The following is a 56,641-nucleotide window of genomic DNA, read 5'->3' as shown; positions in this document are numbered from 1 at the left end:
ATGACGGCATCAATGACCTCACCCAGATGATGAGGGGGAATATCAGTCGCATAGCCCGCTGAAATCCCGGTTGATCCGTTGACAAGCAAGTTAGGGAACATGGCGGGCAAAACAACCGGTTCTTTACTAGTGTCATCAAAGTTCGGAACGAATTCAACCGTATTTTTATCAATGTCACGCAAAAGCTCTGATGCGATAGAAGATAATCTCGCTTCCGTATAACGCATGGCAGCCGGCGGATCACCGTCAATGCTTCCATTGTTGCCGTGCATCTCAATCAGGACATTCCGCACTTTCCAATCCTGGCTCATCCGCACCATCGCTTCATAAACGGAGCTGTCACCGTGCGGATGATAATTACCGATAACGTTTCCGACCGTTTTCGCCGCTTTACGGAAATTTTTATCGAAAGTATTTCCGTCTGCGTGCATGGCGTATAAAATTCTCCGCTGCACCGGCTTTAAACCGTCACGAGCATCAGGCAGCGCCCTGTCTTGAATAATGTATTTACTATAGCGTCCGAAACGGTCGCCGATTACTTCTTCTAACGGTAAATCATGAAATAATTCTGGCTGTGCCACTATTAAACCTCCTCAGCGACCGACAAGTTTTCATTTTCTAAAATATTGCTTTCCTCATCTAATCCGAAGGCAACATTTTTTTCAATCCATTTTCTTCTCGGTTCTACTTTGTCTCCCATTAATGTCGTTACACGGCGCTCTACCCGTGCCGCATCGTCGATCTTGACTCTGACGAGCGTTCGCGATTCGGGATTCATCGTCGTTTCCCAGAGCTGGTCTGCGTTCATTTCTCCCAGACCTTTATAGCGCTGGATGGTATACCCTTTGCCGACTTTCTTTAAAACGCCGTCCATTTCTTCGTCGGACCAAGCATATTCAATAATCTCTTTCTTACCGCTTCCTTTGCTCACTTTGTAAAGAGGCGGAAGGGCGATGAAGACTTTTCCGTGCTCGATTAAAGGTTTCATATAGCGGTAGAAAAACGTTAACAGCAAGACTTGAATGTGCGCGCCGTCGGTATCCGCGTCCGTCATGATGATGATCTTGTCATAATTGATGTCGTCTATCTCAAAATCTGCGCCGACACCGCCTCCGATCGCATGAATAATCGTATTGATTTCTTCATTTTTGAAGATGTCTGCAAGCTTTGCTTTCTCTGTGTTGATGACCTTTCCGCGAAGGGGCAGCACGGCTTGGAATTTCCGGTCTCTTCCCTGTTTTGCAGAACCTCCCGCAGAGTCTCCCTCCACAAGATACAATTCATTCTTCGCCGGATTTCTGGAACCGGCCGGTGTGAGTTTTCCGCTCAGCGTCGCTTCTGATTTTTTGCGTTTTTTGCCGCTTCTCGCTTCTTCTCTCGCTTTACGGGCCGCTTCACGGGCCTGGCTTGCTTTAATCGCTTTTTTGACAAGCAGGGTTGCTGTATCGCGGTTTTCTTCCAGGAAATAAGCAAGATTCTCGGAAATGACGGCATCCGCGGCGGATCTCGCCTCACTTGTTCCAAGCTTCCCTTTCGTCTGGCCTTCAAATTGCAGCAGTTCCTCCGGGATACGCACGGAAATGATTGCGGACAAACCTTCCCTGATATCGGCGCCTTCAAGGTTCTTGTCTTTCTCTTTTAAAAGGGCTACCTTTCGCGCATACTCGTTAAACGCTCTTGTCATTGCCGTTTTGGCTCCTGATTCGTGGGTGCCGCCGTCCTTTGTTCTGACGTTATTAACGAATGACAGCATATTTTCTGAATACCCGTCATTAAACTGAAACGCGAAATCGACTTCAATGTCATGATGCTCGCCTTCAAAGGAAACCACTTCGCATAAAGCGTCTTTTTCCTCGTTTAGATAAGCGACAAACGCTTCAATTCCGTTCTCATAATAAAATACTTCTTTTACGCCGTTCCGTTCATCAATTAATTCTATTTTCAAGCCTTTTAACAAGAAAGCCGATTCGCGCAGACGTTCTGACAGCGTGTCAAAATTATAAACCGTTGCGCTGAACATTGACGGATCAGGTTTAAAATGGGTAAGCGTTCCCGTTTTTTTGGTCGTTCCGATTTTTTCAAGTGAAGTCACGGGCTTGCCGCCGTTTTCAAACCGCTGTTTATAAACATATCCGTCACGCTCAATAGTAACTGTCAGCCACTCCGATAATGCGTTTACGACAGATGCGCCGACACCATGCAGACCGCCGCTTGTTTTATAGCCGCCCTGTCCGAATTTCCCCCCGGCATGCAGCACGGTGAAAATAACTTCCGGCGTCGGCTTTCCGAGCTTATGCATCCCGGTCGGCATTCCGCGTCCTCTGTCTTGTACGGAGATGCTGTTGTCCTTATGTATCGTTACGATAATATGATCTCCGTAGCCGGCAAGAACTTCATCGACGGAATTGTCGACGATCTCATATACCAGATGGTGCAGGCCGCGTGCGTCCGTCGAACCAATGTACATTCCCGGTCGTTTTCTGACGGCTTCCAGGCCTTCAAGCACCTGTATGGCATCTTCGTTGTAATCAAATTGCTGTTTTCTAGCCAAACGTACAAACCCCTTTCAAAAAACCTGCTCTTAATCATTCTCTTTTTTAAATGTTTTCATGTCTTTGTTTTTCAGTATGCGCAAGCTTCGGTCCAATTCTCCTCGGACTCACAATTATAACCAATATGCTTGATTTCGCAACATATTTAAGCGAATGGCTCGTTTTTTAGGCCGCAAGACATACATTCGAACGGCTTTTCATCTTTTTGGTGCCCTTTTCGGCGAATAAGAACATGAGTTCGCTTTCTATTATATAGCTTTATGCGGGCCATCGCAAACAGACTGTAAACCCCTGTATAAAGGGGTTTCTAAAAAAGCTGTTCATGCTTTATTGTATCTGTTTCATCATCATACGCAAAGAGTATTCTTTCAATAAAAAAGCAAAAACCCCTGATTTGCCAAGGATTTTTGCTTTTTTTGTTCCTATTTTATAACAGCGCGGGCGACTTTTATACATAAATCCATAACAGCCGTCCGTCCTTTGTCTGTAATCATGCGATACGCTTCTTCATTTGCAAGGCCCTGCTGCGCCCAAAAAACGGGAGCGTCCGTCTGTAAAAATTCTTCAGCGACGCCGGGAAGCTGCTCAGAGCGTCTGAACACATTCACGATATCAATCGGTCCCTCCACGTCTTTTAATGAAGCGACGGCTTTAACGCCAAGCGCCTCATCAATCGTTGGATTGACGGGAATAATTTCATACCCTTCATCCTGCATCGCTTTGGAAACCATGTAAGAAGTCCGGTCGGGACGGTCTGACAGCCCGACGACTGCGATCCGTTTGCTCCGATCCAGAATTTCTTTAATCTCTGATTTTGAAGGATTTTGCATCTTTACCATCTCCTTTTGATATATTGTACATGACCGCTTCGCCGGAATCAAAAAAAGCGCTTTGTCAGCTTAATTCTCAAAAAACTTGTCATCAGACGGTAACAACTCGTGTTAAAATAGAGTGAAGGGACATTGAAAAGGAGAAATGTAGATGTTGATTGCTTTATTGATTATTTTGGCCTATGTAATAGGCAGCATCCCGTCAGGTTTAATCGTAGGCAAACTTGCGAAAGGGATCGATATTAGAGAACACGGAAGCGGCAATTTGGGCGCTACAAATGCTTTTCGCACGCTTGGCGTTAAAGCGGGATCTGTTGTCATCGCAGCCGATATTTTAAAAGGCACCCTGGCCGCGGCGCTCCCATATTTACTGCACGTCCCCATTCATCCTCTTCTCGCAGGGGTGGCAGCAGTAATCGGCCATGTATTCCCCGTGTTCGCAAAGTTTAAGGGAGGCAAAGCCGTAGCCACATCAGGGGGCGTCCTGCTGTTTTATGCTCCGCTGTTATTCGTTACGATGGTTGCAGTATTTTTCGTATTTTTATTCCTTACGAAATTTGTTTCTCTGTCTTCAATGTTAACAGGGATTTATACGATTATTTACTGTCTGTTTGTAAAAGACCCTTATTTATTAGTCGTAGTGACGCTCTTGACCGCGTTTGTTATCTACAGACACAGGGCAAACATCAAACGGATTATAAACAAAACAGAACCGAAGATCAAATGGTTTTGATGAAACTTCAATTTTGACATCAAAATGCCATATGCGTTTATAATAGAGATAATTTCTTTATATGAGAAACAAAAAGGGAGTGTTCCGGATGAACATGAAAGTAACGAAAGGCGCGCTGGATTGGTACAAAGAAGAGCTCGATCTGGAAACAGGCGACCATGTCCGTTTCTTTGTCCGTTACGGGGGATGCAGCAACGTTCAGAAAGGCTTTTCTCTCGGCATTTTAAAAGACCGGCCGATGAACATCGGCACCAGCACGGAAGTTGAAGGCATTACCTTTTTTATTGAAGAAAGCGACTTATGGTACTTTGATAATCACGATTTGTCAGTCACATATTCAGATCAGGCAGAAGAGCCGGTATTTGATTACGTGTAAGAAAAAAAGAACGCAGCGGATGCGTTCTTTTTTTTTACAGCCTGAACCTTTTGAGATGATCAGTGAGATGTTCTTTTTCTAATATGCTTCTTTGCGTATCACCGAGCAGGTCAAAGTGGGGAAATTCATTTTTATGGTGAATCCACTCCGGCTTCAGCCCGTACTCCGCTCCCCATCTGATCAGTTTATTGAGATCGCTTGAACCGGCCTTCGTCACGGTCTTAGCCTCCGGAAAGCGGTCGTCCAGCCAGTAATGCGTTAAAAAAGCGATTTTCCCTTCCGATACATCCCGCTTCCATCTTTCCAGTTCCTTACGCGTAATTCCAAATGCCATAACTGCAGCCGCTCCTTATTTTTTTGCCTTTTCGTAAGCGGCATGCCAATCAGGAAAAGCCTTGCGAAACTGAATCGGTTTGAAGCTCTCTTTATCAACGCATATATGAGAGGATGTCGCTTTGATGGCAAGTTCTTGATCCGGATTATAGATGTGGTAGCCGTAAACGGTTTTAAATCCGTTATATTCTTCAATCCAAGTATGTACGACAGCCGTTTCTCCGTAGCGGAGCGGCTTTTTATAAGAAATGCTGATATCCAATACAGGGGACAGCACTCCTCTGTCTTCCATATCCTTGTAAAGGAATCCGAGTTCCTTAATCAGCGCCGTTCTGCCGACCTCCATCCAGACTAAGTAATTGGCATGATAGACGATGCCCATTTGATCTGTTTCCGCATAACGCACTTCTATTTCTTTTTTTGACACATGCAACGTTCTCTGCTCCCTTATTATCAGATTAGCCCCATTTTATCACAACGAGCCGGAAAGAGAAAAAAACCAGGTTTCCCTGGTTTTTATTATGATTGATAGCCGTTTTCTCTTGCAGCCGATTCATCCTGGATTTCACTGCGGAACGATTCAATGCTCTCATTGCGTCTGGCATTCTTCTCTTGAATGCGCTGTTTTTCCTCATCTGTCGCAAATTCCATTGATTCTTTGGCTTCTTCTATATTTTCAATTGTATTCTGCACCATATCCTGCAGCTTTTCAACGTTATCGGAACGGTCATCCGGATTCGGTTTTTGATAATTGTTTGTCATAATGTCTGCTCTCCTTTGATGATGTTATTCGCCTTTCGTCTGCATGACAATCGGATGTCCGTTTGACTTGTCATGAAACTTTTCCCCTTTGTTGCGTTTATATTTAACGGGTTTTGTCCCTAAGTGGCTCGGAGCGTATTGCGGTTGGCCGTCTTTCTTGTTTATGCCCATGTTCATCCCTCCTTAAGAGTATATTTTGCAAAAGGAGGTGCAAACATGACTGCAAATTAAAGGTTATTTTTGTTTGAAACGCTGCTCCAGCTTTTCTTCAAGCTGATTCAAATATTCCGTATTGGTCATCAGCTCACGTTTATTTTCCATAACCAATTCATGAAAAGAACGTTTTCGCATTTTTTTCAATCTTCTCACCTCCGTGTTTTCATTCATTTTTTCCAATTTTTCAAAACCTAAGCCCTTCACAATAAAAAAACTGAACCTCTATTTGAGATCCAGTTTTTCTTTCATTTCTTTTTTTGTCATCGTGCCTACGCGAATGTGCTGAATGGTTCCTTTTTCGTCTAATATGTATGTTGTCGGATAAGAAAGCACGTTGAAATCTCCGTTAATTCCGCTTTTGTCAATCAGAATAGGAAAGGTCAGCTGATAATGATCAGCAAATGATTTCACAGCCTGTATATTTTTTTCAGAGGATGTAAAATTAACGGCTGCTACCGCAATATCAGGATATTCTTTCTGCAGCTCCTGCATATCGGGCATTTCCATTCGGCACGGCTTGCACCACGTCGCCCAGAAATTGAGGAGCACTTTTTTTCCTTTATAATCAGAAAGGGAGATACTTTTTCCTGACAATGTATCAAGTGTAAAGTCAGGGGCTTTCATCCCTTCTTCTGTCCCTTCTTTCGGACTTTTTTGTACAGAATAAATGTTCCAGCCCGCATACACTAACAACCCGATAAGTAATATTCCGCCCAGCCATTTCGCAAGCATCTTGAGGCCTCCCGCATAAAAAGAGAGAAAGCAGACTGCTTTCTCTCCTTTGTTCATTCTGCTACTGTTTCATTTTATCGCGAAGCACCATTTGTAAAATGCCGCCGTGGCGATAGTAATCAATTTCCACTTCACTGTCAAAACGGACAACAACTTCAAATGTTTTTACCGTACCGTCTTCACTGATTGCTCTGACAGTCAGCAAGTCGCGCGGACGTACAGATTCATCAACATCCACCTCGATGACTTCCTTACCGGTTAAGCCGAGTGTATCCGCGTTTTCACCCTGTTTGAACTGAAGCGGCAGCACACCCATGAAGACGAGGTTGCTTCTGTGAATTCTTTCAAAGCTTTCGGCAATGACTGTTCTGATGCCGAGCAGGTTTGTTCCTTTTGCAGCCCAGTCACGTGAAGAGCCCATTCCGTAATCTTTTCCGGCCAGGACGACAAGACCCGTTTTATCTTCTTTATACCGCATGCAGGCATCATAAATAGATGTCACTTTCCCGGTAGGCCAATGTGTTGTGTATCCGCCTTCTGTACCCGGTGCGATTTGGTTTTTAATGCGGATATTGGCGAATGTTCCTCTCATCATGACTTCATGGTTTCCGCGGCGTGAGCCGTAAGAGTTAAAGTCACGAGGAGAAACGCCTTTTTCCTGCAGGTATTTGCCCGCCGGTGTGTCTTTTCCGATCGCTCCGGCCGGAGAAATGTGGTCAGTCGTCACAGAATCGCCGAATTTGCCGACAACGCGAAGTCCTCTTAAAGGCTCAACTTTTCCCGGCTCTACAGACATTTCCTCAAAGAACGGCGGGTTTTGAATGTAAGTGGAATCCTGATCCCACTTGTACAGCGCTTCATCCGTCGTTTCGATTTCGTTCCAGCGCTGGTTGTCGTCAAATACCGTTTCATACTCTTTGCGGAATAATTCCGGCGTAACAGTCTGTTTGACGAGAGAATTGATTTCATCCATGGACGGCCAGATGTCATCGAAATAAACATTTTGTCCATCATTTCCGACACCGATCGGATCCGTTTTCAGGTTGATATTCACAGTGCCTGCTAATGCGTATGCGACAACAAGCGGAGGTGACGCAAGGTAGTTTCCTTTGACAAGCGGATGGATCCGGCCTTCAAAGTTTCTGTTACCTGACAAGACAGAAGTGATCAAGAGATCATTTTTAGCAACCGCTTCTTCAATCTCTGGAGAAAGCGGGCCGGAGTTCCCGATACATGTCGTACAGCCATACCCTACGAGGTTAAAGCCGAGCTCCTTCATGTAAGGAAGCAGGCCTGAGTTGACTAAGTATCCAGTAACAACCTTAGACCCCGGTGCAAGTGATGTTTTAACATAATTCGGCACTTTCAAGCCTAATTCTACCGCTTTCTTGGCTACCAATCCGGCACCGATTAATACATAAGGGTTTGATGTATTCGTACAGCTTGTAATAGCGGCGATTGCAATCGCCCCTGTTTTCATAACCGCATCTTCGCCGCTGTTAAGTTTAAATGAAATTTCTTTGTTCTCTTCAGCAGCATCCGCTCCGAATCCTTGGTTGCCGGCCGGGCTGACTAGATGTTTTTTAAACGTTTCCTGCATAACGGAAAGCGGGATTAAATCCTGCGGACGTTTCGGTCCTGAAAGGTTCGCTTCAATTTTTGACAGATCAATTTCCACAACGTCTGTAAAAATCGGCTCTTCCGCGTCAGGCGTATAGAATAAACCGTTGTTGCGGCAGTATGCTTCCACAATATCGATCTGCTCTTCTTCACGGCCGGTCAGACGCAGGTAAGAAAGTGCTTCCTCGTCAACCGGGAAGAATCCGCAAGTCGCTCCGTATTCCGGCGCCATATTGGCAATAGTCGCACGATCCGCAAGCGGAAGCTCGGCAACACCAGGACCGAAGAATTCAACAAATTTATTGACTACGCCTTTTTCGCGCAGCACTTGAGTGACTTTCAGCGCCAAGTCAGTCGCCGTCGTTCCGTTAGGCAATTTTCCGACAAGTTTCGCGCCGATGACCTCAGGAACAGGGAAATATGAAGGCTGGCCGAGCATTCCCGCTTCCGCCTCAATACCGCCGACACCCCAGCCGAGGACGCCGATTCCGTTAATCATTGTTGTATGGGAATCTGTTCCCACCAATGTATCAGGATATGTCACAAGTTCTCCGTCTTCCTCTTTCGTATGAACGACACTTGCCAAAAACTCAAGGTTTACCTGGTGAACGATACCTGTTGCAGGCGGAACGGCCTGATAATTGTTAAACGCTTTCTTTGCCCAGCTTAAAAATTTATAACGTTCTGCATTTCTTTCGAATTCTAAGTCCATATTAATGGCTAACGCGTCTTCCGTACCGGCTTTGTCGACTTGAACGGAGTGGTCAATGACCAGGTCAACCGGAATTTCAGGATTGATTTTATCAGGGTCTCCGCCGACAGAGGCCATGGCTTTTCTTAAAGATGCCAGGTCAACTACGGCCGGAACGCCGGTAAAGTCCTGTAGAATAACCCTTGACGGTTTAAACGGCACATCGATATCTTTTAATTCAGCAGTACCCCATCTTGCTAAATTTTCAACATGTTCTTTTGTAATGACGCGTCCGTCTACCTGACGCAAAACGGATTCCAAAAGAACCTTAATAGAATAAGGAAGTTTTGAAACATTGCCGACCCCTGCGTCTTCCAATGCTTTTAATGAATAGTAGTTGTATGTTTTCCCATTTGAAGAAAATGTTTTCCTTGCTTGGAAAACGTCTTGTGTTGCGACTTTTTGCTGATTTGTCATTTCCCAAAATCCCCCTTCAATGATCAAGATCGTTCTTTAGATGAATGTTCACATTCCATCACAATTTTCTCACAATTTCATCTTAGTATAAAATCATACATAAGTAAATATCAATGTTTTTATTAAATACAATAAGATCGTCTTATCAGCATGATTTTCGGTAAATTTTGTCCGATTTTCCGCCTCATACAACGGGCTGTAAAGAGCCATATTAATGTTGAGGTGATGATCATGGTAAAACGGAAAGCCAATCATGTCATTAACGGCATGAATGATGCGAAAAGCCAAGGCAAAGGCGCGGGTTATATAGAAAATGACCAGCTCGTCCTGACGGAAGAAGAACGGCAGAACAATAAAAAAAGAAAAACAAACCAATAGCCGGAACACCTTAAAAAGGAGGCTTTAACATGACAAATAAAAATACGAGTAAAGATATGCATAAAAATGCTCCGAAGGGCCATAACCCCGGCCAGCCGGAACCGCTGAGCGGAAGCAAAAAAGTGAAAAACCGCAACCATACAAGACAAAAACATAATACAAGCCACGATATGTAAAACAGACCCCGTGTCTGTTTTTTTGTGCCATTCACCCATTCAAAGCTTCTGCATACGTTATAGCAAGGCTTTTTAATATGGAGGGATGCTTCCATGAATCACTCAAAAAACGCTGAAGAATTTGATGATACGGAAGAATGGCTGCGGCAGTTTTACGAGGACCCGTATGCTTGGTATGACGAGACGCTGCCGATCGATCTATATGAAACAAGCCGTCAATATATCATTGAAGCCGACCTGACGGCGCTGAAGCAGGTGCAAGCGATAACCGTCACTCTTTCGGGGAATGAATTTATGCTCTCTGTTAAAACGCTTGAACGGACGTTAAACAAACAAATGATGCTTCCTTTTTATCTGAATGACAAACATATTTTCACTGATTTCACCAACCATATTCTGACCGTCTCCATGAACAAGGAGCCAAATGAGACTCCTGCCTCTTTTTCCTTTCAATTTCCTCTATAACATAAAAAAGCCGCTTTCATCCCTCAATGGAAGCGGCTTTTTTGTCCGGTCATATCAGTCATATACCCTCAAAGTGAATCTCCCATGGCCAAATAGCAGAATCACTATACGATAGAATATGTTCTACCAACCGGAATGACTGGACATCTATCATTTTTTCTATTCTTTTTTTCATGTGTTCTTCTATTCTGTCTTCGTTTACAATATGGTTAAAGTAAGGAGGAGATAGAACAATGCTGGAAGGCTGGTTTATGTGGTTTATTTTATTTTGGGTCATCGTGATGATCGGATTGCTGTCTATCGGCGGGTTTTTTATGTTTCGAAAATTTTTAAAACGCTTACCGAAAGAAGACGGCCGGTCAGAACTGGATTGGCAGGACTATTATATTGAAAAAAGCAGGCACTTATGGAATGAGGGTGACAAGGCGTTTTTGGATGAATTGGTCGCCCCCGTGCCGGAGCTCTTTCGGGATGTAGCCAAAGCGAAAATCGCCGGAAAAATCGGTGAACTTTCCTTAGCGGAGGAAGCTGAACAAATAAACCGTGATTTAATCATCAGGGGTTACATACTGGCCACTCCTAAGCGTGATCATCAATTTTTAAAAAAGCATCTCCGTGAAAAACAGATTGATCTTACTCCTTATCAAGCCCTGCTCAAATAAAAAACCTTTCCGGCGCACGGAAAGGTTTTAATTCATCTGAATATCAGCGGTCTTCAGTTCATTCGAAAGTTTGCGGTAAGACAAAAACATCGCGATGCGCCACGGGACAATCATTCCGAAAGCCAGAATCCAAAACATTCCGCTTAAAGCTCCGTAATCAACCGTCGTGCTCAAAATGGATTTCATAGCGATTCTGATAACCAAGAGACCAATCAGGATAAACACAAACGCTTTTGACCGTTTTAAATAGATTTCATTATTTTTAATCTCAAATTTAGATGTTTTAATCAGAAAAATAGAGAAGATCACGCCCAGCGTAATGGCCTCCAAAAATTCTTCGCCCGTCACTCTGAAAATCGGAAAAAGGAACATAAGCGCTCCCGTACTCATGAAAATCGGCGGGAGAATTATTTTTTTAGGTGAAGCGGGCTTGTCGGAGGATTTAATCCTGACGATCATCACGGAAATTGCCATGGCCGCTGCAATAACGGATGAAATTATAATCATCATCTTTATCATTCCTTTGCTTGCACGGAGTTTGATACTATATACTATACTCCAAAAACATAAAAAAAACCAATTTGAAAAGAGAACACGTTTACGTTCCCGTTACCCGGCCTACGGCCTCCAGCACTTTAGATGCTTCAAACGGTTTAACGATAAAGTCTTTAGCGCCTAATTCAATCGCTTCCAGAACGATCCGCTGCTGCCGCATGGCGGTGCACATGATGATCCGGGCTTTCGGGTCAAAAGCTAAAATATCCTGCAGCGCCTGTATACCGTTTTTGACCGGCATGGTAATATCCATAGTCACCAGGTCGGGACGGATTTTTTGATATACTGCCAGAGCTTCCTCACCGTCAGCCGCTTCCCCGGCCACTGTGTAATTCGCCGATTCCAGAATCTCTCTGATTTTCACCCTCATGAACTTGGCGTCATCTACAACTAAAACTCGTGTCATATTCCCCTCCACATATTTAACATTAACTAGTCTTATTGTACCAAAAACAAAAGGGTATATAATAGTTCAAAAGTTATTAATCCGTTACAGACCCGTAAATCCTCCGAAAAGATTTGACAGAACGATCAGAATGTAGCTCATCCAGTTAAAAAACAGCATAACTCCGATCAGAATCATAAGAATGCCGCCGATTTTCATGATAAGCAGCTGATGCTTGCGAATCCAATTCATTCTGGTAATAAAAAATGAAAGAACAAGAAAAGGAATCGCAAATCCGAGAACATATAAAAACATATACGGCACTGCTGAAGAAGGATTTGTATTGGCCAGCGAAAACACGGCTCCTAAAATGGGCCCGCTGCACGGCGACCAGCCGGCTGCAAACGCAAGACCGATCAGAACCGAACCGATAAACCCCTCCGGACGGCGCTTAAAGTGAATGCGCCGCTCTTTCATCATGAATTTCGGCTGAAACACACCGGCAGTAATCAGCCCGAAAAGGATCAGCATGATAGCGCCAAACTGGCGGATCGCTTCATGATATTGGGTAAAAAAACTGCCGATAAACGAAGTTCCATATCCCAATGCGATAAAAATCACGGAGAAACCAAGCAAAAAACAAAGTGTATGCACGAGGCCACGCTTTTGCAGCATCACCTTTTCTGTTTTCACCTCGTCCATACTGACACCAGTTATGTAAGATAAAAAGGCGGGGTACAACGGCAGACAGCATGGAGAAATGAAAGACAGAAATCCGGCCCCAAACGTCAGAAAGTAATTAAAACTCACGATGACACACTCCCTTCGAGTTATGACAAAATCATTTCATTTTTTTAACACTTTCCCGAGAAGGATTACTTTTTATAGAAAAAGCTTATATAATTTAATTTGACATCGAGATATTATACTCCTTCTTATTTGAAAAACAGTATAAATGTGGATATAATAATAGCGACTCAGGTGAAAGATTTATGTATGAAAGGATATATCCCTGTGATTAGAGAGCATCTATTAAATGAAATTGAAAAAAAACGGGCAGAGCTGCTTAAAATCGTCATGACAAACGGAATGACATCAAACATTACGATAGAACTCAGCCAGGAGCTTGACCACCTTCTCATACAATATCAAAAAGAACTGCACACCGGCAGTTGGGGTGAAACATGACGCCAAAATAAAAAACCCTCTCCGGGTTTTTTATTTTATAACCATGTATCTCTATATAATAATCTGTACGTATTATTTCGCTTGATTATTCATGGCTTTCATCATTTGATTAATTTTCTTTTGAGAAGGTTTCATTCCCATTTGCATCATCATCATGCGTAACATTTGTTCATTAATAGGCGGATTCTTTTTCAAATAGCTCATCATATATTTACGAGCAATAAAAAACCCGAGTGCAACACCTATGAGCAATGCGACAACGCCCACTAGGATGCCAACCCATAAAGTCATTTTATTTCCTCCTTCATGTTGTCTAGTTTAAAGTGTACTAAACCAAAGGCTATTATACAACATTTACATCTCTTTTTCCTCGTTTTTAGACAAAATTTCTTTCTCTGACCGGATTTAACCACCCGTAGCGCCGTGTCTTGAAATCCATTGCAAGAAAACAGGGGCTGATTTTACGCAGAATCTCAAAGAAAATCGTTTCCGCCTCATAATCTCCCGAAGCCGCAATCTCAATTAAACTGTCTTTCATCATGAAGGTGGCGCGGCCCTTTTCTCCGGGCAGTGTAAGCCGGTAAATGGAATCCAAACGGCTGTAACTCATTCGGTTTAAATGCAGCTGGAGACGCTGATGCATATGTATCACCGGAATCGGTTCCGTTATATATTGAACTTGCTTTTCTGTCATTTGATATTCCTGGGGTGTCAGGTCTGTCCAATGATAGTCTCGAAACAACTCAAACATAGCCGTTTCCCGCCCGAAGTAGTGGTTCGCAAACTCATCCTTTATCAGGTGCGTATAGTAATGACGTTCCATTTCCTCATCCCCTTTTACAGCGCTTCGTTATTGTTTTCTATTATACAAAAGGAGAAAAGAAAGAATTGTCTATTACTGTTACGCCGCCCCTTCTATTTTTGTCGCATAAACAGGAAAAAGAGGATGATTTGACTCATCCTCTTTTGTCTCGTTATTTGTTTAAAAGTTTTTTCACGCGGTCAACCACGTTTTCTGCAGTAAACCCGTATTCTTTCATAATTGTTTCTCCCGGAGCTGAAGCACCGAAACGGTCAATTGCGAGAACGTCTCCTTCAAGACCGGTAAATTTACCCCATCCGAAGCTTGAACCCATTTCGATCGCAAGACGTTTCGTCACATTCGGAGGAAGCACGCTGTTTTTGTACTCTGCTGATTGTTTTTCAAAGCGGTCCCAGCTCGGCATGCTGACTACAGATACGTGAATGTTTTCTTCAGCCAGTTTCGCTTGAGCTTCGATCGCAAGTCCGACTTCAGAACCTGTCGCTAAAAGAAGAGCGGCCGGTGATTCCGTTTGGGCTTTGGAAACGATATAAGCCCCTTTTTCCACGCCCGCATACGCTTCTTCAGCCTGCTGATCAATCGTCGGCAGGTTTTGGCGTGTCAATACAAGAGCTGTCGGATGATCTTGGCTTTGAACGGCAACCTTCCATGCAGCTGCGGTTTCATTTCCGTCAGCAGGTCTGATCACAGAAAGGTTAGGAAGTGCGCGTAAAGAAGCAAGCTGCTCAATCGGTTCGTGAGTCGGCCCGTCCTCTCCTACGGCAATACTGTCATGCGTGAATACATAAGTGACGGGAAGACCCATCAATGACGCCAGACGAATGGCAGGTCTTAAATAATCAGAGAACACAAAGAATGTGCCGCCGAATACGCGGAGGCCGCCGTGAAGCGCCATTCCGTTTAATGCAGCGCCCATCGCAAATTCACGGACACCGAACCAGAAGTTTTTCCCGGCGTAGTCTTTGGCCGTGAAGTCTCCTCCATTTTTGATTGTCGTTTTATTTGAACCCGCAAGGTCAGCAGATCCCCCGACAAAGAAAGGAATTTTCTTGGCGATCCCGTTCAGCACCTCACCTGAAGATGCGCGGGAAGCAAGGCTGCTGCCTTTTTCATAAACGGGAACTTCCTGGTCCCAGTCTTTAGGAAGCTCGCCTTTCATGCCGAGTGACAGCTGTTCAGCAAGCTCAGGATATTTTTCTTTATAAGCCGCGAACAGCTCATTCCATTCCTGTTCTTTTTTCGAGCCGGCTTCTTTTACAGCTTGATTGAAATGCCCGTATACTTCTTCCGGAACATAAAAATCTTCTTCAAACGTCCAAGCATACGCTTCTTTTGTCAGCTTGCTCTCTTCTTGTCCTAACGGAGCGCCGTGAACGCCGGATGTGCCCGCGCGGTTTGGAGAACCGAAACCGATCGTGGTTTTCACTTCGATTAATGTCGGTTTTTTATCATTCTGGCGCGCTTTTTCAATTGCAGCCGTCAATTCAGCGATGTTGTTTCCGTCCTCAACATAAAGAACTTCCCAGTTCATTGCTTCAAAACGCTGCTTTACATTTTCAGAGAAAGAACGGTCTAAATCGCCGTCTAAGGAAATGTCATTAGAATCGTATAATACGATCAGGCGGCCTAATTCAAGATGGCCTGCAAGAGAAGCGGCTTCGGAAGAAATGCCTTCCATTAAATCGCCGTCTCCGCAAATACTGTATGTATAATGATCAACTACGTTGAATGAATCACGGTTATATGTCTCAGCCAGATGGCGTTCTGCAATTGCCATTCCCACTGCCATTGCAATACCCTGTCCAAGCGGCCCGGTCGTAGCGTCTACTCCGGCTGTATGCCCGAACTCCGGATGTCCCGGTGTTTTGCTTCCCCATTGACGGAACTGTTTCAAGTCTTCAATGCTGAGGTCATATCCGCTTAAATGCAGCATGCTGTATAAAAGCATTGAACCGTGGCCTGCTGATAAAACAAAGCGGTCGCGGTTAAACCAGCCCGGATTCTGCGGGTTTACATTCATAAATTTCGTCCACAGCGTATATGCCATCGGAGCGGCTCCCATCGGCATGCCCGGATGTCCGGAATTCGCTTTTTCAATTGCGTCTATAGATAGTGTACGAATGGTGGCAACTGATTTCTTTTCAATTGTATCCATTATAATCCCCTTCCTTATTGTTGTACCTTTTCATCATAAAGCGATGCTGACTTTTTCTCAACTCTTTCAGCTTAAATTTGAGATAAACTTGTTGAAAATTGTCGTAAAGCACATCCTGATATTAGTATATACGAAAAAAGAATACGTATTGCCGTATTCTTTCTGTTTAATGAAGATTATTTTTCTGTTGTTCTCTTTTTAATTTTTCAGGCGTGACATCGTTGCCTTCCGGATCAATCACTTTTACGCTCTTTAACGTATTTTTCATTGAGGAGCGGAATCCTTTCAAATACTCCTGGCGAAGCTTTTGCTGTTCAGCTTTTTCCTCATCCGTTATCGTGTTTGATTTAGCTTTTTGAGCCAATTCGTTAATTCTTGCGATTTTTTCTTTAGAAATCATAATAAGCTCCTTTGGTGCGTGTTGATTATATACTACTAAAACGCAGTCTTTTTTACAACTGATGCGCGTCAGCTGCCTTCTGTGTCTGCGGTATATTCCTGAAACCGCCGGTGAACCGTGGCTTTGGACACATCGTAGCCGAATCCCCTTAAGGTCGCTGCGATTTCTGCAAAAGTAAGCTTGTTGGCTCTCAGCCTGATAATTTCCGAAACCGGAACCTCTTTTTTTTCTTTTCCGCTGTTTTCATGTCTGTTTTTCAGATTCCGTTCAGGTTTGTAGCCGTTTTTCACGGCTCTTTTCATTCCCCGCCGGATTTTCATATTGTGAATTTTCCTTTGATATTCCTCAACAATACTGACGATTTCGAGTACCATCGAATCAGCTTCGGAAAGCTCCAGTTCACCTTTATGAGCCGTCGTATATATTTTTACGTTCTCCCTGTAAATGCAATGCAAAAGCGCAATCTTGGCGTTTCCTCTTCCCAATCTCGTTTCGTCCTGCACCAATATCGCGTCAATATGTGATTTTTTAATTTCATCAAGCATTTCAAATACTCCGTCGCGGTCCATTTCGTAACCGCTGGCTTTCTCAGAAATGACTTTCACGACTTCCATGCCGTTTGCAGCAGCAATCTCACTGAGCTCCTCTTCCTGTCTTTTTAATGACGTTTGCTGCTGTTCTTTGTTTGTGCTTACGCGGGCATAAATGAGCGCCTTCATTTCTCTCTTTCCTCTCTAATTGACAATGGCCAGCTGATATACGGCCGGATGCTTTTTCTTAACCGGAAGAATAAGTTCGTCTCCGGGCTTTATATCAGCAGTTTGGAGATGATTATTCTCCGTCACCCACTCAATGAAATCTTCTTTATTAATGTGTTTCTTTTCTGCTACATGATCCGCAAGTGACCAGAGTGTATCGCCGTCCTGAACCTTTATTTTAACATATTGGCTGAGGGACTGATCATTTCCCGCACATGAGACAAGTAAAATAGCGGCACTTAAAATCGCAGTAAACAGTCCGACAAATATAATAGATTCTTTCGCCATGTAAACAACCTCCGATAAGAATGTTTGTTCGCTTTTTATACCTTTCAGTATATACGAACAAACGTTTCTGTCAATCGTTTTTTTCGAACCTATGTTTGTACTGTCAGGAAAATCATGCTATAATCTACTTAAAATCGACGTTTTGAGGTGCGAAATATGACGAAGCTATCAAAAAGGCAGCTTGATATCCTGCGTTTTATTAAAGAAGAGGTAAAAACGAAAGGATATCCGCCTTCTGTAAGAGAGATAGGAGAAGCAGTAGGACTGGCTTCCAGTTCAACCGTGCACGGCCATTTGGCGCGGCTGGAGACAAAAGGCCTGATCAGACGGGACCCAACTAAACCGAGGGCGATTGAGGTATTGGATGAAGAAGAAGTCCAAATTCCGAAAAGCCAGGTCGTAAACGTTCCGGTCATCGGGAAAGTGACGGCGGGTATTCCGATTACGGCTGTTGAAAATATCGACGAGTATTTTCCGCTTCCTGACCGGATGGTTCCTCCGGGCGAACATGTCTTTATGTTAGAAATCATGGGAGAAAGTATGATCGACGCCGGCATTTTTGACAAAGATTACGTCATTGTCAAACAGCAGAACACGGCCAATAACGGAGAAATCGTCGTAGCTATGACCGAAGATGATGAAGCGACGGTCAAGCGCTTCTATAAAGAAGACAATTATGTGCGGCTGCAGCCGGAAAATCCGACGATGGAGCCGATTATCCTGCAAAACGTAAGTATTTTGGGGAAAGTTATCGGCGTATTCAGAGCCGTACATTAATTCTATTAAACTTCATTTATCGTAAAAAACCCCTTACAGAGGGGTTTTTTTGCATAAAAAAAGCAGATTCGCCCTGGCTTAAGAAACGAATCTGCTAAGGAGGAAAAACTTACATTCTTATTATCCGACATCACACTTTTGAAGTCAACTAATAATGTTTCCCTCGAGAAACTTTTCATTCATTTTTCAACTTTGTATATTTGTTCGTGATGAATTTACTTTTGTTTATGTTTTCTTTGGGCGGGTGCATTAAAATTTATATATGAATATTTAGTACATAGTACAATAAGTTATATTTAAATATAAAAAAACCCGCTGCCTTTAGCGAGTATCTATTTTCAATCAAAATGATAATATTCTACACCGTAAAACCCTTTAATATAGACGGGGCCACAGACGTTTGAAGAACTTTCAACCAGAATTCTGTATTTGTGATACGGATCAATTGATTTTTTATCCTGGGCACTGAGGTTTAACCAGCTGCCGCTGTAGTTTTTAGAACTTAATGTATAAAAATTCCCGTTCAGCGCCATCCGCTGGAGTTTCATGCTTAAACCGCACGAAGAGTTGTTCATTATGGTGAACTTATATCCTAAAAAGTAATCGTCGGCAGCTACAGCCCCCGGATTTTCAATATGAAACTCTTTTGCATTTCCCTCCAAAGTGAAGCTTGTTTTTGATTCGAATTCAGTGGTAGCCGCTTTAGCTGAGTGTATTCCGCTAAAACATAATAAAAAAACAGCAATACATATCCAGTATTTTTTCATTTGCATCCCCCTTTTTACATATTTTAACTTGTGAATCCTGTGATGTCTATTCACATTTTATTAAAACGTATGCTTTATAACCACTATATACCAGTTTAAAAATTTGCGGATTGCTTACAATGAAGACTAAACGAAATAACGAAGGTGGTTCAAATGAAACACGTAATTGCTTTCGCTTCTAAAACGGCGCTCACACTTGCTTTACTGTACATTGTTCTGGATCTTATGTACCAAGTAACCTTTTTAAACGTTCTGTTTATTACAGTGATCTTAAGTTTAATCACTTATTTTGCGGGTGATTGCATGATTCTGCCGAGAACAAGCAATTTCACAGCCGTTGCAGCTGATTTCGGAATTTCATTCATTATATTATGGATATTCCTTATGAACATTGGCGGATTTAATGTCTCTCCTGCCGCGGCATCGGTTATCTCTGCACTTTGCATTTCTGTTTTTGAGGCATTTTTTCACCGGTATTTGCAGCAATATGTACTTCCCGAAGATTATCAGGACACAACAGAGACGGATAGCACGCTATGGAGCTATCAAACCGAGGCGTCTGAAGAATTAGTGCCGGAAAAAGACCCTCAGGAAAAAACATAAAAAGGAGGCAATCGCCTCCTTCTCATTTTATTTTTGCTTCTGATCGTCCAGCGGCAGCTGCAGCAGTGAGTCTGTGCCTGTCGCTTTCGGCGTTTTTCCGTCCCATTTTTCAATCCATTTATATTTGATCATCTCATCGGACATTGATTTCTTTATGATTTCGTTATAATCAGCGATCCCTTCCGCTTCAATTTTTTTCTTTTTCGCTTCGGCTTCGGCTATTTTAATTTCAGTTTGTGTCCGTTCAAGTTCCTGTGAAGACTTCACCCTTGCATCGATAGCTTCCTGTGTGGCTTTATCCGGCTTCGGTACGCCAAGCGTCAGATCATCAATTAAAAATCCAAGACTCTTCATATCATCAGCAAATCTCTTTTGAACATCAGCAGCGGCTTCTGCAGATTTTTGCCCGTATGTGTCAATAACCGAGTATTTGCTGATTGATTTTCGCGCCGCATCCCACAGCCTTGTTTTTAAATATGTATTTTCAATCGTTTCAACGTCTACCGCTCCGAATTTGTTAAACAGATCGACTACTTTATCAGGCTGCACGACATAGTTGTAAGCGATATCCATTTCTATATTTTTACCGTCTGAGGTTGCCACTTTTATATTTTCATTATTCACTGTCTGCATACGCACCGGATATTCCGTTACTTTATTAAATAATCCGACTAAGTGCCAGCCTTGGTCCAATGTGTCGGATTTTACCCCGCCATTCGGTGAGTATACAACCCCGACATAACCGTTCGGTATTTTTTCAATGAATAGTGACGCTGTAACGCCCGCAATTAAAAGGGCTGCACCTATAATCACACCGCCGATAATTTTTTTTGTGTTTCCGCGCTTATTTTCGCTCATGCTGATCTTCTTCCTCCCATGACTTTTTGAATTTTTTGGCTCCGCTTCCCACTTGTTTAAAGATTGGACTAAGCATCAGCCATAAACCGAATCCGATGATGACAAGAAGAATGATAGACCCGATCATCACTTTCATTTGCCCACCTCTTTTCTTTCATCCTGTCAATTATGTATACGATCTTAAGAACTTAAAGTTTCATAAATTTCAAAAGAAAAAGCCCCGCCGACAAAATAGGCGTGCTTATTAATATTTGTCACTGATAAAATCAGAAATCGTTTTTGTGAATTGGTAAAAGGTCCCGTTTTGTGTGGATGCTCTGCTTTTCAGCGTAAAAGTGTCAAATAGTGATTTTCTGAAGCCGGTGCTCATTTCGATTTGAATACTCAATCCGGATGAAGATTGATTGGCAAGGTTGTTCGGACTGACGCCTGCATATTTATCATTTATGCCAAGAAGAACGGCAGGATACCCGTGCCGTTTCAGCACATCGGTCAAAAGTTCGGCCCGTTCTCTGTCTGTACCGCCGATTTTTATCTTTTTATCGTCACTGCCGTAACCGTGCAATGAAATGACATGAGAGTGCTCTTTCACCATTTGCACGGCCTTAGGTTCATCGAAATGCGAACTTGTCAAATGAAGAGCCGCATTACCGGCTGATTTTAACCCTTCAAATAAATATAAACTCCGGTTTTCGGCAATTTCTCTGGCTAACTCACTGGTCCCCGGCTCTATGCCTCCGCCGTGTATAGCTAATATGAGGACAGAAGGGTCATGCTCTCGCGTTGAAATGGAAAAATCGGAAGGATCTTCATTCAGCTTTAATTCCTCGAAACTGCCGTAAATATCTGAAGCGGCATCAGCCCGAAAGAACGGCAGAAGCAAAAACGGTAAAATTAAAACTAAAATTCCTTTTTTGGTTATTGATGGCATTTGTATGTTTATGTTACAATACAAATGCTTCAGCCTTTGAAGCGAACGGCAGAACAGGGTGACTTTGGACGGTTTCTTCTGCTCTGCCTCTTTGCCAGCTGCTTTACGGTCTATTCTTCTAACCCTTTTTGCCATAACATCATCCTTTCTTTTGTTTACACTTTTGTCACAATATTATATACGTTGGACAAAACCTCCGTTCATCTTGAAGAATAAAAACATCAAAACAACTTCTATCCTTTAACCTAAAAAAGTCTTTCTGTTCAAAGAGACGGAAGGCTTAAATGATAAAAATGAAACCCTTCTCCAGTTTTGGAGGAGAGTGAGGACTGTAGGGAAATCATTTTATCAATATGCTGAGCTGGGCTGGCGTCCGGCTCAAATATTTGCTCCGGCATAGACGGTTACGGAGCGGCCGGTTATTTCGATGTCAAATTCGAACGTGACGTATGATTTCCCAATTCAAGAATCCCCGAAACAAATTGAATGTAACTGCTGTTTCCATAAAAAAAAGACTGCTGTTAAGCAGTCTTTTTTCGTTTTATTTCGTGCCTGTTGATCCCAGTCCGCCGCGGTCATTGTTCCCGAGCTTGTCTACTTCGATCAGCTCCACTTCAGGCATTTTCTTCATGATTCTGAATTGGCAGATCCGCTCCCCCTTGGAAATGTCGGTATCCCGAAGCGCGAATGCAGGAAAAAACCAGAAGTCATTGTCGCCTTTATAAGATTCATCAATGACTCCCATTGAATTTGTCTGAATGATACCGAAATGCTTATATGTACTTGAACGCGGAACGACATGGGCCTCATATCCTTCCGGCAGTTCCATCGCAACTCCAAGCGGGATAAGTTTGAATTCACCTTTTTTGATTGTTATATCTTCAGCTGCCCGCAGATCAATCCAATCGCCCTGTTCAATTTTACTGATTCTCGTTTGCGTATCATCTGAATATTTAATTTTGATTTGTAAAGTCATTTTCGCTGCTCCTTTTGCTTCCCTATTTCAGTCGTATTGATGACCAATCCGTGCCCCATTATACCATTTAACTGATAAAAATGTTGATTTTGGTGTATATGCAGCCGAAGAGGAAGCACTGCGAAGCCAATGAGAATAAACCTAAAATGAGGGCCCCTCCTATCAGTTTTTCCTCCATTTTCACATGACAGCTTCAATTACAATAATACAAAGCTTTATATCCGCTCTTTCAACAGAGCTTTTTTAAAATTTCACCTTGGTTTCAAAAGGAATTTCGTTCTGAATAAAGAATTTGAAGAATAAGCGCTTAAAGGGCGCACGACTCTTTTCTGTCCCCTGCCTCAGGCGCTTATATCAAAAGAAAGAGGTGTCTTTAGAATGGTTCAATTTAAAAACTTTCCTGATCCGTCTTTAAACGCCCCATTGCAGTCTCGCCCTGCACAGCCCTCTGAATTGGAGCATCTCAAAGCAAGGATGCAGAATTTTATTAAGCATTCCGCAACGGATGATAATCTTGAGATCGCAGATGCCCGGGTGACGGCGGAAGGAATGGTCACCTCACTTTTAAAAGAACGGCTTGATACCGAATACGAAATGCTTATGAATAAAATCACCCGGGAAGTGAATGTGGAGGACTACGGAGCGGTCCCTGACGGCCGGGACAATACGGAAGCTTTTCGGAGAGCGATCGAGAACGGCCGAGTCAAAGTAAATGTTCCCGCAGGAGAATTTTTGGTTCAAGGGATAAAACTCCCCTCATGGACTACCATTTCCGGTGAGGGACAAGGGATTACCGTGCTTAAGCTTCATGAGGACACTCCCGCATTCGAATGGGTCATTACTAACGATGATTACGAAAATGGAAACCGTAATATTTTTGTGGAAAACATGACTTTAGACTGGAATCCTGATCGTCAATGCGGGGTCAGGAACCCCGGAGGACAGTTTTCCAGCTGTTTAACGTTTGCTAATGTGCAATACGGCTGGATTAAGAATGTTGAAACGGTTAACGCGGGTCTCCATGGTATTGATATTACATCTCCGACTTACGATCATTTGCCTGAAACAGAATGGACGAAAGACGGCTGCCGATATATATGGATTGATAACTGTGTGGCATACGGCGCCGGAGACGACGGCATTACCACCCATTACAGCGAGTATATTTTCATTTCCAACTGCCATTCCGGAAACCCCCGCGGCACAGAGCATGCTGAGGGCAGCGCAAACTCGAACGGCATTGAAATTGACGACGGCTCTAAACATGTATGGCTTTTAAATAACTATACGAGCGGAAATATCCGCGGGATTGAGGTAAAGGCGCACAGCCTGTGGCCGGCTTCTCAAAATGTTCATATTATCGGTCATGTTTCGTATCGTGATGTACGTTCATTTGATATTCGTCATATCGGCCATCATCAGGCCTCAGACCCCGAAAGCACGACGGCTTATGATGTTACTTTAACCGATTGCACCGCGATTGAACCGGTATTCAATGCTCTCTATGACGGTGTGACCCCGAGGGCGCTGGTCATCTCTGCCTATAAAAACGTTAATGTAAACGGATTCACAGCTATTGGTGATCCCTCATACGACTATGGCGGGAATCCAGTCGTGGCTCTTCAATACCGCAGTCAAAATATCACGATCAACGGCATTAAAATACGCGGCTTTACACAAGCAGGTGTTGACATCAATATATCCGGCGGATCAAATAAAACCGATTATGTTAAAATTTTAAATTTTGATATATACAAGTCATCTCCTAAAGGCATCTCAATCGGCGGAGGCCAATATAACGTAAATATTATGAACGGTACGATGATCGGAGACGGCGGTTCCGTCGGAATTACGTCCCCTAACAGTCAGGCCGTCATTCTCGGGGTGCAAGCGGAAGGTTACAGCGCGGCCGCATCTATAAAAGGACAGACTTATGAGCAGATCCCCGTCAATTTAAAGGGAGGCGCACAGCTCGCGACCAGCTCCGGTTTTGCATTCAACCCGACAAGCGCCGTTATTGCGGGAACAGGCGATATTACGGCCAGAGGTGACAGAAATGCGATCATCAGCTCTTCCGGAGGTTCAAGTTCTGAAGGTTCAAGGGCATTTATCGCCGCTTCTAACAATGTCCATATTACGGGCAGCAAAGTCTCTAGAACGATTCTGTCATCAGAAAGCATTACATTGGAAGAACCATACACGGTTGCCGGAGGGCATCAGTCCATCAAATGGAAATTGGATTCAGCGGGCGGCCACGGTACGTTCGCCGGAGCTGTCACCTCTTCCCTGTCAGGGTACGGAGAATATTTTGAAAGTGTAACCGGCCAGACAATTCCCGCCGGGACAATCGTCACAGTGAAAGGCGAAAAAATTGAATCGGCTCACGTCGGAGATTACATGCTCGGCGTCATTTCAGAAACAGCCGCTTTTATCTCAGGAGCCGCAAGCTTCGGATGGCAAAGCCGCTTTTTGACAAACGAGTTCGGCGGTTTCATATACGAAAATGTGACTGACGAGGAAACAGGAGAAACGGTACGCGTGCCGAAACAAAACCCAGACTGCAGTCCGGCTCTTGAAGCTGACTATGAAGCACGAGCGGCCAGAGACGAATGGCACATTGTCGGACTCAACGGCCGGCATTACGTACGGGTCGACGGTACGGTCAGCCCGGGAGATTATATCACGGCCCATAACGGAATCGGGACTAAAGCCGCGGAAGGCTGGAAGGTATTGAAACTGACGGCCTTATACAGTTCTGAAAAAGGGTACGGCATTGCAATTGCGGTTATCAAATAGGGTCTCAATATCAGGATCATCTCCTCTCTTTTCTATCGGGCGGGTATGATCCTGTTTTTTATACCGAATGAGATGCCTCTTTTTCAGCATACCGTTTCATTTGTCCAAGCCATCCATGCTTTCTGTCATAGAATACTACCGTCAGATGAAAAAAGGAGGAATATGAGTATGGATATGGGAATGGATATGGGAATGGATATGGGAATGGATATGGATATGGATATGGATATGAACGGACATTATGATCACCACCCAAAACAGCCTAAACAAAAAAAGAAGAAACAAGATAAAAAGCATCTTGATTATGATTACATCGTTGTTTATAAAAGAAAATGCAAAAAATGTAAAAAATGCTGCTAACTTGACATATCAACACTTTTTACACCCGGTAAACTCCGGGTGTTTTTCTTATTATGGCGTTTCTCCGGGCTATTTTCACCCAAAATCCGGTCATCCTATCACAATACATAAAAAGACTCTATTATTTTCTTCCCTTTTCGCCTAATTAAAAGTATTTCATTTACAGAAAACAACACAAATAGAATGACATGACTTTTGAGAAAATCTACTCTTTGCTTGGTCAATTTTTCTGCGATACCATGAATTTGCAACAATTTTTAAAAATTTCCTCAGGAGGTCATAGCCATGAAAATCGCCAGAACGATAGTCGGATCATGCTTAGCTTTATCTCTAACAATTCCTTTCACAGCCAGTGCCTCAGCAGCCAGTCAGTCTGAACACGCAAACGCGCCTCACGTTTCACCCATTGCAAATCCGTTAGAAAGTAAATTATCCCAAACAGCAGACCAAAACGTAAAAGCAGCAGGTGTTGATGCCGGGCTGAACGTAAACGTAGATGTTCTCGGAATCTCAGATCGCATTGCTGAAGCGGTTAAGTCAGATCAAAACCGTACCGGCTGGGTAAAAAATGTCATGGAAACAACATTTTACGCATCAGGACAGAAGTACAACGTCATGGTGTTCAATTTAAATCAAGAATATGAAGACCGCTTTAACGGCGTTCAATTTTACGGATCAGCCGTTTATGACGGTATTACTTACGGAATCTGGGTCTTCGAAGACGGGTCCTTCGATAACAAAGGAGACGGGGGCTGGATCAATTGGGCATTCAGAGGGTGGTTCGATCGTGATAATCAGCATATTGAATTCCACAGACCTTAATACGGAGAAAACTTGCGGCAGCGCCCGCAAGTTTTTTTTAACTGGACTGCACATTTTTCACCGTTATAACGACTATACTTGAAGTGCGGGCTCCGATCGCAGCCCCGGTAAAGTCTTTCAAAGTGAGGGTATACCATGTCAAAGTCTTTAAAAATAGTGTTGTGGAGCATATTGGTGTTCATCATCTTGTTAGTGATTATCGGAATCGTTTCTTACAATCAAACTCCGTCTGCAGAAAGCACAGCAAAAAAATGCTTTACAGCGTCTAATCCATGTTAAGCCTTCATCGGCTTTTTTTATTTACCGCAGAACACTTGAAGTTCTTCTATTTAGATCGTTAACGTTCCCATTCGGAATGGAGTATACGCGTGTATCATCAGGCAATCCGTTTTGATACATGGTTCCGATTATGCCCTTCGCATCTTTTTTCTCGATTCCCCATCACATTCCCTTTTTTCATGATACTGCTCTTGAAACCAACCAATCATTTCTTCAGCCTGTTCCGTTGAATCAAAAGGTTCCAATCCTAATAGCGTGTTACATTTTCATTTTTTAAAAAACAAGCCAGCTGCGCATCCTCTTCGCAACTTCTCAATGTATGAGCCTACCCGTTTCTATTACAGGAAGCAGTACGATGCCTCCTTTTACTCATTTTAACGGATGGTCATGTAAAGGAAATATAGACTAAAAAAACTTTTTTCAAAAAGTAAACTAGCATCCCTATCAAACTTTTCATTTCGGCATAATATGTATTAATCCTCTTTAGGAGGTGAGATTATATGGGATTCTCAGGTGGTTATGGTAGCTCCTTTGCGTTAATCGTGGTGCTATTCATTTTATTAATCATCGTTGGGGCTTCTTTCCTCGGCGGTTATTAAGAATCCTCTTACCTCCGCATCCATGTCAGCAGCACCTCCATGATCGTACGGCGCCATAAATGAAATGTTTATGGCGCTCTGCTGTTTTTCCCCTTTTCATTCACACATTAAAACTAAAAAGATCGGCCGATGTATCAACATGCAGCCGATCAGTAATTCATAGATTATTGTGTAAGGTTTACATCGATGACGTTATAGAAGGCATTGGAAGTATCCGCAACGTCCCATACCCCTAAAATGACATGATACCCGCTTCGATCAGTCGGCACAAAAATCTTATGAGTCAGATTCGTATCTGCCTTGGAACCGTCGTGGTTTACCGTTCCGATTAATTCGAATTCATCTCTTGACAAAGGTTTATTCGGATTCCAGTTTTTCTTGGTGATATAATAGTGCCACTTTGATGTCGCATGAGGGGCCGTGTAGTACCAAGTAAAGGTGTTAAAACCGCCGCGGATGTTTTGTTTTACCCAATAATCTGCAGTCTGCTTGTCTAAACCGAAGTCAATTTGTCCCGATCCCCCATTTGCAGACGCAATTCTTCCATCCGGCGGACCAGCAGCCGGAAATCCTTTCGGCCCTTCTACAGACTGAGGATTATCAATGACAGAGCCATATTTTTGCGCAGCGGCCGTCCAGCCCAATGTTTGTTTCTCTAATGCTCCCATGTACGCTCTGCTGACGGGCTCTTTTATATACCCGTGCGCAGATGCACCACTTGAATAGAAAGCGCCTCCAATACCAAGAGTAACAGTTAAAACTGCAGCTTTGACTAAACCCTTCATTACTGCATCATCCTCCCTCTTTTGTTAATAAAAACCTTTCAGTGTATACACTTCACGATAGAGGATGAAATGACCTTCCTTTTCTTGATAGGAAAAAGCAATGAGGTTGGCGCTTTTCCCTTTGTTTTTTATAATCATAAAGAAAAAGCCGGGCCGATTCTGTTGTCGAATCCGCGATTGACCGGCCCGCCCCTTTTGCTCAAAACTTCATTCGCTGGATTTGCCGGTTTCTTTTCGGATAACCGGTGCTACTTCAGCTGCTAATCGTTCGATGTTTTCCGCGGCTTTTTTAAACGGCATACCTCCTATATCGATTTGCGCGAGAAATCGCTGATGTCCGAATAACTCGTATTGATGCATGATTTTTTCAATGATCTGCTGTGAGCTTCCCACAAATAAAGCTGTTTCTTTTCCGGACGCCCGCTCAAAATCTTCCTTCGTTAAAGGCTCATCGATCCCGTGATATGAATGAACGTGAGACCAGTAATTTGAATGATACGGATAAAATTCTTGTATTGCCTGTTCATTCGTTTTTGAAATGAACATATGTCCGGTTACGGCAACCTTCACATTTTCCGGAGGATGACCGGCTTTAGAAGCCGCTTCCCGGTATTTGTCAACAAGCGGCTTAGATGACATCGGATCACCGCTCAGTACAGCTAATGCCAACCCCGCACCTGCACGCCCGGCCCGTTCTGCGCTTTCCGGAGTCCCCGAAACACCTAACCATAGCGGAATGCTTCCGCGAAAAGGCCGAGGAGAAATTTCTGCCTCGCGCAGCGGCGGCCGGTAACGTCCTTTCCAGGTAACCGATTCTTCCCCGGAATTTAATTTTAAAAAAAGGTCAATGTGTTCTTCAAACAGTTCTTTATAATGGCCTACGTCATAACCGAAAAGAGGAAACGAGTCTAAAAATGCGCCCCGTCCCACAATGATTTCCGCCCGGCCGTCTGAAATCAGATCAAGCGTTGCAAAATCCTCAAATAAACGGACGGGATCTGCGGTGGATAATACAGTCGTGGCACTGGTCAGCTTAATATTTTCAGTGATCTGTGAAATCGCTGATAAGATGGCCGGCGGCGAAGATACCGCATAATCAAGACGATGATGCTCGCCTACACCGAATACATCAAGCCCTGCGTCGTCAGCCAGTTTCGCCAGCTTCATCAATTCATCTATCCGCTGCTTTGCGCTGACTGTTTTCCCTGTCAGAGGATCGGGATATAATTCTGCAAATGAATAAATTCCAATTTCCATACAATCACGGTGTTCAGCCCTCACATTTCTCTCCTCCTGCACTGTGTAAAAAAAGCTTTTATGTTATTCTATTCAGCCGTTTTACAAATAGGAATTCGTTCAAAATAAATACAGAAGCTTAACATGCAGAAGGTCGGTATGAGAGAAAAAAAAGTTTCTGGCGTCCTTCAATTCTGCCCATTATACTCATGCAGCCGGACTAGGCAAGAACAAAGCCGGCACAAGCGGATTCGAATTCATGTGTTCATTTTCAGTCCAATTCAATCCAATCGTGATATTGATCATAAAGCTTTCGTATTCTTCCGGCATCAAGAGCAATGACTTCACACCCTCTGTCATCATACAGAAAGAAAATAATATCTTTTGTCATATTCACAAAGAAAACATCGGGATACCCAACGGAACAGCCCCCGAACCTTGGCTTCAGCGGAAAATCTTCGTGGACGGCTGCCTTAAGTAATTTGGCGATACGCAGATCTTTCCGTTTACATAATAGAGAAAACTGCTGCATTTCATATTCTTCTTCGACCGGGCATGGACAGGTCTTCACTTGAATCCGATATAAATCATCCTTACACTTCAGAAACGGCTTATAAACCTTTAATTTTCTCGCGTGATTACCTTGAGTTTTGTGCTTATACACGTTGGCAACAAGAAACAAGTCATCGCTATGTTCAAACAGCTCATTGAAAAGTGCTGCGGTTTGATGATGGACAAGCTGAAAATACTCAAGATTCAAAGCACCGCTTTCATTAAATTGATACATATTGCCGCCGAGAGAAAAATGAATTCCCACGTCCCATTGATGATAAATGCCGGGCACTAATTTTAAAGTCGGAAACCTTTCCTTCAGATAATCATTTATTTTCATTCAAACATCTCACTTTCCTTTTCCCGCTCTAGAAGCAGAAGAAGCCGAAAACATTCCGCTTATTTCTTTTTCACCCTTGTAATATTATTCCGATTGGAATACAATGAAATAGAACACTGTGAACCCCATTGATCAGGGTGGATGCTGGTCACATTCATCCTGATCCTTTCTTTTACACAAGATCGCCCCAACTTTGAACCCCTCCGTTCCAACCCTATTCATTGATATTACATATATTTCAATGGTATTATTTTCTTATACATGAGCATCAAGAGGTGTCCGCTTTGAACAACACCAGAAGATTAAGAGCATATTTTCAGTCTCACCGTAAAATAGGTCTGGCTGCAGACTTGCTTACGGCTGTATTGCTTATCTCATTATCCATTCTTTTTTACGGATGCCGGCAGGGAGCTTTTAATGGTTTCTTTATGTATGTCTTAGTAAGTAATTTTATCGGTTCCAATGCCTCTTTTATCGACTTCAGCAAATCGAGGAAAAACAGACAAAAATAAAGGCTCTGCGTCAAAAAGAGGGTTATACTGCCCTCTTTTTATTCTTTCAGTCATACCAATGCGTTCTTTTCAGATTGAATTTTTCTGAATAGGACTCATGATCGGTTTTCCATGCTGCTTCAACAGTGATTTCATGACCGATCACTTCATGTTCCGGCATATATTCAAACGTTTGAATATGGTCTTCTCCCGTTCCGCCGCCTTCTAATTTCTCTCCGGTGTATTCTGAAAGATGATAGTCTTTATCTTCACCATATTTCCGGCCGTCAACAAATAATGTTAATCTCTTAATCACCGTGTTCTTTTCATTCACTTTATTACCTCTGTAATACAAATTCAAGAAATAGTTAGGGCCGATAGAGGTCTTGCCTGATTTTTCGATTGACGCTTCCCACGTCTTGCTTTGGCTATAGCCGATATATTTAACTTTTTCTCCTGAAATTAAAGAAAACAGTGCAAATCCGGCTGCTATTATGAGAACAGTGATAATAACCAGCAATTTTTTAATGACTTTACGTTTTTTCATGACATCCCGCCTTTATCATTTAGAACGTATGAATATTAGAATTGTTACATTTAATTTGAAAGAATAATAAAAAGGGATTCTAATCCCAGGAATAAAAAAATACTAAGAAGATCATATTCCCCTTAGCTTCACATCCCAGATTGCCATGCAATAATGATAAAAGTCGTCCAAAAAGTTGTGACTAAAATAAGCATAACGGTTACAATCATTAAAATGAGACAACTTATTGTTAGAATTGAGTCTTTGTTTTTGTTAAGAATCAGAGTAACCATTGATCCTGCAGCAAATAGATACGACAAAACCGCACCGACCCAATACCACAGCATAGAGTCATTGCTCCAGTAAGCCATTGACTGCATATAAATACTGAATATAAATCCTGACAATGCTAATAGAAACGAAACTAAATTTGATTTCACGTTAGAGTTCCTTTCTTCATAAGTTTTATTTTTAGGAACGGTCATACATCTGATAACACCTTTTATGCGATATGCTTCGCCGCTTTGTCTGCATATTTTAATTCTTATTTCGTTTTTAAATTGGTATGGATCGGTAACCTAATGAAGTATTTAACTTAAATACAAAAAAACCTGCTTTCAGCAAGGTTTTTTCGACAAAGGGGAGATTATTTCCCCACAAATTCTATTAACTATGTTTTTGTTTTAACCATTCTTTCTTTAGCAATGCGTATTGGTAAGTGTTTTCATATTTAGGTGTTCCATCCTCGTGTGCAGTAAATGAAATAAATTCAAGAAAATAACCTTCTTTACGCATTCCTAATCTTTCACATAATTTTTGTGACCTGCAGTTATTATCTTCAACATATGCATAAAGCCTTCTTGCTTCTTTTTGCATAAAGAGATACTCAAAGAAAGCCTTCGCACTTTCACTTGCGTATCCCTTCCCTTCAAAACGGGCATTGAAATTCCAACAAACAGAATAGGTATCTGGCTCTTCTTTTAAATAAAATAGTTCTCCGACCAGATCATTACTGTCTTTTAAACAAACTGCAATATAAGAGTCATCTCGGCTTCTTTTTTGAACGTTTACGGCAGCTTCTTCTAACGTAGACATTCTGTCATCAAGAAAGCAATTCACTCTCGGATGTGCAGAATATTCCAACAGACCTTGCGCATCTCTCTCGGTAAAATTTCTTAAAATTAAGCGAAGGGTTTCAATTTTTTGCATTTGCAGTCTCCTGTTTCATTGTTATCGATCTTTGAAAAGAACTTCTTCAACAGATCTTATTCGTTTGTTGAAGAACTTATCTCAATCTATTTTTACTATAATGATGGACGTTATCATCTTTGTCAAAAACAATAATCATTCATTTGCCACCCGCGGTGTAAAGTACTGAACAATTTTCGTGAAAAACCCTCAGTATCGAATATAGAAACGAGGAATAGTAATTAAAACAAAGTTAAGCCATTAAAAGCTTATTGAGTATTTTTTCAAACTTATTCACGCTCATCATCTCATGAGTGAGAAATGTCCCATTATAAAACACGCTGAAAGTCGTCCAAACTGCCGGGGATTTTTGCGCCATATCTTTTGACGTTATTCGCCGGGCCTGAAAATGAAGTCCTTTCTTTTCAGTCAGTTCCTTTAAATCCTTTAACAATCCGACTGCAAATGGGCATTGAGCTGTATAAAATATTGTGATTCCCTCATCATTAACTGAATTACTTTTCACCTGTTTTTTAAATACAGGAGGATGTGCATGTTCATTCCACGTCAGTGACATCAACTGAAAATAGGGTTCTGCTTCATCTTGCACAGCAAATCCCATATGTTCAAAGAAATGCTTATCACTTAAATAAGGGAGTTTTTTCTTCCCCACTATATGAACTATCCCATCCATACCGCGGGATTTTGCATCTGACACACATTTTTCTAACAAGTGTTTCGCATGTCCGTTATTCTTATATTTACCTGAGACCCAAAGACAATTAATAAACATAAAATGAGGTGCGCTTACCGGAACCCACGCTTCTTCTGCAGGTAAATATTCAATAAAAACTTTTGCCCGTTCGTTTAGGCGATAGAACACCAAGCCATCAATCATCCGATCCTTGAGCCAGCTCTTCTTTTCATTTACCGCATCCTCATATTGTTTCGTACCTAATGCACAGCAAATATGATTGTCATCAATATTGCCTCTAGTCAACTCAATGTATTTCATTTTTCCTCACCCGCTTTCTGGATTATCACATGAATTTCAATTTGAACAATGCAGACTGGGCATGGCGCTAGTCGGTCTTTTTTAGAACATCAGCTTTACTTCTGGGGAGTATTGTAATTTCTCAGAAATATAGAGTCCCAGAACCAATTTATGAACGCAGCAACAATGCTCATTATGTAATAAATGGGCATTCTGAAAACTGTGAAATCAATTGGCGGATTATCTATGTACCAGAACAAGAACACAGCTAAAAAAGCGACTGCTGTATAAATGAAAAGATGAACCAAACTAAACTTTTTAGGCTTCTTTCTTAGCCATAGTTGCACAGGAACAGCAAACAAAAAGTAAGTAATAAATGCATAAAAAGCAATGATAACTACAGTAACCAATGCAAATGGTACAAAACCCGAGTATACAAACATATATAGCCCGAAGATCAAACCATACGACAAACTTGAAAAAGCCAATGTGTAAGCATAGCTTTGACTTTTGCTCCAAGACGCCGCTCCCATATATTTCACCTGCTTTTTATAAAAATACATTTCTCATTTTTTTCCTATTGTTTAAAATCAGTATATATCCATCACTTTAAAAGATCTATGTTTTTTTGGCAGATCATCAATTCACTATCTTAATATCCAGAAATTTTATTGCCATTAAAAAAGGTCAAGGAAATACCTTGACTGTGTATCGCTCACCAATCTGCATCCGGCTCATCGTGTTCGAATCCGTAAAAGCCTTTAATCCACACATCTCCGCAGCCGGCTCCTTTTGTGATCAATAAGTAATGATTTCTGTTTGCATCACCATTCACCTTATCAGCCGCGCTCAAGTTCAAATGATTACCCGTGAAATTCTTTTCACTAAGGGTAAAATTATCTCCTGCCAGTGTAATTCTCTGCAGTTTAAGCTCAAATATCGGCAGAAAGATTATGACCACAAATTCAAAGCATTCTGTGCATTTGGAGACTACACCCCCCCATTTAAACACCATTCGGATGACAAATGCATAGCTCCCTCAACTTTTGTAGAGACACTTGTCCGCAAAAAAATGTAAGGGTTTTCAAAAGGAGAGCAGTGTGCTAAATTGTAAGATAAGTAAAAATTTTCTGCTAATATTTGAAAGGGGTGCATGATTTGAAAGCAGTTGTAGCAACAAAAGACAAAAGTATAGCGATCGTACAAAAAGAATTACGTCCTTTGCGACATGGTGAAGCCAAAGTTAAGATGGAATACTGTGGTGTATGTCATACTGACTTGCATGTTAAAAATGCTGATTTCGGGGATGTTACTGGCGTCACTTTAGGTCATGAGGGAATAGGCATTGTGACTGAGATTGGTGAAGGTGTAACAAGTTTGAAAAAGGGCGACCGCGTCTCTATTGCCTGGATGTTTGAAAGCTGCGGCTGCTGTGAATATTGCTTAACTGGCCGTGAAACCTTATGCCGCGATGTAAAAAATGCCGGCTATACAGTTGACGGCGCAATGGCTGAAGAAGCAATCGTAGCGGTTGATTATGCAATAAAGGTGCCGGAAAATTTAGATCCTGCAGCAGCAAGCAGCATTACTTGTGCAGGTGTAACAACTTATAAAGCCGTTAAAGTCAGTGAAATTAAGCCAGGTCAATGGATCGGTGTATTTGGAGTCGGCGGTTTAGGCAACTTGGCTGTTCAATATGCAAAAAATGTCTTTAACGCTAAAGTGATTGCTTTCGACATTAGCGATGAAAAATTGAATTTTGTTAAGAGCTTAGGCGCTGATGCGGTTGTAAACAGTTTAAACGAAGACCCCGTCGCTAAAGCAAAAGAAGTGACTAACGATTTAGGGCTTGATGCTGTGGTCATCACGGCTGTCTCTAAAACCCCTTTCAATCAAGCGATTGATGTTGTAAAAGCAGGAGCCCGCGTAGTCGCTGTCGGTTTACCGGTGGACAAAATGGATTTAGATATTCCCCGTCTCGTGTTAGATGGAATTCAGGTAGTAGGTTCATTAGTAGGTACCAGAGAAGACCTGAAGGAAGCTTTTCAATTTGCTGCAGACGGTAAAGTTGTACCTAAAGTGACAAAACGCCCGATCGAAGATGTGAATGATATTTTTGAAGAAATGGAGCAAGGTAAAGTGACCGGCCGCATGGTTATCGATTTTACTTCCTAATCATTAAGGCTGCCGGGAATGATACGGCAGCCTTTGATCTCGATTCTTGCTCGGCGCCCCACCCAGACTGAATGAGACTTTGTCATTTAGTTCAGAAAAGAAGCTCTACAGATCATTCGGCGGTTATGCATTTTGCAAGTACTCTCTGAACTAATCCTGATACCAATATAATGCAATGTCATTCATTGCCGAAGCGTAGCCCTGCTGTCTTAACATAGTTGTTATGCTGCCCCGATGATAAATTCCGTGATTGGCAACATGGAATAAAATTTCTGAGTAAGCAGTTTCTCTGTAACCTAACCAAGGATTATTTAAGTTCATTTTTTTCTACATCTGTTTGGCTATTCATCCATTCTTCAAACTGTGAAGCCAGTTCTTCATAAGACGCCGCAAATTCATCTGCAGAATATAAATGAGCCCTTTCCGCATAAGCCATAGAACCTTCCAATGCTTCCTGCATGTCTATTCCTTTAAGTACTTGCAGCCACATAACATCCACCGCGCAGATGTGACTGAACGTTTGAGCAATTGTAGGATATGAACTGTGAACCTCTTCATATTCATCTTCACTGAGTAATTTGAGGCCTTTTTCGAACTTCTCTAATTTAATCTACATAATAGTTCACTGAATCTCTCAACAATTTTAGATAAACATCTTCTTTTTATAGAGATGTTCGTTCAATCGACATCCTTGTGATATATATGGTAAAATTTATAGAAACAAAGGAGTGTTGTTACATATGAGTCTTATCATTTTAGCATCCATGCTTTTATGGGGTGCAGTGATCCACGAGCTAAACAAACCTTCAAAAAAGCAAAGTAAACGAAAAATGATCCCTTTGGTATCCCTCAGTTCTTTATCTACTTTAATCATCACAATTTCGCTTTTTTCTAATTTAATTGGTTGATATTTGTTATGAGGAAACCCGCCAGAGGTTCCTCATAACACTAAAAACCTACTCACTGCACTTTTTACAGCAGACCTTATCAGAGTGTTTGCTTAACACTTTATCCATTCTCCCCACAGGCATCTTCTTCTCACTCGGAAGTGTAAGATAAGCTGTTATCTCATCCCCTGATTTTAATGTTTTTCCGCAGATAGAGCATTTTAACTCAGTATTAAAGAAATTTTTTAATCCCATTCATAAGCCTCCTTATTTACCTTTATAAAGTAATACGTTAATGCTTTATAAAAGTTTCAGGTTAAAGAAATACTCCTTATTCTGAACTGGATACGCTGATGTCCCCGCACAGGGTTAACGATCGCCCGTTTTAACTCCAGATACTTCCAGTGAGGAGACCGCCGTTCAATGCAATCTCTGCGTTTCATATTGATTGTAAAACATTAGAGTGAAATCATCTTCATGCTTTGACCAGTTTACTGCAGTGTACGGATTGTTAATTTGTGACATTTATTTGTCCTCTTTAAATTTTTTCTTCTTCTCTCAACTTGAAAAAGAAGGAATTATTTTATAAAATATTGTAAATTTATAGCTGTATCACATTCACTATTAAGAGGAGGAATACGAATGAAAAAGAAAATTATTGCCGGCGCTCTTGCTTTTGGGTTAATTCCACTAATGGGGACTGCAGATGTTACTGCAAAATCCTTGCCAAATCCAGATAAAGTTATGAAACCTGCTGGTTGGTCATGTGACGCTCCGTATATTGCGTGTCAGCCTTTTTCTGGCGGTACCGGTAAGGTTTCATTCAACTATCAAGGCAGCTCTCCAGGAAAAATCAGAGTTTTTGTTGCGAATGACGGCAGCAAATCTTTCAAATTTACCATTAATTATCCTAATGGGAATACACTCTTATCCTCTACGACATTAAATGCGGGGAAAACGTTCATTCAAGAATTCAGCGTTAACCAAAAAGGAGAATACATCCTGAAATATGATAGCGGCACCGGTGATAGTGTCGATGGTTTCTTTAGATCTGTTGAGATCTAAATTCCGTTAGGAAAGTCGGCAGTTTTGCCGACTTTCTTTTACAAGCATTCTGCAGGAATAAACGTAAAGTTTCGAATAAACATATGACCTTTATGAAACGGAAACTTTATCTGCACCACAAACCCGCAAGCAGCCTCCTTTTATCTTACCTTCCGTCCCTTTGTGATTTGTTTTGATTTGTCGTATACTGCGCTTGCCCGGGAAATGATGAATATTTTCGTTAACTATAATTTCCCTGTACCTCTTCGTATGTGACTTTGCATGATGAAGTAACTTCATGCTCACCACTTTCATACACAGTTTTATTGCATGTTTAGCCATATCCCTCCTCGTTAAACAGCAAACCGTCCCATCCATTTCTCTCTTTCAGTTAACCTCCCATTATTTTATTGTTTTAGAAGCTCTTCATTTTAGACATAACATCCATTTTTTCTTACTTAGACTTAAATCTATGTCGAATTTTATCGTCCGGCATATTATGTACTATCCTAACAACAGGAGGTGGCAATAATATGGGGAACTACGGTGGAAATTATGGCGGAAACTCTTTCGTATTGATTGTTGTGCTGTTCATTTTGTTAATCATTGTAGGTGCTGCATTCCTTTTCTAGCACATTGACGATTTATATTCGTCTCCCAAACATTGCATCCCTTAGTTCGGACAGACGCCATAAGAAGTTTTATGGCGTTTTTACTTTTTAAAAAAACCAATCTGAGATAAACATTTTTTATTTTTACCTGGTAAGCGGGAGAGTTTCCACCCCTGCCTGCGCCAATATTGCCGCTATAAAGAATGAGGCGAACAATCCAAAAGGCGTTGTGATCCATTCTTTAAAAACGATTCCGAAAATCAACAATTCGCAAGCAGTTCCATATAAAAATAGCTAAACCAGTGATTGCTCATTGGCTAATATTCTTATCGCCTAAACAATCTGATACATATCCAGTTCAACCGCTCATCATGTTTGATGATGGGCCCGTTGTATCTTCTGCAGACTTTTCTTTTTCAAAGACACCAGACTTATCTTCATCTTTAACGCCATTAACCCAATAGGTCATTTTGTTTTGAATAAAGACTTGTTCATGAACATAGCCCCTAAATAATTGTTACTAAGGCGTTTTTAATTCATCGGATTACAGATGTTGTGAACTTAAAAAGGATATTACTCACCTTCATAAAAAGATTTAGTCACTGAAGGGCTCACCCAGAAAATGCGGTGTTCACACATTGAGTCATTTTCACATAAAAAAAACCGGATCCCTCCTCTAAGAGGTTCCGGCTTTTCTTAGTAAAATGCGGGAAATATCTGGTGACGTGCTGCACACCCCCGCTATTATAATATTTCAATAGAGCCTTCTGTTCCATGAACGCGGATTCGCTGCCCATCTTTTATCAATTGGGTTGCATTTTCAACTCCGACAACTGCAGGTAAGCCGTATTCACGCGCGATAACCGCTCCGTGGGTCATCAGTCCGCCAACTTCAGTGACCAGGCCTTTTATGGATACAAACAATGGTGTCCAGCTGGGATCAGTATAGGAGGTAACTAATATATCCCCATCTTCCAAATCGGCATCTTCCATGTTTAAAATAACCCGTGCCCGCCCCTCTATGACCCCCGAGGAAACGGGCAGCCCTGCAATCGCTCCGGCCGGGAGATTTTCTCGTTTGTACTCGCCTGTAACGATTTCACCGTCAGACGTGATAACACGCGGCGGAGATAGTTTTTCATATACTTTATACTCGTCTTTTCGTGTGCTGATGATTTGGTAATCCAATTTATGTGTGCGTACGACTTCCTGAAGTTCTTCAAAAGTGAGATAGTATATGTCTTCTTTTTCATGAATAACGCCCGCTTCTGCGAGTTGTTCGGCTTCTTTCAGTAAAGCCTGCTTATAAACGAAGTAGCGGCTGATCATGCCGTATTTTGGATATTCCCTGAACCCGCTGAAGTTCCGGATGATGCGGATCATTCGTTTAGTTTCTTTGGCTTTTTGTTCACCATCCGGTAATTGCTTCAATCGGTCTAATAACTCTTGTTCTTTCTTCAACGCCTCCTGCCGCCCTTGCTCAAATTTCCGCTGGCTGGCATTTGGCTCAAAGTTTTTGAGATTATTAAGAATCATAGGGACAAGTGCAGTTGGTTTTTCGCTCCATCGAGTTCTTGTCATATCAATTTCTCCGGCACATCGCATTCCGTACTTGTTGAGATAAGCATAGATAGCGTCACGGGTTTCCCGCCCGCCTTCAAACGTCACCAGCCCATCCAAAAAGTGATCATCTTTTACATTCTCTAAATAGGCAATTACTTCTGGATAAGGGCGGATCACATCGGCGACGTCCAATAGCGCAAGCCCCATTTCTGAAGTAATATTATGGGGTACAGATTGAGAAAGCGTATCTGCTGCGTTTTTTTCACCTAACCACTCGTTCATTTTTTCGTTAATCCATGATGAAGCATCCATTGCAGTTCGAATCAACACCGAACTTTTTGGGTTAAATAGAATCTTCTTTAATTCCTTGATATCTTCCAAAATAAAACGAAATAAATCATATCCTGATTTCGTCTGGATGTTTTGTTTTAACTCTCCTATCGATGCTTGACTGCTCTTAATCAATTCAGAAACAATTGCCGGATCGTTTTCAGCTTGTTCCGGCATATCTGCATTGCCTTTGCCGGGAATCGGTGCCGTTTTATCAGGTATCGGCTTAATGAAATCATCTCGCTCTATTATGGTCATAAGTGCGTCTTTTAAGAGCGGATCGTGCTGCCCCATGCCTTTTAAGAAAACTTCTCTGACAGCAGGAGATGCCAATTGATGTGTGACATCAACGAATAGCCTTCCGCCGGCTTTACGCATGGGTGCAGCAGTCGTCAACAGAAAAAAAGACAATCCAAGGGGTTTTATGGGATCCGTCATCATTTGCTGATGACCAACAGAGATATAGACGTGATTTTCTTGATCGTTCGCTTCAGGAACGGGATATAACGTTGTGATCGGACGGCTTTGGACAATATAAAAAGTATCGCGGTCCAAACACCATTCGATATCTTGCGGCTGGCCGAAATGAGCTTCGATCTGTCTCCCGATACGTGCCAGCTGTAAAATTTGTTCATCAGTCAGTGTTTGAATCTTTTGCTGATCAAGAGCGATCTCCTGTGTTTCTGTTCCGCCTTCTTTTCGTCCATAGATAGCCAATTTTTTAGTTTCTATTCTCTTATCGACGATTTGCCCGTCCTGTACTTTATAACAATCGGCAGAGACTAAGCCGGAGACCAGTGCTTCACCAAGTCCAAAACCGGCATCGATGGATAGCAGCTTTCGGTTTCCGGTCATCGGATCAGCGGTAAATAAAATTCCCGAAGCCTGAGGGAACACCATCCTTTGGATGATAACGGATAAATAAACTTGGCTGTGATCAAACCCATTTTGCATACGGTAAATGACCGCGCGATCCGTAAATAGGGACGCCCAACATTTACTGATATGCTGCAAGATCGCATCGACGCCGGTAATATTTAAATAGGTGTCTTGTTGACCGGCAAAAGAGGCATGCGGCAAATCCTCAGCTGTCGCACTGGAACGTACGGCATAGGCATGTTCTTCGCCGAACCGGGAGAGATGGCAAGCAACTGCTTTGACTACATCTGAAGGAATTTCTGCTTCCATAATGGTTTGCCGGATTTTTTTGCTGACTTCACCAATTTGATCCCGATTCTCCGCTTTCAGCATGGTCAGTTGATCCAACAGCGCTTGTAACGTTTCGTTTTGTTCAATGGCTTTTTGATATCCTGCGGTTGTGACACAAAATCCTTCCGGTACTTGTATTCCTTGAATTTTTGATAATTCCCCTAAATGTAACCCTTTTCCTCCAACGAGCAAAGGCTGTGTTTTTTCAATTTCGTGAATGCCGAGAACCAAAGAACTCATTCTATATCTCCCCTTCAAAAAAATTTGACAAGAGCTTTTCAGCATGATATAATCATAATATAAGATGGATAACTATGACTTTCACACAAAAAGCGCGCGTGTTCTGATTATATCACCGTGTCTGTTTTTGTGCAATATAAAAAGAACCTGGCCAATTTGGCGAGGTTCTTTCTTCATTTTTGTCGAAAGCTCTTTAAAGCTGTATTGAGATCTTTTGTGTGAACGTAAATGTTCTTATACAACTCGAATAGTGTTTTATATTTTTGAACATTTTGTTCTTTTGGATAAAATGCAGCTGCTTCATGAATGAACTGCTCTGCACATTCTTCAAGAGAGTCAAACCACCCGCTTCCGAAGGCAGCTAACATCGCAGCCCCCATGGCGGGACCTTGTTCATTCTCTAACTTAACCACCCTCGTATTGAAAATATCAGCTTGCATTTGAAGCCACGTTTCATTTTTAGCTCCCCCGCCAATAGAGACAACCGTATCAACTGATTTTCCCGCTTCGCGGAATAGTTCAATTGATTCATATAAAGAGAATGTGATGCCTTCCATTATCGCCCTCAAAAAGTGCTCTCTTTTATGGGCTCCGTCCATTCCGATCAAGCTTCCCCGAATAGATGAATCAGCATGCGGCGTTCTTTCACCGACTAAGTAAGGAGTGTACAGCAGTCCATTTGCTCCTATCGGAACAGATTCCACCCCCCGTAATAATTGTTCAAACGATTCGTTCGGCGCAAACGTTCTTTTAAACCAGTCCAAGCTGTACCCTGCAGCGAGCGTGACTCCCATCGTATAAAAAGAATCCTTCTTTCCATGATTAAAAAAGTGCACTTTCCCTTTAAAGTCCCTTTCTTTGTCTTCTTCACAGGAAAGTATGACTCCTGACGTCCCGATACTGCATAATGTTTTTCCGGAAGAAAGAATACCGGCTCCGACAGCACCGCAAGCATTGTCTGCTCCCCCAGCGTACACTTTTGTTTTTTCCAACAGCCCAGTCTCCGCCGCAACGCTCGGAAGCAGCGATCCTACACAGTCATGGGATTCAACAAGCGGAGGACAAATTTCCGCTGACATACCAAATTGATTGCAAATCTCATCGCTCCACTCTTTGCGGGTCATATGTAAAAGTAACGTTCCCGCTGCGTCGGAGTATTCAGTGTGAATGGCGCCAGTCATGCGGAATCTCACATAGTCTTTCGGAAGCAAAAAAACAGCGGTTTTGTGAAAAAGTTCCGGCTCATGTTCCTTCACCCATACCATTTTAGGTAATGTAAACCCTTCAAGGACACGGTTTTTTGTGATATCAAGCAGACGATCGCCAAATGTCTCGGTAATCCTGCTACATTGAGGCGTCGTTCTGGTATCATTCCAAAGAATCGCATGACGCAACACCCGCCGATCTTGGTCAAGCAGTACTAACCCATGCATTTGTCCTGAATAGCTAATCCCGTCAATATCCCCGGCTTGAACGTTGGATATCGAAATCAATTCAGCCAATGCTTCAATTGTTTGCTGCACCCAGTCTTCAGGATTTTGCTCACTATATCCCGCCTTCTCTTGGATGAGCGGGTAACTTTTGGACGTTTCTGCACAAACCTTGCCGTTTTGATTGACTAAAATGGTTTTAACGGCACTCGTACCAAGATCTATTCCAATGACATACTTCATTTTTTCACTCCTTCCTCTCTAAATAGATCCCCATTGAATTGACCCGCCATAACAGTAACTTCATGACGGGCAATTCCGGGAACTTGGCTGCCTGCATCTTTTTATAGCGGGATCTGGAGCTTCTTTTTTCATTTGTTATATCTCTAAAATGTATTGGTTTAATATCGCTTTTAACCGCTCCTGTCTCCCTGATTCGTTTTTAATTGGCTGATTGTTCAGCGCATATTGCTCAAGCGTCTTAAAATCAGCTCTTCCTTCTGCAATTTCAAGCCCAATCCCTTCAGTAAAGCTGCGGTAACGGTGTTGAATCACATCTTCAAACACACGATCTTCGATTAATTTGTGGGCGGCTTTCAACCCTCTTGCAAATGTATCCATCCCTGCAACATGGGCATATAGTAAATCATCAGGCTCAAAAGAAGATCTCCTCACCTTTGCGTCAAAGTTTAATCCGCCGCTTCCAAGACCGCCATTTTGCAGGATTTCGTACATTGCTAATGTAGCAGAATATAAATCTGTTGGAAATTCATCTGTGTCCCAGCCTAAAAGCGGATCACCCTGATTCGCGTCAACAGAGCCAAGAAGGCCATGCACTCTCGCCATGCGTAATTCATGTTCGAATGTATGCCCGGCTAATGTGGCATGATTGGCTTCGAGATTTAATTTAAAATGATTGTCTAAGCCATATTGTTTTAAAAAGGCAATGGTTGTTGCTGCGTCCGTATCATATTGATGGGTGGTCGGCTCTTTTGGTTTTGGTTCAATCAAAAACTGCCCTGTATACCCGATTTCCTTCGCATAATCCACTGCCATATGCATAAATCTGGCCATATTATCAAGCTCAAATTTTAAATCGGTATTTAACAAAGTTTCGTACCCTTCACGTCCGCCCCAAAATACATAGTTCTCGGCGCCAAGCTCTTTTGCTGTTTCTAATCCTTTTTTTACTTGGGCTGCGGCATACGCAAATACATCTGCATTACAAGAAGTCGCCGCACCATGGACGAAACGGGGATTCGTAAACATATTTGCAGTATTCCATAATAGCTTAACGCCGCTGGTTCTCATGTAGTCTTTTATCATGTCCACGATTATATCCAGATTTTGATTTGTCTCTTTTAACGTACTTCCTTCCGGTGCGATATCCCGGTCATGAAAAGCAAAAAATGGCGCATCCAGTTTTTCAAACAGCTCAAACGCTGCATCTACCCTCGCTCTCGCCAGATCCATGCCTTTATAGTGATCCCACGGTCTCTGCATCGTAGCTGCGCCAAAAATGTCTGTGCCGTCAGCGGTAAATGTATGCCAATAGGCAATAGAAAATCGCAAATGCTCTTTCATCGTTTTTCCGCCAATTACTTCTTGAGAATTATAGTATTTAAATGCTAAAGGATTCGTGGATTCTTTCCCTTCGTAAATCACTTTGTTTGCGCTTTCAAAATAGTTGACTGAACCGGAATGAGAGTGAGCCATGTGTGATTTCCCCCTTAAAAATAAATTCTAAACATGATCATTCAAATACAGATGCTTTTATGTCATGTTACACATTAGTTTGTTGCCCAAACAAACTAACTTATTTTCATTTTATATAACCTCATCAGTATTTTCAATATTTTTTTTAGTTTTTTACGAACACATTAGATATAATAAAGGTTGGATTCGCTATGTACTGCGTTTCGCACGATAACACAGAACGTTCAACTTAATTTAAAGATTATACAAATGGAGTGGATGAAGTGGATATCGCTGATCAAGCCTTTGTCAAAAAAGTTAACCAAAAGTTATTACTAAACGAAATACTTAAAAATTCACCTATTTCAAGAGCAAAATTATCTGAAATGACCGGATTAAATAAATCAACTGTTTCGTCACAGGTAAACACATTAATGAAAGAAAACCTCGTATTTGAAATCGGTCAGGGACAATCAAGCGGAGGCAGAAGACCCGTTATGCTTGTTTTTAATAAAAAAGCAGGATACTCCGTAGGAATAGATGTTGGCGTGGATTATGTTAATGGCATTTTAACAGATCTTGAAGGGACGATCGTCCTTGATCAACACCATCATTTGGAATGCAATTCTCCAGAAATCACTAAAGATATTTTAATTGAGATGATTCATCACTTTATTGCAAAAATGCCGCAATCTCCATACGGTCTTATTGGTATAGGGATATGCGCGCCCGGGCTGATTGACAAAAATCAAAAAATTGTTTTCGCTCCGAACGCCAACTGGAGAGATATTGACTTAAAATCTTTCATCCAAAAGAAGTTCAATGTGCCCGTTTTTATTGAAAATGAGGCAAATGCCGGCGCATATGGAGAAAAAGTATTTGGTGCTGCAAAAAATCACGATAACATTATTTATGCAAGTATCGGTACAGGAATAGGGATCGGCGTTATGATCAACAATCATTTATATAGAGGGGTTGGCGGATTCTCTGGAGAAATGGGACATATGACAATAGACTTTAAGGGTCCTAAATGCAGCTGCGGAAACCGAGGCTGCTGGGAATTGTATGCTTCAGAGAAGGCTTTATTAACATCTCTTCAGACGAAAGAGAAAAAAGTGTCCAGCCAAGATATCATAGACCTTGCCCATCTGAATGATGTTGGAACTTTACAGGCATTACAGAATTTTGGTTTCTATTTAGGAATAGGCCTGACCAATATTTTAAATACATTTAATCCGCAAGCCATCATTTTAAGAAACAGCATCATTGAATCGCATCCTATGGTTTTACATTCAATTAAAAGCGAAGTGTCATCCAGGGTTTATTCCCAACTAGACAATAGCTATGAATTATTACCATCTATCTTAGGAAAAAATGCCCCTGCTCTAGGAATGTCCTCTATTGTTATTGATCATTTTCTCGACATGGTTCATAACTGAAATGTACATACTTCTATGTTTTACGCTCATCTTTAAAGATGGGTTTTTTTATTCTAGGAGTATTTCTGAATCAATACTGACATAGGCACCTTCTAATATGAAAAAGGAGTTCTAAAATAGAAATCTCCTTTTTCATGTGCTAATTATTTTTCTTTATAACGAAAATATCTGAAGTCGGCCGGAATATGATGACCGCTCGTATCTTGGCATTGCATCCCTACAAAAGCTCCTGTAAAGAATCCCCCGCCGCGGATGTAATCATCTGATAATTTTTTCGATTCTAATGCAATGTCGATTTTGTGCCAATCTTCTTTGTTAAATGAATACAAATAATAATATTTTTCGTTTTCAATATTCACTTTTAAATAGACATACTTGACTTCACAAGGAATCACAATTTTATTTTTTAACGGTTGTGAAAAAGAAAAGTTATCACATATCGTTAATTCAAGAATACGGCCAAGTTCTTCATCATACGTGACTTGAAGAGCCGTCCAGTTCTCTGTATTGTAATAGTTCACCAAACCAGCAGCTTGCTGAAAATTTTCCGGATAAAACGCAACAGCCGTTTCCGCTTCAAAATGGAGGCTTTGCCAGCGTCTGGCTACAAATGCCTGAGTAAATGTCGAAGTTAAGGATTCATGGCCATATAATCGTAAATGATTTGGCGCTTGAGTTAATGATCCTAATTTCTCCGTAAACGGAATTCTTAACGTTTGAAAATTAATATTTAATGTTGCATCCTCAAATTCATCAACTTCCGGATAGGTTTCTTCAAACATTGTTTCAGGTATAGAAGGCGCATCCACCTCCAAGCTCCCTTCTTTTCCACCTTCTACATAAGGCCAGCCATCTTTCCAATAGAGTTTTTGAATAGCAGTTTCTCTGCCCAAAGGACAATATCCCCTCTGCTGAAAAATTGAATCATCGTCCGGATGAATGGGACGTCCCGTTAAATGAGCTAAATACCACTCACCTGTATGTGTTTGTACAATGGATGCATGTCCGCATTTTTGCAGCGGATTTTCCGGCGCATGCCATGACGTTAAGATAGGATTATCAGGATGTACTTCATATGGACCCTCAATATTTGCAGAACGGGCAATTGTAGCAGCATGTTCGAACCGTGTTCCTCCTTCTGCGGTTAATAAATAATAATAGTTCCCGATACGGTAAAGGTGCGGCGCTTCTGTCAGCTTTCTTTCAGTTCCTTTAAAAATCACTTTCGGTTTACCGATTAGTTTTTGCTCCTTATCAGAATATTCCTGCATGACAATGCCTCCAAAGGAGTGCCGATCAATACGCTGATCCCATAACATATTTAATAAATATTTTTTCCCATCCGTATCATGGAACAAAGAAGCATCAAAACCCGAGCTGTTTAATGTGATCGGCTCCCCCCAATCACCATCAATCGTGTCACAAGTCACTAAATAATTGTGGCAATCTTTCCAGGCGCCATCTACGACCTTAACATCCGTATAGATCAGCCAAAACTTTCCGTCGCTGTAACTTAAACATGGCGCCCAGACCCCGCCTGAATTAGGATTTCCTTTCATGTCTAATTGTGATACTCTCTGTAATGGATGTGCAACTAAGTGCCAATTGACTAAATCTTTTGAGTGGTGTATCTGGACTCCCGGAAACCACTCAAATGTAGATACAGCGATATAATAATCCTCTCCAACCCTGCAAATACTCGGATCGGGGTTGAATCCTTTAAGTACTGGATTAATGATCTTCATTTTGAACTCCTCCTCAGCTATTTTCTGTTCACTCATCATGTTTTAAGCTTTGAAATCGTCAATATGATCCAAATAAACTTTGTCTCTATTCTCTAATTCTCGAACCATGCTTTTATATTTTTTCTCATCTAAGTTATAGAAATTAATATCAATCATGGCCAGAACCAGTAAGAACACGGGAATAATGGTTGTTGTAATTAAAATTCCCGTCAATGCCTCCGGCGTTTGCACCTGATTTGCCACATATCCAAACTGATCTAGAACCAAACCCGGTACAACCCCTCCCAAGGCCATGCCAAATTTAAAGAAAAATCCGATAATAGCGTATATAAGACCGCCCATTCTTTTCCCGGTCTTATACTCTCCATATTCTATTGTTTCAGGAATAAGCGCCCACATATATCCCCCGGCAGTGAGACTTCCTGCAGCAGCCAGCAATCGAAAGGAAAGTATCAGGAATACATTACTTGACGGAACGAAAAGTAAAGCTAAGAGGCCGATCATATTCAGTAATAATGCATAGTTTAGTAATTTCTTCTTCCCTAATAATTGATGAAGCTTTGGAATAAACGGTAAAATGACCAAAGCAGGCAAACTTCCCAACAAACCGTACCACTTCACTAAATCTGCTCTTTCTAAATTATACGTTACGTAATAGATGCCAACCGAATTACTGATTGAATTCACTCCAAAAATAATAATAAAGAAAATACTTAATACAACTAGAGGCCGATTAACACGAAATTGCTCAAATATATCCGAAAATTTAATTTTTTCTTCCGATTTTTGAAGCGTGACACGCTCTTTTGTGCTTTTAAAACAAAAGATTAAAAGGCACCCGCCTATAACTCCCATAATACCCATGGTTAGCTGCCAGCCAAGAGATTCGCTGCCGGAATTATCGCTTAAATAAGCAGCCAGTAAGGGAACAAAAAATGCAACGACAAGTCCTCCAAGATTTGCAAATAACATACGGACAGACGTTATACTAACAACTTCTTGATTATTTCTGGTCATTGCAGATGTTAACGCGCCATATGGCACGTTTATCATGGTGTATGTAAGCGATAAGCCGACATAGGTGATATAGGCATATATTAATTTCCCCATATCCGAAAAATCCGGGGTTGTAAAACAGAGTATTGCCAATATGACAAAGGGAAAAGCTCCGAATAAAAGATACGGTCTGAAGCGGCCAAACCTGCTATTTGTTCTGTCAACTATTGTTCCAATAAAAGGATCAGCGAGAGCGTCGATGATTCTAACCACTAAAAACATCGTACCGGCTGTTGCTGCCGATAAACCAAAAACATCTGTATAGAAGAACAAAAGATACGTAGACACTGTTGCATAAATTAAATTACATGCAAAATCTCCAGACGCATATCCAACTTTTTCAACCATGCTGATCTTCTTTACATTTTCACTGAGCATGATTTCTCCCCTTTTCGATCCTTTACATAAGGAACATGATGAATGGTATAACATTTCTTTAAAATTATCAGCCAGTGAGCGGCGTATAAAAGCGCTTTCAAAAATGACAACGGTTTACTTTCACAGAGCATTTTCAACATCCAAATGGTGATCAGATAGCAGTGAACAGGATAAAAGCTTGGCTTTCGCTTTCTATACACCTACAATTAAATCGAGCCTTTTATCCCCCTCCCATTTAAGACCTTTATATGATGGACAATTAAGTGGTTTTATTAGTTTGTTGACCGAACAAACTAACTTGATTTCATATTATAAAATCTTTTCTGTTTTTTCAACTCTTTTTTCAGAGAATTTAAAACCGACCAAAGAACATACCATGTTGTAATTGCCGACTGCTTCGACAGACGTTAAGTAAAAACCCCCTGTGTCACCTGACTGACTTATTAAATGATAAGCACTTCCATCATCTTGTGTTTAGAAAAACTTATTAAGAAACATGCACTAGAAAAAATGCGAATCATATATAAGTGATATCCCGTTTAATTGGTTGAGGAGGATATTATGAAACCTATGCTGCCTTTTGAAAAATATTTTGGGGATTTAGAACTGGTTTATGCATTTTATGGAGCTATGCCTACTGGTGTTACTGTTTCAGAAACTGGTCGTATTTTCATTTGTTTTCCGAAATGGGGAGACAATGTTAAATTTACGGTGGCGGAAATAATTGGGGATAAATTGCAGCCTTATCCTGATTTACAAACCAATTTGGTTAACCCTGAGAATATCAAAATGACTTTCATCAGTGTCCAAAGTGTAGTTACTGATGGAAGAGGAACCCTTTGGGTACTAGATACGGCGGCACCCAATTTTTCTGAACCAATTAAAGGCGGGGCAAAATTAGTCGCTGTTGATTTAAAAACCAATACAATCAGCAGAGTTTATACCTTTACAGAAGATGTTGTCCTTCCAACAACTTACCTGAATGATGTCCGATTTGATTTTCGTGTTGGAACTGCAGGTTATGCCTATATAACGGATTCTTCTTCCAAAGGACCAGGAGCTATTATCGTCGTGGATTTAGAAACCGGAAACGCATTTAGACGGTTAAATGGAGCAAATCCAACTTCACCGGATTCCTATTTTATACCGAAAGTAGAAGGCAAAATTTTGATGAATCGTAACAGGGATGGTTCAACTTCCCCATTTAGGCTGGCATCCGACGGTATTGCGATTTCTCCTGACGGAAAGGTATTATTTTTTTGTCCACTGACCAGCCGTCATCTGTTCTCGATCTCAACAGAAGCCCTGAGAGATAGAAATATACCGGACATGGATTTACTTTATCATGTGGCGTATTGGGGAGAAAAAGGCGCGTCTGATGGAATGATTACAGATGCAAAAGGAGCCATTTATGCCGGAGATTATGAGAACAATAGTATTCGAAAGATGCTGCCGAATGGCACAATGGAAACCATCGCACATGATCCGAGAATTTTATGGCCGGATACTTTTTCGATTGGTCCGGATGAATACTTATATGTCATCGTGAACCAATTACATCGGCAGGCTAGATTTCATTATGGAAAAGACTTACGACAGAAACCTTATAGTTTACTTCGTATAAAAATTGATGAATTTCCTGCTCCTGCTTTTTGAAAATAAAAATGGCCGGTTCAATTTTTTAGAACATAATTGGCTTCATTTAGCCTTCATCCTAAAAGAATCAAATTTCAAATGAAAATGAAGGAAATCATATAATATCCTCATTTAAATATAAAGGGTTTATTCGAGCCGTTTATAACGTACTGTTGACGTATATAAGAAAAAAACAGACCTCCCTTGAGCCTCAGAACCTGAAGGAATAGGTCTATCATGAATATCAGATGAGCAAGCCCTTTGATGGGCAGTTTTATTACAGAGCCGGGGTGACACCCCGGTCTTTTTATTAAGGGAAAAACACTGTAACCCGTCTGGATTTTACAGTTTGCCACGCTTTTCTTCTTTTTGAATCTGAGGCAATATTGAAATTTGTACAGGGAATATTTGGACATAAAAATATAACCATCACTTCCGACGTGTACTCCCATATCTCAGAGAAACTTGAAAATTCGTCAGTTGATTGTTATGAAGAATATATAGTCCCCCCCTTTTCTCCCCCAATTTGTCCCCTGTTTTGTCGGGAATTTGTCGCTTAGTTTTCGTTTTACACCCAATAAAATAAATAAAAAAGAGCAGACCGAAGTCTGCTCCCTTCAAAAGTTTATGATTTGTCATTATCAGATAGCCTTAGAACCGTAATACTCAATAATATTAAGCCTATAAACGTGCCGTATTTTCCGGTATCTATATCTGTGAGTGGAGCTACAATATATTCAATCAGGAATATAATAATAGCTATTGAGACTAATATACGATTCATTTGACATTACCACCTTAATAATTAACCATTTCTCCAGGGTACAACAACAGGGGTACCAATTATCCAATTATAAGAAATTCCGTACTTTCCATTATCGGATACTTTTTTTATGGCATACTTACCAGCAAACATTGCCCCTGCAATTGCTCCAGCATATACTGAAATCCCAGGTATTTTTTTTATCAATGCTGCTATCCCGGCGATAGCCCCTGCTATACCGTCAGCATCCTCAACAATATCTAAGAATTTTTTAATTACACACGAATTCATGCTCACCTTGACTATAGGAATTGCTACCGAAACACCTTGTTTCCCTCTACATTTTGCTAGAGTTGACATCTCACTTGATTCATCGGAAATATTAACTGTAGCAGAATCGACTAGTGTTCGATGGCCATCAGTTAACAAATATTGATCAACTTTAATCGACTCTTTAGAGGTTCCTTTATCTAGAGTTTTTTGATCAATAAAATACTGTTTTCCGCCATATTCGATTGTATAAGATGCTTCACCTTCAGACTGACTTATAACATTCATTCCAGAAACATTGGTTTTTACCTTTTCATTCATCGATGTCTTAGCATAAGAAGGAAGTGCAAATCCGCAGACTAAACTCAATACAAGAAGCAAGCTTACTATTTTTGTTTTCAAGTCCTTCCTTTAAGGAGACTAACATAGTCATAATGAAAAATACACCATATAACGTTAAAATAGGAAATCCCACCCACACAACTGCTTACTACAAAAAAGCACTCAGATTATTCCGAGTGCTGTAGCAATGCGTAAAATGGCACGCTGTTTTATTTCATAATAGGTGTCCTTCTTCATGCCGAGTTCCATATAAATATGAATGTCTTTCGTTTGGCTGGCTGCTAAGTATTTTTTCTCAATGATCATGCGTTCTTCATCGTCCAGGCTGTTTTCTAACGCCCTTTCCATCTGCTTAACCTTCAGTTCATTTAATATGAAAGAATCTCTGATTGAAGGAAACAGGCTGATACCAGCATCAACCGATTCCTTCAAAAATTTAAAGAAAAGTCTAAGTGTGGTTTTTCCACAAAAAAGAGGTTAAATTGGCTGTAGCTGGAAAAGAAAAACGAATGGATCATCAAAACAAATAAAAAACGAGAATACAATATGGAGTTTATCAATAGCGATGACATACCTTTTTTTACGTGTAGCATATGAATGAGAATTATATCTCCACAATTATGGAGTAATTTTTTATTGATTTTTCGTGGGTGTTTTGTGGGTGGTATTGTATTTATATTAAATTATTAAATTTGTTTACAAACAAAAAATCCCCTGACACCAATAGTGCCAAGGGATTGAGAGATTAATACTGAGACATGTATTGTTCGCGCTCCCACGGATGAACCTGTGTGCGGAACATATCCCATTCGATTTCTTTTGCTTCGATGAAGTGTTCGAACAGGTGCTCGCCGAGTGCTGCAACCATGACTTCGTTTGATTTGAATTCGTCGAGAGCTTCCGCCAGTGTCGCCGGAAGATCTACGATGCCGTTTTCCATGCGCTCTTCTTTGCTCATGACGTAGATGTTGCGGTCAATCGGAGCCGGTGCTTCAAGTTTGTTTTTGATTCCGTCAAGGCCTGCTGCAAGCAATACGCTTAACGCCAGGTACGGGTTTGCCGCCGGGTCTACGCTGCGGACTTCAACACGTGTGCTGATGCCGCGGGAAGCCGGGATACGGATCAGCGGGCTTCTGTTTTGCGCGCTCCATGCCACGTAGCAAGGTGCTTCATAGCCCGGAACAAGGCGTTTGTAAGAGTTCACTGTCGGGTTTGTGACAGCCGTAAAGCTTGTCGCGTGTTTTACGATACCGGCAATGAAATGTTTTGCTGTTTCACTCAGCTGAAGATCAGCGTCTTTATCAAAGAACGCGTTAACGCTATCTTTAAAGAGTGATAGGTTGCAGTGCATACCGGAACCGTTTACGCCGAACAGCGGTTTTGGCATGAATGTCGCATGCAGACCGTGTTTGCGGGCAATCGTTTTGACAACCAGTTTGAAAGTTTGGATGTCGTCACAAGAACGGATGGCACCGGCATATTTAAAATCGATTTCGTGCTGGCCCGGAGCAACTTCATGGTGAGATGCTTCGATTTCAAAGCCCATTTCTTCAAGCTCAAGCACGATATCGCGGCGGCAGTTTTCTCCCAAGTCAGTCGGAGCCAGGTCGAAGTATCCGCCTTTATCGTTCAATTCAAGCGTCGGTTCGCCTTTTTCATCTAATTTAAACAGGAAGAATTCAGGCTCAGGTCCAAGATTGAAATCGCTGAAACCGAGTTCTTTCATTTCTTTCAGAATCCGTTTGAGGTTGTTACGCGGGTCACCTTCGAACGGCGTGCCGTCCGGATTGTAAATGTCACAGATGAAGCGTGCTACTTTACCTTTTTCAGCCGTCCATGGGAAGATTACAAATGTGTTCAGATCAGGATATAAGTACATATCAGACTCTTCGATACGGACGAAACCTTCGATGGAAGAACCGTCGAACATGCATTTATTATCAAGTGCTTTTTCAAGCTGGCTCACAGGAATTTCCACGTTTTTAATCGTTCCGAGAATGTCTGTGAATTGAAGGCGGATATACTTTACGTTTTCCTCATTTACTAATTTTACGATGTCTTCTCTTGTGTACTTTGCCATTTCGTAAAACTCCTCCTCTAAAAGGTAAATGTATATAGCAAAACAGTTGCTAACGGATTAATGAAAGAATCGGGACATGTCACCTTGGCGGAAAGTATTTCCCCGCTGGAAACGGCCTGCCTGCATCAGTTCGTTTTTCAGAAGCTTTCTGAGTTCGTCATCAGACAGATTGTGCTTCATCGGTTTGGCGGTTTTTTCGGATTTTTCTTCCGGTTCGGCAGATGCCTTATCCAGAATTTGTTTGATCCCCGCCATATTGACGCCTTGTTCAATCAGATTTTTGATTTCTAACAGTTTATCTACATCATGGAATGAAAATAATCGTCTATTTCCTTCGCTTCTCGCTGGAAATATCAATCCATTTTCCTCATAATATCGAATTTGCCGGGCAGAAAGTTCTGTTAACTGCATGACAATCCCAATTGGAAATAAAGGCATTGAGCGGCGAATGTTATCACTCATCTCAATTTCCTCCTTTTCTTATCTTAGTCTCATTATAGGTGATGTTATATTTTGTGTCAACACAATGTAAGGAATCTTAACATCAAATTCTTTGAAAATTGCAAACGGCCTAAATCAGCTCTTTTTCCATTAAAGCATTTACGGCGCTGCAAATCGCATTTTTCACGTGCGCGTAGGTTAATCCTCCTTGGACATACGCGACATAAGGCGGTCTGATAGGTCCATCTGCTGATAATTCAATGCTTGCTCCCTGTACGAAAGTGCCCGCTGCCATAATGACATCGTCTTCATATCCCGGCATATAGCTCGGATAAGGCGTCACATGCGCATTAATCGGTGAAGCATATTGTATCGCCTGGCAAAAAGCGATCATCTTATCAGGGTCCTGAAACTCAACTGATTGAATCAGATCCGTTCTCGGCGCATTCCATGCAGGGTTTGACGTAAAGCCGAGCTTTTCAAGAAAACGGGCGGTAAATACCGCTCCCTTCAAGCTTTGCGCCACTACATGCGGAGCGAGAAAGAAACCTTGATACATTTCCTGCAGTGAATAGAGCGAAGCGCCGGCTTCACTTCCGATTCCCGGGGAGGTCATCCGGTAAGAGCAGGCCTCAATCCACTTGGCTTTCCCTACAAGATAGCCGCCCGTTTTAGCAAGGCCGCCGCCCGGGTTTTTGATCAGGGAGCCGGCCATAAGATCCGCTCCGACGTGGCAGGGTTCCCGCTCTTCTGCAAATTCTCCGTAGCAATTGTCCACAAAAACAATGACATCTTCTTTGATTTCCTTTACGAAACGAATCATCTCTTTAATTTCATTTATTCTGAAAGACGGACGATTCGCATATCCTTTTGAACGCTGGATGCCGATCACTTTTGTATTCGGCTGGATTGCAGCCCGGACCGCTTCAAAGTCCACTCTGCCTTCTGATGTTAAATCGACTGCATTGTATCCGATTTGAAATTCCTTAAGCGAGCCTGAATACTCCCCGCCTCTTACTCCGACGATTTCCTCGAGTGTATCGTAAGGCTTGCCTGTGATATAAAGCAATTCGTCCCCGGGTCTCAGCACACCGAAGAGCGCGATTGAAATCGCATGCGTTCCGGAAATGATTTGCGGCCGCACGAGTCCCGCCTCTCCTCCGAACACATCAGCATAGATCTTCTCCAGTGTATCTCGTCCGATATCATCATAACCGTATCCGGTTGAAGGCGTAAAATGTGTATCGCTTACTTTATGTTTTCTGTAGCTTTGCAGGACTCTCCATTCATTCCGTTCACTGATTTCTTCTATTCTTTTATGAACGGCGGAGATTTCCGCTTCTGTTTCTTCGGCGGTTTTTTGTAAAAGAGCGCCGTGGGTCAGTGTGTCAAACATGTTGTGTATACCTTCCTTACATGAATTTCTTCAGTTCTCCGAGTATGCTTTGTTCTTCCTGTACATAACCTGAGACTTCGTAGCGTTCATTTTCTTCATTAAAATAAAGGCTGTCGATCATGGTCTCTGATTTGATGCGTGACATCAATTTGCCTTCGGCGGCAGGCACATGAACTTCATACGGCGTCATCAGCTCCCGGCGCAAATAAGCTTCGATTTCCGCTTTTAGTTTTGCTTCATCCCCGGCGATTCTGGCGCTGATCATGATGTGGCCTTCTCCCGCTGTCGGGATGAAGTCAGGAAGTGTCTCATCACGTTTGTTATAAGCGGTCAGCACCGGAATATCATCTGCCTCAAGCTCTTTTAACAGACCGAGGACCGTCTGTTCATGCCCGGCATAATCTTCATTGGATGAATCAATGACATGAATGATCAAGTCTGCTTCCTTCACTTCCTCAAGCGTTGAGCGGAAAGCGG

63 protein-coding genes and 3 pseudogenes (2 of these 66 cut by a window edge) are annotated in these 56,641 nt (G+C 41.8%); 18 read left to right on the top strand and 48 right to left on the bottom strand.

Annotated elements, in window-relative coordinates; genetic code table 11:
* The 3 genes from parC to BR62_RS0116825 form a co-directional block, all read right to left on the bottom strand.
* Positions 1-581, bottom strand: partial view of a DNA topoisomerase IV subunit A gene (parC, locus tag BR62_RS0116835; protein ID WP_012117653.1) — the 5' end (the start) only. Its footprint begins 1,843 nt before the window's first position; only the first 581 of its 2,424 coding nucleotides appear in the window; the start codon lies at positions 579-581; the stop codon falls past the left edge of the window.
* Between the two features lie 2 nt (positions 582-583).
* The gene (parE, locus tag BR62_RS0116830; RefSeq protein ID WP_007611767.1) at positions 584-2,551 is read right to left on the bottom strand and encodes a DNA topoisomerase IV subunit B; all 1,968 of its coding nucleotides are present in this window, start codon (positions 2,549-2,551) and stop codon (positions 584-586) included.
* A 423-nt stretch (positions 2,552-2,974) separates the two neighbouring features.
* A complete protein-coding gene (locus tag BR62_RS0116825) occupies positions 2,975-3,382 on the bottom strand; it encodes a CoA-binding protein (protein ID WP_007410316.1) in 408 nt (135 codons plus the stop codon).
* Between the two features lie 151 nt (positions 3,383-3,533).
* Here BR62_RS0116825 and plsY point away from each other — a divergent pair, with 151 nt between their 5' ends.
* Both plsY and BR62_RS0116815 read left to right on the top strand, forming a co-directional pair.
* Positions 3,534-4,115, top strand: a complete 582-nt coding sequence (gene plsY / locus BR62_RS0116820) for a glycerol-3-phosphate 1-O-acyltransferase PlsY (RefSeq protein ID WP_007410317.1) — start codon at positions 3,534-3,536, stop codon at positions 4,113-4,115.
* 88 nt (positions 4,116-4,203) lie between these two features.
* Entirely contained in the window at positions 4,204-4,491 is a 288-nt protein-coding gene (locus tag BR62_RS0116815) for a HesB/YadR/YfhF family protein (RefSeq protein WP_007410318.1), read from the top strand.
* Between the two features lie 34 nt (positions 4,492-4,525).
* Here the strand turns inward: BR62_RS0116815 and BR62_RS0116810 are convergent, their stop codons facing one another.
* From BR62_RS0116810 to acnA, 7 genes are all read right to left on the bottom strand, one after another.
* Entirely contained in the window at positions 4,526-4,825 is a 300-nt protein-coding gene (locus tag BR62_RS0116810; protein ID WP_007410319.1) for a hypothetical protein, read from the bottom strand.
* Positions 4,826-4,840: 15 nt separating this feature from the next.
* Positions 4,841-5,257: a YbgC/FadM family acyl-CoA thioesterase gene (locus BR62_RS0116805; RefSeq protein ID WP_003153973.1), complete on the bottom strand. Its 417-nt coding sequence runs from the start codon at positions 5,255-5,257 to the stop codon at positions 4,841-4,843.
* An 86-nt stretch (positions 5,258-5,343) separates the two neighbouring features.
* On the bottom strand, positions 5,344-5,586 hold the full coding sequence (tlp, locus tag BR62_RS0116800) for a small acid-soluble spore protein Tlp (RefSeq protein WP_007410320.1): 243 nt from the start codon (positions 5,584-5,586) through the stop codon (positions 5,344-5,346).
* 24 nt (positions 5,587-5,610) lie between these two features.
* Positions 5,611-5,757: an acid-soluble spore protein N gene (locus tag BR62_RS0116795; protein ID WP_003153977.1), complete on the bottom strand. Its 147-nt coding sequence runs from the start codon at positions 5,755-5,757 to the stop codon at positions 5,611-5,613.
* A gap of 63 nt (positions 5,758-5,820) precedes the next feature.
* On the bottom strand, positions 5,821-5,946 hold the full coding sequence (locus tag BR62_RS0116790) for an FbpB family small basic protein (RefSeq protein WP_012117651.1): 126 nt from the start codon (positions 5,944-5,946) through the stop codon (positions 5,821-5,823).
* Between the two features lie 78 nt (positions 5,947-6,024).
* Positions 6,025-6,534 carry a TlpA family protein disulfide reductase gene (locus BR62_RS0116785; RefSeq protein ID WP_014418022.1) on the bottom strand — a complete coding sequence of 170 codons (510 nt, stop codon included), beginning with the start codon at positions 6,532-6,534 and terminating at the stop codon, positions 6,025-6,027.
* A 61-nt stretch (positions 6,535-6,595) separates the two neighbouring features.
* Complete coding sequence (acnA, locus tag BR62_RS0116780) at positions 6,596-9,322, bottom strand: aconitate hydratase AcnA (protein WP_017417878.1); 2,727 nt, start codon at positions 9,320-9,322, stop codon at positions 6,596-6,598.
* A gap of 231 nt (positions 9,323-9,553) precedes the next feature.
* Here acnA and sspO point away from each other — a divergent pair, with 231 nt between their 5' ends.
* The 4 genes from sspO to BR62_RS0116760 all read left to right on the top strand — a co-directional run bounded on the left by sspO (position 9,554) and on the right by BR62_RS0116760 (position 11,003).
* Positions 9,554-9,700 (top strand): acid-soluble spore protein SspO, encoded by a 147-nt coding sequence (gene sspO / locus BR62_RS0116775; RefSeq protein ID WP_003153982.1) that lies wholly within the window; start codon positions 9,554-9,556, stop codon positions 9,698-9,700.
* A gap of 29 nt (positions 9,701-9,729) precedes the next feature.
* On the top strand, positions 9,730-9,876 hold the full coding sequence (locus tag BR62_RS0116770; protein WP_003153984.1) for a small acid-soluble spore protein P: 147 nt from the start codon (positions 9,730-9,732) through the stop codon (positions 9,874-9,876).
* 93 nt (positions 9,877-9,969) lie between these two features.
* Positions 9,970-10,341, top strand: coding sequence for an Hsp20/alpha crystallin family protein (locus BR62_RS0116765; RefSeq protein WP_007410324.1), 372 nt, complete (start codon positions 9,970-9,972; stop codon positions 10,339-10,341).
* Between the two features lie 233 nt (positions 10,342-10,574).
* The gene (locus BR62_RS0116760) at positions 10,575-11,003 is read left to right on the top strand and encodes a DUF2621 domain-containing protein (RefSeq protein WP_007410325.1); all 429 of its coding nucleotides are present in this window, start codon (positions 10,575-10,577) and stop codon (positions 11,001-11,003) included.
* A gap of 27 nt (positions 11,004-11,030) precedes the next feature.
* Here BR62_RS0116760 and BR62_RS0116755 read toward each other — a convergent pair whose 3' ends face one another.
* From BR62_RS0116755 to BR62_RS0116745, 3 genes are all read right to left on the bottom strand, one after another.
* Positions 11,031-11,522, bottom strand: coding sequence for a CcdC family protein (locus BR62_RS0116755; protein WP_119001774.1), 492 nt, complete (start codon positions 11,520-11,522; stop codon positions 11,031-11,033).
* A gap of 79 nt (positions 11,523-11,601) precedes the next feature.
* On the bottom strand, positions 11,602-11,964 hold the full coding sequence (locus BR62_RS0116750; protein ID WP_007410327.1) for a response regulator: 363 nt from the start codon (positions 11,962-11,964) through the stop codon (positions 11,602-11,604).
* 84 nt (positions 11,965-12,048) lie between these two features.
* Positions 12,049-12,756 carry a cytochrome c biogenesis protein CcdA gene (locus BR62_RS0116745; protein ID WP_088056486.1) on the bottom strand — a complete coding sequence of 236 codons (708 nt, stop codon included), beginning with the start codon at positions 12,754-12,756 and terminating at the stop codon, positions 12,049-12,051.
* Positions 12,757-12,957: 201 nt separating this feature from the next.
* On the opposite strand from BR62_RS0116745, the gene BR62_RS0116740 reads away from it, so the two are divergent.
* A complete protein-coding gene (locus BR62_RS0116740) occupies positions 12,958-13,131 on the top strand; it encodes an aspartyl-phosphate phosphatase Spo0E family protein (protein WP_012117647.1) in 174 nt (57 codons plus the stop codon).
* A 72-nt stretch (positions 13,132-13,203) separates the two neighbouring features.
* Here BR62_RS0116740 and BR62_RS0116735 read toward each other — a convergent pair whose 3' ends face one another.
* The 6 genes from BR62_RS0116735 to yneA all read right to left on the bottom strand — a co-directional run bounded on the left by BR62_RS0116735 (position 13,204) and on the right by yneA (position 17,555).
* Positions 13,204-13,422: a YneF family protein gene (locus BR62_RS0116735; protein WP_003153994.1), complete on the bottom strand. Its 219-nt coding sequence runs from the start codon at positions 13,420-13,422 to the stop codon at positions 13,204-13,206.
* An 85-nt stretch (positions 13,423-13,507) separates the two neighbouring features.
* Positions 13,508-13,954: a sporulation inhibitor of replication protein SirA gene (sirA, locus tag BR62_RS0116730; RefSeq protein WP_003153995.1), complete on the bottom strand. Its 447-nt coding sequence runs from the start codon at positions 13,952-13,954 to the stop codon at positions 13,508-13,510.
* Between the two features lie 151 nt (positions 13,955-14,105).
* Positions 14,106-16,109: a transketolase gene (gene tkt / locus BR62_RS0116725; RefSeq protein ID WP_032865999.1), complete on the bottom strand. Its 2,004-nt coding sequence runs from the start codon at positions 16,107-16,109 to the stop codon at positions 14,106-14,108.
* Positions 16,110-16,275: 166 nt separating this feature from the next.
* On the bottom strand, positions 16,276-16,509 hold the full coding sequence (locus tag BR62_RS0116720; protein ID WP_003153997.1) for a DUF896 domain-containing protein: 234 nt from the start codon (positions 16,507-16,509) through the stop codon (positions 16,276-16,278).
* 68 nt (positions 16,510-16,577) lie between these two features.
* Entirely contained in the window at positions 16,578-17,228 is a 651-nt protein-coding gene (locus tag BR62_RS0116715; RefSeq protein ID WP_003153998.1) for a YneB family resolvase-like protein, read from the bottom strand.
* A 15-nt stretch (positions 17,229-17,243) separates the two neighbouring features.
* Complete coding sequence (gene yneA / locus BR62_RS0116710) at positions 17,244-17,555, bottom strand: cell division suppressor protein YneA (RefSeq protein WP_003154001.1); 312 nt, start codon at positions 17,553-17,555, stop codon at positions 17,244-17,246.
* A 156-nt stretch (positions 17,556-17,711) separates the two neighbouring features.
* Here yneA and lexA point away from each other — a divergent pair, with 156 nt between their 5' ends.
* A complete protein-coding gene (gene lexA, locus BR62_RS0116705; RefSeq protein WP_007611720.1) occupies positions 17,712-18,332 on the top strand; it encodes a transcriptional repressor LexA in 621 nt (206 codons plus the stop codon).
* Between the two features lie 338 nt (positions 18,333-18,670).
* Here lexA and BR62_RS0116700 read toward each other — a convergent pair whose 3' ends face one another.
* The gene (locus BR62_RS0116700) at positions 18,671-19,099 is read right to left on the bottom strand and encodes a hypothetical protein (protein WP_032871574.1); all 429 of its coding nucleotides are present in this window, start codon (positions 19,097-19,099) and stop codon (positions 18,671-18,673) included.
* Positions 19,100-19,252: 153 nt separating this feature from the next.
* On the opposite strand from BR62_RS0116700, the gene BR62_RS0116695 reads away from it, so the two are divergent.
* Positions 19,253-19,702, top strand: a complete 450-nt coding sequence (locus BR62_RS0116695) for a YndM family protein (RefSeq protein WP_003154009.1) — start codon at positions 19,253-19,255, stop codon at positions 19,700-19,702.
* A gap of 27 nt (positions 19,703-19,729) precedes the next feature.
* Here the strand turns inward: BR62_RS0116695 and BR62_RS0116690 are convergent, their stop codons facing one another.
* From BR62_RS0116690 to BR62_RS0116680, 4 genes are all read right to left on the bottom strand, one after another.
* Positions 19,730-20,560, bottom strand: coding sequence for a prohibitin family protein (locus BR62_RS0116690; RefSeq protein ID WP_007410333.1), 831 nt, complete (start codon positions 20,558-20,560; stop codon positions 19,730-19,732).
* A complete protein-coding gene (locus BR62_RS19775; RefSeq protein WP_007410334.1) occupies positions 20,547-20,696 on the bottom strand; it encodes a hypothetical protein in 150 nt (49 codons plus the stop codon). The genes BR62_RS0116690 and BR62_RS19775 overlap by 14 nt, the downstream gene beginning before the upstream one ends.
* Before the next feature lie 108 nt (positions 20,697-20,804).
* Positions 20,805-21,626, bottom strand: coding sequence for a poly-gamma-glutamate hydrolase family protein (locus BR62_RS0116685; protein WP_007410335.1), 822 nt, complete (start codon positions 21,624-21,626; stop codon positions 20,805-20,807).
* Positions 21,627-22,032: 406 nt separating this feature from the next.
* On the bottom strand, positions 22,033-22,467 hold the full coding sequence (locus BR62_RS0116680) for a dUTP diphosphatase (protein ID WP_003154017.1): 435 nt from the start codon (positions 22,465-22,467) through the stop codon (positions 22,033-22,035).
* 378 nt (positions 22,468-22,845) lie between these two features.
* Here BR62_RS0116680 and BR62_RS0116675 point away from each other — a divergent pair, with 378 nt between their 5' ends.
* The 4 genes from BR62_RS0116675 to BR62_RS19380 all read left to right on the top strand — a co-directional run bounded on the left by BR62_RS0116675 (position 22,846) and on the right by BR62_RS19380 (position 27,323).
* On the top strand, positions 22,846-25,263 hold the full coding sequence (locus tag BR62_RS0116675) for a peptidase G2 autoproteolytic cleavage domain-containing protein (protein WP_032871572.1): 2,418 nt from the start codon (positions 22,846-22,848) through the stop codon (positions 25,261-25,263).
* Between the two features lie 174 nt (positions 25,264-25,437).
* Positions 25,438-25,623 carry a hypothetical protein gene (locus BR62_RS0116670; protein WP_331280728.1) on the top strand — a complete coding sequence of 62 codons (186 nt, stop codon included), beginning with the start codon at positions 25,438-25,440 and terminating at the stop codon, positions 25,621-25,623.
* A 285-nt stretch (positions 25,624-25,908) separates the two neighbouring features.
* Entirely contained in the window at positions 25,909-26,445 is a 537-nt protein-coding gene (locus tag BR62_RS0116665; protein WP_025284782.1) for a hypothetical protein, read from the top strand.
* Positions 26,446-27,224: 779 nt separating this feature from the next.
* On the top strand, positions 27,225-27,323 hold the full coding sequence (locus BR62_RS19380; RefSeq protein ID WP_003154022.1) for a YjcZ family sporulation protein: 99 nt from the start codon (positions 27,225-27,227) through the stop codon (positions 27,321-27,323).
* A gap of 164 nt (positions 27,324-27,487) precedes the next feature.
* On the opposite strand, the gene BR62_RS0116655 is transcribed toward BR62_RS19380, so the two are convergent.
* The 9 genes from BR62_RS0116655 to BR62_RS19900 form a co-directional block, all read right to left on the bottom strand.
* Positions 27,488-28,108, bottom strand: coding sequence for a lytic polysaccharide monooxygenase auxiliary activity family 9 protein (locus BR62_RS0116655; RefSeq protein WP_015239922.1), 621 nt, complete (start codon positions 28,106-28,108; stop codon positions 27,488-27,490).
* Positions 28,109-28,315: 207 nt separating this feature from the next.
* The gene (locus BR62_RS0116650; RefSeq protein WP_032871568.1) at positions 28,316-29,389 is read right to left on the bottom strand and encodes an LLM class flavin-dependent oxidoreductase; all 1,074 of its coding nucleotides are present in this window, start codon (positions 29,387-29,389) and stop codon (positions 28,316-28,318) included.
* A gap of 226 nt (positions 29,390-29,615) precedes the next feature.
* Positions 29,616-30,236, bottom strand: coding sequence for a DUF3885 domain-containing protein (locus tag BR62_RS0116645; protein WP_032871565.1), 621 nt, complete (start codon positions 30,234-30,236; stop codon positions 29,616-29,618).
* Between the two features lie 558 nt (positions 30,237-30,794).
* Positions 30,795-31,274: a DUF4944 domain-containing protein gene (locus BR62_RS0116635; RefSeq protein ID WP_032871562.1), complete on the bottom strand. Its 480-nt coding sequence runs from the start codon at positions 31,272-31,274 to the stop codon at positions 30,795-30,797.
* Between the two features lie 128 nt (positions 31,275-31,402).
* Complete coding sequence (locus BR62_RS0116630) at positions 31,403-31,738, bottom strand: DUF3902 family protein (protein ID WP_174243300.1); 336 nt, start codon at positions 31,736-31,738, stop codon at positions 31,403-31,405.
* Between the two features lie 181 nt (positions 31,739-31,919).
* Complete coding sequence (locus BR62_RS0116625) at positions 31,920-32,462, bottom strand: GNAT family N-acetyltransferase (protein WP_015239919.1); 543 nt, start codon at positions 32,460-32,462, stop codon at positions 31,920-31,922.
* A gap of 232 nt (positions 32,463-32,694) precedes the next feature.
* Complete coding sequence (locus BR62_RS0116620; RefSeq protein ID WP_032871560.1) at positions 32,695-33,456, bottom strand: N-acetyltransferase; 762 nt, start codon at positions 33,454-33,456, stop codon at positions 32,695-32,697.
* A gap of 95 nt (positions 33,457-33,551) precedes the next feature.
* Positions 33,552-33,968: a UPF0715 family protein gene (locus BR62_RS0116615; protein ID WP_032871637.1), complete on the bottom strand. Its 417-nt coding sequence runs from the start codon at positions 33,966-33,968 to the stop codon at positions 33,552-33,554.
* Positions 33,969-34,150: 182 nt separating this feature from the next.
* The gene (locus BR62_RS19900) at positions 34,151-34,294 is read right to left on the bottom strand and encodes a hypothetical protein (RefSeq protein ID WP_007611678.1); all 144 of its coding nucleotides are present in this window, start codon (positions 34,292-34,294) and stop codon (positions 34,151-34,153) included.
* A 299-nt stretch (positions 34,295-34,593) separates the two neighbouring features.
* On the opposite strand from BR62_RS19900, the gene adhP reads away from it, so the two are divergent.
* The gene (gene adhP / locus BR62_RS0116605; protein WP_032871559.1) at positions 34,594-35,610 is read left to right on the top strand and encodes an alcohol dehydrogenase AdhP; all 1,017 of its coding nucleotides are present in this window, start codon (positions 34,594-34,596) and stop codon (positions 35,608-35,610) included.
* 150 nt (positions 35,611-35,760) lie between these two features.
* Here the strand turns inward: adhP and BR62_RS20015 are convergent.
* The 3 genes and pseudogenes from BR62_RS20015 to BR62_RS20080 all read right to left on the bottom strand — a co-directional run.
* Positions 35,761-36,220: pseudogene (locus tag BR62_RS20015) on the bottom strand (DinB family protein).
* Between the two features lie 346 nt (positions 36,221-36,566).
* Entirely contained in the window at positions 36,567-36,752 is a 186-nt protein-coding gene (locus tag BR62_RS0116595) for a hypothetical protein (protein WP_003154035.1), read from the bottom strand.
* A 148-nt stretch (positions 36,753-36,900) separates the two neighbouring features.
* Positions 36,901-37,013: pseudogene (locus tag BR62_RS20080) on the bottom strand (class 1b ribonucleoside-diphosphate reductase subunit beta); the annotation flags it as partial.
* A gap of 126 nt (positions 37,014-37,139) precedes the next feature.
* Between BR62_RS20080 and BR62_RS0116590 the strand changes: the two are divergent.
* Positions 37,140-37,562: a hypothetical protein gene (locus BR62_RS0116590; protein ID WP_015239912.1), complete on the top strand. Its 423-nt coding sequence runs from the start codon at positions 37,140-37,142 to the stop codon at positions 37,560-37,562.
* Between the two features lie 90 nt (positions 37,563-37,652).
* Here the strand turns inward: BR62_RS0116590 and BR62_RS19770 are convergent, their stop codons facing one another.
* A complete protein-coding gene (locus BR62_RS19770) occupies positions 37,653-37,883 on the bottom strand; it encodes a hypothetical protein (RefSeq protein WP_032871558.1) in 231 nt (76 codons plus the stop codon).
* Positions 37,884-38,074: 191 nt separating this feature from the next.
* Between BR62_RS19770 and BR62_RS19375 the strand changes: the two genes are divergently transcribed.
* Positions 38,075-38,173, top strand: coding sequence for a YjcZ family sporulation protein (locus BR62_RS19375; protein ID WP_072589120.1), 99 nt, complete (start codon positions 38,075-38,077; stop codon positions 38,171-38,173).
* Between the two features lie 723 nt (positions 38,174-38,896).
* Here BR62_RS19375 and ppsA read toward each other — a convergent pair.
* From ppsA to xylA, 3 genes are all read right to left on the bottom strand, one after another.
* The gene (gene ppsA, locus BR62_RS0116580; RefSeq protein WP_032871557.1) at positions 38,897-41,494 is read right to left on the bottom strand and encodes a phosphoenolpyruvate synthase; all 2,598 of its coding nucleotides are present in this window, start codon (positions 41,492-41,494) and stop codon (positions 38,897-38,899) included.
* 173 nt (positions 41,495-41,667) lie between these two features.
* Positions 41,668-43,167 carry a xylulokinase gene (gene xylB / locus BR62_RS0116575; protein ID WP_032871554.1) on the bottom strand — a complete coding sequence of 500 codons (1,500 nt, stop codon included), beginning with the start codon at positions 43,165-43,167 and terminating at the stop codon, positions 41,668-41,670.
* 135 nt (positions 43,168-43,302) lie between these two features.
* A complete protein-coding gene (gene xylA / locus BR62_RS0116570) occupies positions 43,303-44,640 on the bottom strand; it encodes a xylose isomerase (protein WP_032871552.1) in 1,338 nt (445 codons plus the stop codon).
* 263 nt (positions 44,641-44,903) lie between these two features.
* Here xylA and xylR point away from each other — a divergent pair, with 263 nt between their 5' ends.
* Positions 44,904-46,058: a transcriptional repressor XylR gene (gene xylR / locus BR62_RS0116565; RefSeq protein WP_007410360.1), complete on the top strand. Its 1,155-nt coding sequence runs from the start codon at positions 44,904-44,906 to the stop codon at positions 46,056-46,058.
* 143 nt (positions 46,059-46,201) lie between these two features.
* Here the strand turns inward: xylR and xynB are convergent, their stop codons facing one another.
* On the bottom strand, positions 46,202-47,803 hold the full coding sequence (xynB, locus tag BR62_RS0116560; protein WP_032871549.1) for a xylan 1,4-beta-xylosidase: 1,602 nt from the start codon (positions 47,801-47,803) through the stop codon (positions 46,202-46,204).
* A gap of 42 nt (positions 47,804-47,845) precedes the next feature.
* A complete protein-coding gene (locus BR62_RS0116555; RefSeq protein WP_007410362.1) occupies positions 47,846-49,237 on the bottom strand; it encodes an MFS transporter in 1,392 nt (463 codons plus the stop codon).
* Between the two features lie 561 nt (positions 49,238-49,798).
* On the opposite strand from BR62_RS0116555, the gene BR62_RS0116550 reads away from it, so the two are divergent.
* On the top strand, positions 49,799-50,893 hold the full coding sequence (locus BR62_RS0116550) for an L-dopachrome tautomerase-related protein (protein WP_032871548.1): 1,095 nt from the start codon (positions 49,799-49,801) through the stop codon (positions 50,891-50,893).
* Positions 50,894-51,677: 784 nt separating this feature from the next.
* On the opposite strand, the gene BR62_RS0116535 is transcribed toward BR62_RS0116550, so the two are convergent.
* The 6 genes and pseudogenes from BR62_RS0116535 to hflX form a co-directional block, all read right to left on the bottom strand.
* Positions 51,678-52,307, bottom strand: a complete 630-nt coding sequence (locus BR62_RS0116535) for a hypothetical protein (protein WP_224181736.1) — start codon at positions 52,305-52,307, stop codon at positions 51,678-51,680.
* Positions 52,308-52,409: 102 nt separating this feature from the next.
* Positions 52,410-52,676 (bottom strand): annotated as a pseudogene (locus BR62_RS0116530) (ArpU family phage packaging/lysis transcriptional regulator); the annotation flags it as partial.
* Between the two features lie 316 nt (positions 52,677-52,992).
* The gene (gene glnA / locus BR62_RS0116525) at positions 52,993-54,327 is read right to left on the bottom strand and encodes a type I glutamate--ammonia ligase (RefSeq protein ID WP_007410365.1); all 1,335 of its coding nucleotides are present in this window, start codon (positions 54,325-54,327) and stop codon (positions 52,993-52,995) included.
* Between the two features lie 57 nt (positions 54,328-54,384).
* Positions 54,385-54,789 (bottom strand): MerR family transcriptional regulator, encoded by a 405-nt coding sequence (locus BR62_RS0116520; RefSeq protein WP_007410366.1) that lies wholly within the window; start codon positions 54,787-54,789, stop codon positions 54,385-54,387.
* 109 nt (positions 54,790-54,898) lie between these two features.
* Entirely contained in the window at positions 54,899-56,164 is a 1,266-nt protein-coding gene (locus tag BR62_RS0116515; RefSeq protein WP_025284770.1) for a methionine gamma-lyase family protein, read from the bottom strand.
* Between the two features lie 16 nt (positions 56,165-56,180).
* Positions 56,181-56,641, bottom strand: partial view of a GTPase HflX gene (gene hflX, locus BR62_RS0116510; RefSeq protein ID WP_015239904.1) — the final stretch only. The gene runs 802 nt beyond the window's last position; the window shows 461 of its 1,263 coding nt (coding positions 803-1,263); its start codon lies off the right edge, out of view; the stop codon is at positions 56,181-56,183.

This window comes from Bacillus sp. UNC69MF, assembly GCF_000746035.1.
In the GTDB taxonomy this organism is placed as follows: Bacteria; Bacillota; Bacilli; order Bacillales; family Bacillaceae; genus Bacillus; species Bacillus velezensis.
Note: the sequence above shows the minus strand (reverse complement) of the source record. Positions and strands in the feature narration are given on the sequence as shown.

What these genes read in the sequence shown, in the direction of transcription:
- BR62_RS0116825 (WP_007410316.1), bottom strand. Translation starts at nt 3,382, where the DNA reads ATGCAAAATCCTTCAAAATCAGAGATTAAAGAAATTCTGGATCGGAGC.
- plsY (WP_007410317.1), top strand. Translation starts at nt 3,534, where the DNA reads ATGTTGATTGCTTTATTGATTATTTTGGCCTATGTAATAGGCAGCATC.
- BR62_RS0116815 (WP_007410318.1), top strand. Translation starts at nt 4,204, where the DNA reads ATGAACATGAAAGTAACGAAAGGCGCGCTGGATTGGTACAAAGAAGAG.
- BR62_RS0116810 (WP_007410319.1), bottom strand. Translation starts at nt 4,825, where the DNA reads ATGGCATTTGGAATTACGCGTAAGGAACTGGAAAGATGGAAGCGGGAT.
- tlp (WP_007410320.1), bottom strand. Translation starts at nt 5,586, where the DNA reads ATGACAAACAATTATCAAAAACCGAATCCGGATGACCGTTCCGATAAC.
- BR62_RS0116795 (WP_003153977.1), bottom strand. Translation starts at nt 5,757, where the DNA reads ATGGGCATAAACAAGAAAGACGGCCAACCGCAATACGCTCCGAGCCAC.
- BR62_RS0116785 (WP_014418022.1), bottom strand. Translation starts at nt 6,534, where the DNA reads ATGCTTGCGAAATGGCTGGGCGGAATATTACTTATCGGGTTGTTAGTG.
- acnA (WP_017417878.1), bottom strand. Translation starts at nt 9,322, where the DNA reads ATGACAAATCAGCAAAAAGTCGCAACACAAGACGTTTTCCAAGCAAGG.
- sspO (WP_003153982.1), top strand. Translation starts at nt 9,554, where the DNA reads ATGGTAAAACGGAAAGCCAATCATGTCATTAACGGCATGAATGATGCG.
- BR62_RS0116770 (WP_003153984.1), top strand. Translation starts at nt 9,730, where the DNA reads ATGACAAATAAAAATACGAGTAAAGATATGCATAAAAATGCTCCGAAG.
- BR62_RS0116765 (WP_007410324.1), top strand. Translation starts at nt 9,970, where the DNA reads ATGAATCACTCAAAAAACGCTGAAGAATTTGATGATACGGAAGAATGG.
- BR62_RS0116760 (WP_007410325.1), top strand. Translation starts at nt 10,575, where the DNA reads ATGCTGGAAGGCTGGTTTATGTGGTTTATTTTATTTTGGGTCATCGTG.
- BR62_RS0116755 (WP_119001774.1), bottom strand. Translation starts at nt 11,522, where the DNA reads ATGATAAAGATGATGATTATAATTTCATCCGTTATTGCAGCGGCCATG.
- BR62_RS0116750 (WP_007410327.1), bottom strand. Translation starts at nt 11,964, where the DNA reads ATGACACGAGTTTTAGTTGTAGATGACGCCAAGTTCATGAGGGTGAAA.
- BR62_RS0116735 (WP_003153994.1), bottom strand. Translation starts at nt 13,422, where the DNA reads ATGACTTTATGGGTTGGCATCCTAGTGGGCGTTGTCGCATTGCTCATA.
- sirA (WP_003153995.1), bottom strand. Translation starts at nt 13,954, where the DNA reads ATGGAACGTCATTACTATACGCACCTGATAAAGGATGAGTTTGCGAAC.
- tkt (WP_032865999.1), bottom strand. Translation starts at nt 16,109, where the DNA reads ATGGATACAATTGAAAAGAAATCAGTTGCCACCATTCGTACACTATCT.
- BR62_RS0116720 (WP_003153997.1), bottom strand. Translation starts at nt 16,509, where the DNA reads ATGATTTCTAAAGAAAAAATCGCAAGAATTAACGAATTGGCTCAAAAA.
- BR62_RS0116715 (WP_003153998.1), bottom strand. Translation starts at nt 17,228, where the DNA reads ATGAAGGCGCTCATTTATGCCCGCGTAAGCACAAACAAAGAACAGCAG.
- yneA (WP_003154001.1), bottom strand. Translation starts at nt 17,555, where the DNA reads ATGGCGAAAGAATCTATTATATTTGTCGGACTGTTTACTGCGATTTTA.
- lexA (WP_007611720.1), top strand. Translation starts at nt 17,712, where the DNA reads ATGACGAAGCTATCAAAAAGGCAGCTTGATATCCTGCGTTTTATTAAA.
- BR62_RS0116700 (WP_032871574.1), bottom strand. Translation starts at nt 19,099, where the DNA reads ATGAAAAAATACTGGATATGTATTGCTGTTTTTTTATTATGTTTTAGC.
- BR62_RS0116695 (WP_003154009.1), top strand. Translation starts at nt 19,253, where the DNA reads ATGAAACACGTAATTGCTTTCGCTTCTAAAACGGCGCTCACACTTGCT.
- BR62_RS0116690 (WP_007410333.1), bottom strand. Translation starts at nt 20,560, where the DNA reads ATGAGCGAAAATAAGCGCGGAAACACAAAAAAAATTATCGGCGGTGTG.
- BR62_RS19775 (WP_007410334.1), bottom strand. Translation starts at nt 20,696, where the DNA reads ATGAAAGTGATGATCGGGTCTATCATTCTTCTTGTCATCATCGGATTC.
- BR62_RS0116685 (WP_007410335.1), bottom strand. Translation starts at nt 21,626, where the DNA reads ATGGCAAAAAGGGTTAGAAGAATAGACCGTAAAGCAGCTGGCAAAGAG.
- BR62_RS0116680 (WP_003154017.1), bottom strand. Translation starts at nt 22,467, where the DNA reads ATGACTTTACAAATCAAAATTAAATATTCAGATGATACGCAAACGAGA.
- BR62_RS0116675 (WP_032871572.1), top strand. Translation starts at nt 22,846, where the DNA reads ATGGTTCAATTTAAAAACTTTCCTGATCCGTCTTTAAACGCCCCATTG.
- BR62_RS0116670 (WP_331280728.1), top strand. Translation starts at nt 25,438, where the DNA reads ATGGGAATGGATATGGGAATGGATATGGGAATGGATATGGATATGGAT.
- BR62_RS0116665 (WP_025284782.1), top strand. Translation starts at nt 25,909, where the DNA reads ATGAAAATCGCCAGAACGATAGTCGGATCATGCTTAGCTTTATCTCTA.
- BR62_RS19380 (WP_003154022.1), top strand. Translation starts at nt 27,225, where the DNA reads ATGGGATTCTCAGGTGGTTATGGTAGCTCCTTTGCGTTAATCGTGGTG.
- BR62_RS0116655 (WP_015239922.1), bottom strand. Translation starts at nt 28,108, where the DNA reads ATGAAGGGTTTAGTCAAAGCTGCAGTTTTAACTGTTACTCTTGGTATT.
- BR62_RS0116645 (WP_032871565.1), bottom strand. Translation starts at nt 30,236, where the DNA reads ATGAAAATAAATGATTATCTGAAGGAAAGGTTTCCGACTTTAAAATTA.
- BR62_RS0116635 (WP_032871562.1), bottom strand. Translation starts at nt 31,274, where the DNA reads ATGAAAAAACGTAAAGTCATTAAAAAATTGCTGGTTATTATCACTGTT.
- BR62_RS0116630 (WP_174243300.1), bottom strand. Translation starts at nt 31,738, where the DNA reads ATGACCGTTCCTAAAAATAAAACTTATGAAGAAAGGAACTCTAACGTG.
- BR62_RS0116625 (WP_015239919.1), bottom strand. Translation starts at nt 32,462, where the DNA reads ATGCAAAAAATTGAAACCCTTCGCTTAATTTTAAGAAATTTTACCGAG.
- BR62_RS0116620 (WP_032871560.1), bottom strand. Translation starts at nt 33,456, where the DNA reads ATGAAATACATTGAGTTGACTAGAGGCAATATTGATGACAATCATATT.
- BR62_RS0116615 (WP_032871637.1), bottom strand. Translation starts at nt 33,968, where the DNA reads ATGGGAGCGGCGTCTTGGAGCAAAAGTCAAAGCTATGCTTACACATTG.
- BR62_RS0116595 (WP_003154035.1), bottom strand. Translation starts at nt 36,752, where the DNA reads ATGGGATTAAAAAATTTCTTTAATACTGAGTTAAAATGCTCTATCTGC.
- BR62_RS0116590 (WP_015239912.1), top strand. Translation starts at nt 37,140, where the DNA reads ATGAAAAAGAAAATTATTGCCGGCGCTCTTGCTTTTGGGTTAATTCCA.
- BR62_RS19770 (WP_032871558.1), bottom strand. Translation starts at nt 37,883, where the DNA reads ATGGCTAAACATGCAATAAAACTGTGTATGAAAGTGGTGAGCATGAAG.
- BR62_RS19375 (WP_072589120.1), top strand. Translation starts at nt 38,075, where the DNA reads ATGGGGAACTACGGTGGAAATTATGGCGGAAACTCTTTCGTATTGATT.
- ppsA (WP_032871557.1), bottom strand. Translation starts at nt 41,494, where the DNA reads ATGAGTTCTTTGGTTCTCGGCATTCACGAAATTGAAAAAACACAGCCT.
- xylB (WP_032871554.1), bottom strand. Translation starts at nt 43,167, where the DNA reads ATGAAGTATGTCATTGGAATAGATCTTGGTACGAGTGCCGTTAAAACC.
- xylA (WP_032871552.1), bottom strand. Translation starts at nt 44,640, where the DNA reads ATGGCTCACTCTCATTCCGGTTCAGTCAACTATTTTGAAAGCGCAAAC.
- xynB (WP_032871549.1), bottom strand. Translation starts at nt 47,803, where the DNA reads ATGAAGATCATTAATCCAGTACTTAAAGGATTCAACCCCGATCCGAGT.
- BR62_RS0116555 (WP_007410362.1), bottom strand. Translation starts at nt 49,237, where the DNA reads ATGCTCAGTGAAAATGTAAAGAAGATCAGCATGGTTGAAAAAGTTGGA.
- BR62_RS0116550 (WP_032871548.1), top strand. Translation starts at nt 49,799, where the DNA reads ATGAAACCTATGCTGCCTTTTGAAAAATATTTTGGGGATTTAGAACTG.
- glnA (WP_007410365.1), bottom strand. Translation starts at nt 54,327, where the DNA reads ATGGCAAAGTACACAAGAGAAGACATCGTAAAATTAGTAAATGAGGAA.
- BR62_RS0116520 (WP_007410366.1), bottom strand. Translation starts at nt 54,789, where the DNA reads ATGAGTGATAACATTCGCCGCTCAATGCCTTTATTTCCAATTGGGATT.
- BR62_RS0116515 (WP_025284770.1), bottom strand. Translation starts at nt 56,164, where the DNA reads ATGTTTGACACACTGACCCACGGCGCTCTTTTACAAAAAACCGCCGAA.